The 56270-nt window shown below is 64.2% G+C and carries 54 protein-coding genes and 2 pseudogenes (1 of these 56 running past the window's edge); 32 read left to right on the top strand and 24 right to left on the bottom strand.

Annotated features, from left to right (window positions below; genetic code table 11):
* The 5 genes in view from FCU66_RS02215 to FCU66_RS02195 are tightly spaced (at most 52 nt apart) and all read right to left on the bottom strand, a layout consistent with a single transcriptional unit that may run on beyond the window.
* On the bottom strand, positions 1-530 hold the 5' portion of the coding sequence (locus tag FCU66_RS02215; RefSeq protein WP_136619066.1) for an ABC transporter substrate-binding protein. It extends 496 nt beyond the left edge of the window; 530 of the gene's 1026 nt are visible here — the first part of the coding sequence; its start codon is at positions 528-530; the stop codon falls past the left edge of the window.
* A 52-nt stretch (positions 531-582) separates the two neighbouring features.
* A complete protein-coding gene (gene araD1, locus FCU66_RS02210; RefSeq protein ID WP_136619065.1) occupies positions 583-1581 on the bottom strand; it encodes an AraD1 family protein in 999 nt (332 codons plus the stop codon).
* 32 nt (positions 1582-1613) lie between these two features.
* Positions 1614-2393 carry an SDR family NAD(P)-dependent oxidoreductase gene (locus FCU66_RS02205; RefSeq protein WP_136619064.1) on the bottom strand — a complete coding sequence of 260 codons (780 nt, stop codon included), beginning with the start codon at positions 2391-2393 and terminating at the stop codon, positions 1614-1616.
* Between the two features lie 11 nt (positions 2394-2404).
* Positions 2405-4132 carry an IlvD/Edd family dehydratase gene (locus tag FCU66_RS02200; RefSeq protein ID WP_136619063.1) on the bottom strand — a complete coding sequence of 576 codons (1728 nt, stop codon included), beginning with the start codon at positions 4130-4132 and terminating at the stop codon, positions 2405-2407.
* Complete coding sequence (locus FCU66_RS02195; RefSeq protein WP_246093727.1) at positions 4129-4929, bottom strand: FadR/GntR family transcriptional regulator; 801 nt, start codon at positions 4927-4929, stop codon at positions 4129-4131. Before FCU66_RS02195 ends, FCU66_RS02200 begins: the two co-directional genes overlap by 4 nt.
* A 52-nt stretch (positions 4930-4981) precedes the next feature.
* Here FCU66_RS02195 and FCU66_RS02190 point away from each other — a divergent pair, with 52 nt between their 5' ends.
* Positions 4982-5911, top strand: a complete 930-nt coding sequence (locus FCU66_RS02190) for an aldose 1-epimerase (protein ID WP_136619062.1) — start codon at positions 4982-4984, stop codon at positions 5909-5911.
* A 31-nt stretch (positions 5912-5942) separates the two neighbouring features.
* On the opposite strand, the pseudogene FCU66_RS02185 reads toward FCU66_RS02190, so the two are convergent.
* From FCU66_RS02185 to pcaQ, 8 genes and pseudogenes are all read right to left on the bottom strand, one after another.
* Positions 5943-7388 (bottom strand): annotated as a pseudogene (locus tag FCU66_RS02185) (aldehyde dehydrogenase).
* A gap of 34 nt (positions 7389-7422) precedes the next feature.
* Entirely contained in the window at positions 7423-8208 is a 786-nt protein-coding gene (locus tag FCU66_RS02180) for a coniferyl-alcohol dehydrogenase (protein ID WP_136619145.1), read from the bottom strand.
* 2 nt (positions 8209-8210) lie between these two features.
* Positions 8211-9272, bottom strand: a complete 1062-nt coding sequence (locus FCU66_RS02175; RefSeq protein ID WP_136619061.1) for a branched-chain amino acid ABC transporter permease — start codon at positions 9270-9272, stop codon at positions 8211-8213.
* The gene (locus FCU66_RS02170; RefSeq protein ID WP_136619060.1) at positions 9269-10165 is read right to left on the bottom strand and encodes a branched-chain amino acid ABC transporter permease; all 897 of its coding nucleotides are present in this window, start codon (positions 10163-10165) and stop codon (positions 9269-9271) included. Before FCU66_RS02170 ends, FCU66_RS02175 begins: the two co-directional genes overlap by 4 nt.
* Positions 10162-10890 carry an ABC transporter ATP-binding protein gene (locus FCU66_RS02165; protein WP_136619059.1) on the bottom strand — a complete coding sequence of 243 codons (729 nt, stop codon included), beginning with the start codon at positions 10888-10890 and terminating at the stop codon, positions 10162-10164. Before FCU66_RS02165 ends, FCU66_RS02170 begins: the two co-directional genes overlap by 4 nt.
* Positions 10887-11630, bottom strand: a complete 744-nt coding sequence (locus tag FCU66_RS02160) for an ABC transporter ATP-binding protein (RefSeq protein WP_136619058.1) — start codon at positions 11628-11630, stop codon at positions 10887-10889. Before FCU66_RS02160 ends, FCU66_RS02165 begins: the two co-directional genes overlap by 4 nt.
* 21 nt (positions 11631-11651) lie before the next feature.
* A complete protein-coding gene (locus FCU66_RS02155) occupies positions 11652-12968 on the bottom strand; it encodes an ABC transporter substrate-binding protein (protein WP_136619057.1) in 1317 nt (438 codons plus the stop codon).
* 141 nt (positions 12969-13109) lie between these two features.
* Positions 13110-14027, bottom strand: a complete 918-nt coding sequence (gene pcaQ, locus FCU66_RS02150; RefSeq protein ID WP_136619056.1) for a pca operon transcription factor PcaQ — start codon at positions 14025-14027, stop codon at positions 13110-13112.
* 93 nt (positions 14028-14120) lie between these two features.
* On the opposite strand from pcaQ, the gene pcaD reads away from it, so the two are divergent.
* From pcaD to pobA, 6 genes are all read left to right on the top strand, one after another.
* A complete protein-coding gene (gene pcaD, locus FCU66_RS02145; RefSeq protein WP_136619055.1) occupies positions 14121-14930 on the top strand; it encodes a 3-oxoadipate enol-lactonase in 810 nt (269 codons plus the stop codon).
* On the top strand, positions 14923-15330 hold the full coding sequence (gene pcaC / locus FCU66_RS02140) for a 4-carboxymuconolactone decarboxylase (protein WP_136619054.1): 408 nt from the start codon (positions 14923-14925) through the stop codon (positions 15328-15330). Before pcaD ends, pcaC begins: the two co-directional genes overlap by 8 nt.
* Positions 15320-16075 carry a protocatechuate 3,4-dioxygenase subunit beta gene (gene pcaH, locus FCU66_RS02135; protein ID WP_136619053.1) on the top strand — a complete coding sequence of 252 codons (756 nt, stop codon included), beginning with the start codon at positions 15320-15322 and terminating at the stop codon, positions 16073-16075. Before pcaC ends, pcaH begins: the two co-directional genes overlap by 11 nt.
* Entirely contained in the window at positions 16075-16689 is a 615-nt protein-coding gene (gene pcaG / locus FCU66_RS02130; RefSeq protein WP_136619052.1) for a protocatechuate 3,4-dioxygenase subunit alpha, read from the top strand. The genes pcaH and pcaG overlap by 1 nt, the downstream gene beginning before the upstream one ends.
* Before the next feature lie 73 nt (positions 16690-16762).
* Positions 16763-17815, top strand: a complete 1053-nt coding sequence (locus FCU66_RS02125; protein WP_136617559.1) for a 3-carboxy-cis,cis-muconate cycloisomerase — start codon at positions 16763-16765, stop codon at positions 17813-17815.
* Positions 17815-18987, top strand: a complete 1173-nt coding sequence (pobA, locus tag FCU66_RS02120; protein ID WP_136617558.1) for a 4-hydroxybenzoate 3-monooxygenase — start codon at positions 17815-17817, stop codon at positions 18985-18987. Before FCU66_RS02125 ends, pobA begins: the two co-directional genes overlap by 1 nt.
* Positions 18988-18997: 10 nt before the next feature.
* Here the strand turns inward: pobA and FCU66_RS02115 are convergent, their stop codons facing one another.
* Complete coding sequence (locus tag FCU66_RS02115; RefSeq protein WP_136617557.1) at positions 18998-19468, bottom strand: NUDIX hydrolase; 471 nt, start codon at positions 19466-19468, stop codon at positions 18998-19000.
* Between the two features lie 172 nt (positions 19469-19640).
* On the opposite strand from FCU66_RS02115, the gene FCU66_RS02110 reads away from it, so the two are divergent.
* On the top strand, positions 19641-20174 hold the full coding sequence (locus FCU66_RS02110) for a sterol desaturase family protein (RefSeq protein ID WP_136617560.1): 534 nt from the start codon (positions 19641-19643) through the stop codon (positions 20172-20174).
* A gap of 25 nt (positions 20175-20199) precedes the next feature.
* Here FCU66_RS02110 and rsgA read toward each other — a convergent pair whose 3' ends face one another.
* The 4 genes from rsgA to FCU66_RS02090 form a co-directional block, all read right to left on the bottom strand.
* Positions 20200-21210: a ribosome small subunit-dependent GTPase A gene (rsgA, locus tag FCU66_RS02105; protein WP_168991835.1), complete on the bottom strand. Its 1011-nt coding sequence runs from the start codon at positions 21208-21210 to the stop codon at positions 20200-20202.
* A gap of 181 nt (positions 21211-21391) precedes the next feature.
* The gene (locus FCU66_RS02100) at positions 21392-22255 is read right to left on the bottom strand and encodes a carbohydrate ABC transporter permease (RefSeq protein WP_136617555.1); all 864 of its coding nucleotides are present in this window, start codon (positions 22253-22255) and stop codon (positions 21392-21394) included.
* Entirely contained in the window at positions 22252-23142 is an 891-nt protein-coding gene (locus FCU66_RS02095; RefSeq protein ID WP_136617554.1) for a carbohydrate ABC transporter permease, read from the bottom strand. The genes FCU66_RS02100 and FCU66_RS02095 overlap by 4 nt, the downstream gene beginning before the upstream one ends.
* A gap of 9 nt (positions 23143-23151) precedes the next feature.
* Complete coding sequence (locus FCU66_RS02090; protein ID WP_136617553.1) at positions 23152-24444, bottom strand: ABC transporter substrate-binding protein; 1293 nt, start codon at positions 24442-24444, stop codon at positions 23152-23154.
* Between the two features lie 323 nt (positions 24445-24767).
* Here FCU66_RS02090 and FCU66_RS02085 point away from each other — a divergent pair, with 323 nt between their 5' ends.
* The 8 genes from FCU66_RS02085 (at position 24768) to FCU66_RS02050 (ending at position 32566) form a co-directional block, all read left to right on the top strand.
* Positions 24768-26039, top strand: coding sequence for an extracellular solute-binding protein (locus FCU66_RS02085; protein ID WP_136617552.1), 1272 nt, complete (start codon positions 24768-24770; stop codon positions 26037-26039).
* Positions 26040-26138: 99 nt separating this feature from the next.
* Positions 26139-27023, top strand: a complete 885-nt coding sequence (locus FCU66_RS02080) for a carbohydrate ABC transporter permease (RefSeq protein ID WP_246093726.1) — start codon at positions 26139-26141, stop codon at positions 27021-27023.
* A gap of 8 nt (positions 27024-27031) precedes the next feature.
* Positions 27032-27877 carry a carbohydrate ABC transporter permease gene (locus FCU66_RS02075; RefSeq protein WP_246093724.1) on the top strand — a complete coding sequence of 282 codons (846 nt, stop codon included), beginning with the start codon at positions 27032-27034 and terminating at the stop codon, positions 27875-27877.
* A complete protein-coding gene (locus FCU66_RS02070) occupies positions 27874-28614 on the top strand; it encodes a PIG-L deacetylase family protein (protein WP_136617549.1) in 741 nt (246 codons plus the stop codon). The genes FCU66_RS02075 and FCU66_RS02070 overlap by 4 nt, the downstream gene beginning before the upstream one ends.
* Positions 28611-29486, top strand: coding sequence for an ROK family protein (locus tag FCU66_RS02065; RefSeq protein ID WP_136617548.1), 876 nt, complete (start codon positions 28611-28613; stop codon positions 29484-29486). The genes FCU66_RS02070 and FCU66_RS02065 overlap by 4 nt, the downstream gene beginning before the upstream one ends.
* Positions 29483-30253: a GntR family transcriptional regulator gene (locus FCU66_RS02060; protein ID WP_136617547.1), complete on the top strand. Its 771-nt coding sequence runs from the start codon at positions 29483-29485 to the stop codon at positions 30251-30253. Before FCU66_RS02065 ends, FCU66_RS02060 begins: the two co-directional genes overlap by 4 nt.
* Before the next feature lie 36 nt (positions 30254-30289).
* Positions 30290-31081: a sugar isomerase domain-containing protein gene (locus FCU66_RS02055; protein WP_136617546.1), complete on the top strand. Its 792-nt coding sequence runs from the start codon at positions 30290-30292 to the stop codon at positions 31079-31081.
* A 450-nt stretch (positions 31082-31531) separates the two neighbouring features.
* Positions 31532-32566 (top strand): LacI family DNA-binding transcriptional regulator, encoded by a 1035-nt coding sequence (locus tag FCU66_RS02050; RefSeq protein WP_136617545.1) that lies wholly within the window; start codon positions 31532-31534, stop codon positions 32564-32566.
* 3 nt (positions 32567-32569) lie between these two features.
* Here FCU66_RS02050 and FCU66_RS02045 read toward each other — a convergent pair whose 3' ends face one another.
* The 3 genes from FCU66_RS02045 to FCU66_RS02035 form a co-directional block, all read right to left on the bottom strand.
* Complete coding sequence (locus FCU66_RS02045) at positions 32570-33514, bottom strand: alpha/beta hydrolase (protein ID WP_136617544.1); 945 nt, start codon at positions 33512-33514, stop codon at positions 32570-32572.
* 10 nt (positions 33515-33524) lie between these two features.
* On the bottom strand, positions 33525-34673 hold the full coding sequence (locus FCU66_RS02040; RefSeq protein ID WP_136617543.1) for a Gfo/Idh/MocA family protein: 1149 nt from the start codon (positions 34671-34673) through the stop codon (positions 33525-33527).
* Between the two features lie 267 nt (positions 34674-34940).
* Complete coding sequence (locus FCU66_RS02035) at positions 34941-35702, bottom strand: DeoR/GlpR family DNA-binding transcription regulator (RefSeq protein WP_127291316.1); 762 nt, start codon at positions 35700-35702, stop codon at positions 34941-34943.
* Between the two features lie 162 nt (positions 35703-35864).
* Between FCU66_RS02035 and FCU66_RS02030 the strand changes: the two genes are divergently transcribed.
* From FCU66_RS02030 to FCU66_RS01970, 13 genes and pseudogenes are all read left to right on the top strand, one after another.
* Positions 35865-36665, top strand: coding sequence for a beta/alpha barrel domain-containing protein (locus tag FCU66_RS02030; RefSeq protein ID WP_023777054.1), 801 nt, complete (start codon positions 35865-35867; stop codon positions 36663-36665).
* A 3-nt stretch (positions 36666-36668) separates the two neighbouring features.
* A complete protein-coding gene (locus FCU66_RS02025) occupies positions 36669-37619 on the top strand; it encodes a PfkB family carbohydrate kinase (RefSeq protein ID WP_136617542.1) in 951 nt (316 codons plus the stop codon).
* An 89-nt stretch (positions 37620-37708) separates the two neighbouring features.
* Positions 37709-38854 carry an ABC transporter ATP-binding protein gene (locus FCU66_RS02020; RefSeq protein ID WP_136617541.1) on the top strand — a complete coding sequence of 382 codons (1146 nt, stop codon included), beginning with the start codon at positions 37709-37711 and terminating at the stop codon, positions 38852-38854.
* 110 nt (positions 38855-38964) lie between these two features.
* A complete protein-coding gene (locus FCU66_RS02015) occupies positions 38965-40212 on the top strand; it encodes an ABC transporter substrate-binding protein (protein WP_109661866.1) in 1248 nt (415 codons plus the stop codon).
* A gap of 138 nt (positions 40213-40350) precedes the next feature.
* The gene (locus tag FCU66_RS02010; protein ID WP_109661869.1) at positions 40351-41247 is read left to right on the top strand and encodes a carbohydrate ABC transporter permease; all 897 of its coding nucleotides are present in this window, start codon (positions 40351-40353) and stop codon (positions 41245-41247) included.
* A gap of 5 nt (positions 41248-41252) precedes the next feature.
* Positions 41253-42095, top strand: a complete 843-nt coding sequence (locus FCU66_RS02005) for a carbohydrate ABC transporter permease (RefSeq protein ID WP_136617540.1) — start codon at positions 41253-41255, stop codon at positions 42093-42095.
* A 63-nt stretch (positions 42096-42158) separates the two neighbouring features.
* Complete coding sequence (locus FCU66_RS02000) at positions 42159-42980, top strand: sugar phosphate isomerase/epimerase family protein (protein WP_136617539.1); 822 nt, start codon at positions 42159-42161, stop codon at positions 42978-42980.
* Between the two features lie 11 nt (positions 42981-42991).
* On the top strand, positions 42992-44068 hold the full coding sequence (locus FCU66_RS01995) for a Gfo/Idh/MocA family protein (protein ID WP_136617538.1): 1077 nt from the start codon (positions 42992-42994) through the stop codon (positions 44066-44068).
* On the top strand, positions 44068-44886 hold the full coding sequence (locus FCU66_RS01990; protein WP_136617537.1) for a sugar phosphate isomerase/epimerase family protein: 819 nt from the start codon (positions 44068-44070) through the stop codon (positions 44884-44886). Before FCU66_RS01995 ends, FCU66_RS01990 begins: the two co-directional genes overlap by 1 nt.
* On the top strand, positions 44886-45719 hold the full coding sequence (locus tag FCU66_RS01985) for an alpha/beta fold hydrolase (protein ID WP_136617536.1): 834 nt from the start codon (positions 44886-44888) through the stop codon (positions 45717-45719). The genes FCU66_RS01990 and FCU66_RS01985 overlap by 1 nt, the downstream gene beginning before the upstream one ends.
* A complete protein-coding gene (locus tag FCU66_RS01980) occupies positions 45716-46438 on the top strand; it encodes a ribulose-phosphate 3-epimerase (protein ID WP_136617535.1) in 723 nt (240 codons plus the stop codon). The genes FCU66_RS01985 and FCU66_RS01980 overlap by 4 nt, the downstream gene beginning before the upstream one ends.
* A complete protein-coding gene (locus FCU66_RS01975) occupies positions 46435-47457 on the top strand; it encodes an ROK family protein (RefSeq protein ID WP_136617534.1) in 1023 nt (340 codons plus the stop codon). The genes FCU66_RS01980 and FCU66_RS01975 overlap by 4 nt, the downstream gene beginning before the upstream one ends.
* Positions 47450-48550: pseudogene (locus FCU66_RS01970) on the top strand (ABC transporter ATP-binding protein). The gene FCU66_RS01975 and the pseudogene FCU66_RS01970 overlap by 8 nt, the downstream one beginning before the upstream one ends.
* Before the next feature lie 72 nt (positions 48551-48622).
* Here FCU66_RS01970 and FCU66_RS01965 read toward each other — a convergent pair.
* Positions 48623-49951: a dicarboxylate/amino acid:cation symporter gene (locus tag FCU66_RS01965; protein ID WP_136617533.1), complete on the bottom strand. Its 1329-nt coding sequence runs from the start codon at positions 49949-49951 to the stop codon at positions 48623-48625.
* A gap of 172 nt (positions 49952-50123) precedes the next feature.
* Between FCU66_RS01965 and FCU66_RS01960 the strand changes: the two genes are divergently transcribed.
* The 3 genes from FCU66_RS01960 (at position 50124) to FCU66_RS01950 (ending at position 53982) form a co-directional block, all read left to right on the top strand.
* Positions 50124-52100, top strand: coding sequence for a sensor histidine kinase (locus tag FCU66_RS01960; protein ID WP_136617532.1), 1977 nt, complete (start codon positions 50124-50126; stop codon positions 52098-52100).
* A complete protein-coding gene (locus FCU66_RS01955; RefSeq protein ID WP_136617531.1) occupies positions 52097-53488 on the top strand; it encodes a sigma-54-dependent transcriptional regulator in 1392 nt (463 codons plus the stop codon). The genes FCU66_RS01960 and FCU66_RS01955 overlap by 4 nt, the downstream gene beginning before the upstream one ends.
* 68 nt (positions 53489-53556) lie before the next feature.
* Complete coding sequence (locus FCU66_RS01950; RefSeq protein WP_136617530.1) at positions 53557-53982, top strand: GNAT family N-acetyltransferase; 426 nt, start codon at positions 53557-53559, stop codon at positions 53980-53982.
* Here the strand turns inward: FCU66_RS01950 and FCU66_RS01945 are convergent, their stop codons facing one another.
* Positions 53983-55098 (bottom strand): anhydro-N-acetylmuramic acid kinase, encoded by a 1116-nt coding sequence (locus tag FCU66_RS01945; RefSeq protein WP_136617529.1) that lies wholly within the window; start codon positions 55096-55098, stop codon positions 53983-53985. It lies immediately after the preceding gene.
* Between the two features lie 10 nt (positions 55099-55108).
* Complete coding sequence (locus FCU66_RS01940; protein ID WP_136617528.1) at positions 55109-56113, bottom strand: serine hydrolase domain-containing protein; 1005 nt, start codon at positions 56111-56113, stop codon at positions 55109-55111.
* Positions 56114-56270: the final 157 nt, after the last annotated feature.

Here is a 56270-nt window from a genome sequence, read left to right as displayed (position 1 = left end):
AAATTGTGCTCGCCATTGTCATACGCCAGAACCTTGCCCTTGTAGGCCGGGTCCCACAGAACCGACATCGAGGTCGGCGCCGGCTTGACCTTGTCGGTGTCGTAGATCAGGCCGATGGAGTCGAAGCAGAACGGAATGCCATAGACCTTGCCGTCCTTGGTGACGCCGCTGACCGCCGTCAGATCGCGGAAGCGCGGCAGCACTTCCTTCTGGTTGGCGAGCTTCGTGACGTCGATCGGCGACACCAGGTCGGCCTTGATGTAGCGCTGCAGCTGGGCGGTGTTGACGGCGAAGACGTCGAAGTCCTGGCCTTCGCTGCCCTTGATCTTGGCCCAGATCTCGTCATCGCTGCCGATGAAGACGACATCGACGCCGATGCCGGTTGCAGCGGTGAAGTCCTTGACCCAGTCGGCATCGGCGTAGCCGTCCCAGGCCAGAACCCGCAGGTTCGCGGCGAGCGCCGCCGATGTCATCAGGCCGATGCCGAGCCCGATCGTTGCCATTCTTAGAAACAGTTTTTTCAGTCCCATTTTCAATCTCCCATTGTCATTCTGGTGGACCGCAGTTTCCGGACTTTTGCCGTCACAGCTGGGTGACAGCGACCAGTCCCTCGTCCGGCACCGACACCATCCGGTTGCGCAGTGGTTTGCCGAATGTCTGTGCCTGGATTTCATATTCGTCGCCGGAAGCCGTCTTGACGCCGGAGGCGTAGCTCATCACCGCCGCGCCGAAGAAATAGGCATGCAGGTCGCCCGCCCTGCGGTGCATCGGGTAGCGGAAATGGAAGTGTTCGAGATTGGCGATCGAGTGCGACATGTGCGCCTCGCCCGACAGGAACTCCTGCTCCCAGATGACAGTGCCGTCGCGCAGGATGCGCGAATGGCCGCGCACTTCGTCGGGCAGGTCGCCGATCAGCAGCTCCGGCCCGATCGAGCAGGAGCGCAGCTTGGAATGGGCGAGATAGAGGTAGTTCTCGGCCTCCGTCACATGGTCGGAATATTCGTTGCCGAGCGCATAGCCGATGCGGTAGGGGCGGCCGTCCGGCCCGTTGACATAGAGGCCGACGATCTCAGCCTCTTCGGCGCCGGCGCGTGCGAAGGCGGGCATCGGCAGCTCAGCGCCGGGCGGCACGACGCAGGTGCCGACGCCCTTGAAGAACCATTCGGGCTGGATGCCGATCTGCCCGGCGGCGGGCTTGCCGCCCTCCAGGCCCATGCGGAAGATCTTCAGCGAATCCGATTCCTCGGCGTCCTCGCCATGGGTCAGCACATGCATCTTGTCGCGTGCGGCGGCACTTCCGGTATGGGTCAGGCCCGTGCCGGTGACCAGGAAGCGCGCCGGTTCCGGATGGTCGACCGGGGCCAGCACCCGACCATCGCGCAACAACTGGTCGTAGTCGATCGTCGCGCTGCCCGTCCGCCTCTCGACCAGCGCAACGATCGACGTGCCCTCGGCGATTGCCGCTTCGGCCAGCTCCAGCACGCTGCTGGTCTTTTCGAGCGGGTGCAGATGATTGCCGTCATCCGAGACACGGCCAACCCGTCTGCTGCCGTCGGCCATTCTGAACTGTACAAGACGCATGAACTAACCTTCTTCCTTTGAAGCCGTACGGGTCACACCCAGCCCGCATCGACGATGAACTGCTGGCTCGTGCACATGCGGCTGTCGTCGGCGGCGAGGAACAGCGCCATGCGCGCGATATCGGATGGCTGCAGCCGGTCGGGCAGGCACTGCCTTTCCGCGATCTGGCGTTCGCCGGCCGGGTTCAGCCACAGCCGCATCTGGCGCTCGGTCATCACCCAGCCCGGCACCATGCAGTTGACGCGGATGCGCTCGGGGCCGAGTTCGCGGGCCAGCGCCCGCGTCATGCCGTAAACAGCGGCTTTCGCGGTGACATAGGCTGGGCAATCCGGATCGCCGACCATCCAGGTGATGGAGCCGAAATTGATGATCGAGCCGCCGCCCAGCGTGCTCATCTGCGGACGCACCGCCTGCGCCGCGAAGAACTGGTGGCGCAGATTGACCGCCATGCGGTCGTCCCAGTAGGCGACCGTCACGTCCTTGGTCTGGTGGCGGTCGTCATTGCCGGCATTGTTGCACAGCGCCTGGATGGGGCCGTTGTGCTGCATCGCCTGCAGGGTTGCCGCCTGCAACTCTTCGACGTTGCGCAGGTCGCAGGGAATGAACAGCGGCGCGGTATGTCCTTCGGCTGCAATCGCATCGACAAGACGCCGGGAAGGCTCCTCGGCCAGATCGACAAAGGCGACACGGCTGCCTTGCGCGCAGAAATGGCGTACCAGGCTTTCGCCGATGCCGCTGCCGCCACCGGTAATGAAGACGCTGCGGCCCTTGAGGCTTGGGTAGATGGCGTAGCTGCCGATTTCATCCGTCATCGCGCGCCTCTCTAGTGCGAATGCCGAGGAATGCCGGCATCGCGTCTGCCGACGAGAAAGTCGAAATCGCAGCCCTTGTCCGCCTGCAGCACGCGCTCGACATAGAGGCTCTGGTAGCCGCCTTCCGGCGGCGCCGGGGGCTTCCAGTCACGCCGGCGGATTGCGAGCTCCTCATCCGACACCAAAAGCTCCAGCCGGCGGCCGGCGACATCGAGCTCGATGAGGTCACCGTCGCGCACCAGCGCAAGCGCGCCACCTGCGGCTGCTTCCGGTGCCACATGCAGCACCACGGTGCCGTAGGCGGTGCCGCTCATGCGCGCGTCCGAAATGCGCACCATGTCGGAGACGCCCTGCTTCAGCAGTTTGGCCGGCAGCGGCATGTTGCCGACCTCGGCCATTCCGGGATATCCGCGCGGCCCGCAGTTCTTCAGCACCATCACCGAGGAGGCGTCGATGTCCAGCTCCGGATCGTCGATGCGCGCGTAGTAGTGCTCGATGTTCTCGAACACCACCGCCTTGCCGCGATGCTGCATCAGTTCGGGCGTTGCCGCCGACGGCTTGATGACCGCCCCATTGGGCGCCAGATTGCCGCGCAGGATTGAGATGCCGCCTTCCTTGGTCAGCGGCTGGCTCAGCGGCCGGATCACCTCGCTGTTATAGTTGGGCGCACCGTCGATCAATTCGCCGATGGTCTTGGCGCTGACGGTCATGGCGTCGCGATGAAGAAGCCCCACTTCATCAAGCGACGCCATGACCGCAGCTAGCCCCCCGGCGTAGTAGAAATCTTCCATCAGGAACCGGCCCGACGGCATCAAATCGACAATGGTTGGAACGTCGCGGCCAAGGCGGTCCCAGTCGTCGAGGCTGAGATCGACACCGACGCGGTTGGCGATGGCGATCAGATGCAGCACCGCATTGGTCGAACCGCCGATCGCACCGTTGACGCGAATGGCGTTCTCGAATGCTTGCCTGGTAAGGATCTGCGCGATCGTCACGTCCCTGCGCACGAGATCGACGATCTGGCGTCCGGCCATCTGCGCGAGCACGCCGCGGCGCGAATCCACCGCCGGGATCGCGGCATTGTCCGGCATGCCGATGCCGAGCGCTTCGACCATGCTGGCCATGGTCGAAGCCGTCCCCATCGTCATGCAGCTGCCCGCCGACCGGCTCTGGCCCTGCTCGGCGGCGAGGAAGTCGGCGACCGGCATGCGGCCGGCCTTCACTTCCTCGGCGAATTTCCAGACATGCGTGCCCGAGCCGATATCCTGTCCGCGGAACTTGCCGTTGAGCATCGGCCCGCCGGAAACGGCGATGGTCGGCAGGTTGCAGGACGCAGCCCCCATCAGCAGCGCCGGCGTGGTTTTGTCGCAACCGACCAGCAGGATGACGCCGTCGATCGGATTGCCGCGGATGGACTCTTCGACATCCATGCTGACCAGATTGCGAAACAGCATGGCGGTGGGGCGCATGTTGCTCTCGCCCAGCGACATCACCGGGAATTCGAGCGGCAGGCCGCCGGCTTCATAGACGCCGCGTTTGACGTGATCGGCCAGCGCACGGAGATGGGCATTGCACGGGGTCAATTCCGACCAGGTGTTGCAGATGCCGATCACCGGGCGGCCGTCGAAAGCGTCGGCGGGGATGCCCTGGTTCTTCATCCAGCTGCGGTGCATGAAGGCGTTCTTGCCCTCACCGCCGAACCAGGCCTCGGACCGCAGTTTGCGTTTGGTGTCCGTCACGATGTCTGTTCCCGATCCTGGCGGCGCTTGTTGCGGTTCTCGACGCTGCGGCGCACGTCTTCTTCGGCATTGTCGATGAGTACCAGCAGTGCCTTTTGCGCGCCGGCCGCGTCGCCGGATGCAATCTTTTCGGCCACTTCCCGATGCAGCGGTAATGAGTGGCGCTGTCCGTCCGGATTGTCGTTGGAGAGGCGAAAGCTCATCACCAATGCGGTTTCGACCAGTGCGGCCAGCGAGCCGATCAGCTCGTTGCCGGTCATGCGCAGAATGGTCTGATGGAACAAAAGGTCGGGCTTGGCGAAGCGGTCGCCGTCGTCGACAACCGCTTCCATTTCGGCCAGCGCGGCATTGATCTCGGCAATCTGCGCCGGTGTGGCGCGCTTGGCCGCGAGTGCGGCCGACATCGGCTCGATGGCTCGCCGCAGCTCAAACAGCGCCCGGACATCGTCGGCACTGACGCCGCTGGCGTAGCGCCATGACAGGACGTCCGGGTCGAGGAAGTTCCAGTCGGCGCGGGGACGCACCCTTGTGCCGGTCTTCGGCCGCGATTCGACAAGCCCCTTGCCGGCCAGAACCTTGATCGCCTCGCGCAGCACCGTGCGGCTGACACCCAGCATCTCGCTGGAATCGTCGGCATTGGGCAGTGCCTCGCCGGGCAGGAAATCGCCCTGCACGATGCGCAATCCGATCTGCTCGACGACAGTCGCATGCAGCGCCGTCGAGCCGCTGGAAACCGCCACCGCAACCCTTGACGTGCGCGCAGTGCTGAAAGATTTCTTATTCTTCATACTATTCATATGATATGTCTTATCGGCATTGCGGTTGGAGTCAAGGGAGGGGGGAGTGCCGATGACAAAGAATTCCGCTGCCGTTGCCGAGCAGCATCAAGAGCTGGTCTCGATCAGCGATGGCATTGCGACTGTCGAGATTGCCCCTGCCGCCGGCGGCGCAGTGGCGTCGTATCGCTGGCGGCAAAACGGATCCGCCGTGGATTGGCTGCGCCCTGCGGATCCGACGGCAATCGACAGTCGCGACGCCGGCGCCATGGCCTGCTTCCCGCTGGTTCCCTATTCCAATCGCATAAGGGGCGGGCGCTTCGCATTCGCCGGCCGCACCGTCGAATTGCCGACCAGCTCCAACGATCCGCATCATGAGCATGGCCATGGCTGGCGTCGGCCATGGACGGTCGTGCGGCACGAAGCCAGCACCACCGTCCTATCCTATCGCCATGCCGCCGATTCCTGGCCGTGGAGCTATGAAGCAAGGCAAGCGATCTCGCTGGTCGAGGGCAGCCTGGTCATTGCCATCTCGTTGCGCAACCTGTCGGACGCGCCGATGCCCGCCGGCTTCGGGCTGCATCCCTATTTCCCGTCGACACCGTGGACGCATGTCCAGGCGCGGGTGTCCGGCATGTGGGAGACCGATGCGGAAATCCTGCCCACCCGGCACGTCCTGCCGCCCGCTGGCGCCAACCCGACCACGGGCTTCGACGTTTCGGAGACGGAGTACGACACGGTCTTCACCGGATGGGCGCGCCGCGCCCGGATCTCCTGGCCGGAGCATGGGCGGCAGCTGGACATCGAGGCCGAGGCGCCGCTCGACTTCCTCGTCCTCTACACGCCGCCCGGCGAGCCGTTCTTTTGCGCCGAGCCGGTCAGCAACATCACCGATGCCTTCAACCACAGGGGTGACGCGGGCATCGACACCGGCTGCATCCTGCTGGCACCCGGACAAATGCGATCCGCAAGCGTTCGCTTCACGCCTTCGCAGGCGATCTGATCATCAAACCGACCGCCCAAGCGAGGCCGGGTCAGAACGGATAATGCTGGCCCGGATCCTCGATCGTCACCCAGCGCAAATCGGTGAACTCGGCGATCGAGGCCTTGCCGCCGAAGCGCCCATAGCCCGAACCCTTGACGCCGCCGAACGGCATCTGCGCTTCGTCGCCGACGGTCGGGCCGTTGATGTGGCAGATGCCTGCCTCGATGCGCGCGGCGACCGCAAACGCGCGCTTGATGTCACGGCTGAACACGGCTGACGACAGGCCGTATTCGGTGTCGTTGGCGACACGAACGGCCTCCTCCTCGCCCTTCACCCGGATCACCGGCTTGACCGGCCCGAAGGATTCTTCGGCGTAGACGCGCATCGCCGGCGTGACATGGTCGAGCAAAGTCGCCTCGACCACGGTGCCGGTGCGCTTGCCGCCCGCCACCAATTTGGCGCCCTTGGCGACGGCATCCGCAACCAGTTCCTCCATCTTGTCGGCCGCCTGGCTGCTGATCAGCGAACCCAGCACGACATGGCCGCGCGGATCGCCGGCCGGCAGTCTCGAGGCGCGGGCAGCCAGCTTGGAAACGAACTCGTCGGCGATCTTTTCGTCGACGATCAGTCACTCGGTCGACATGCAGATCTGGCCCTGATGCATGAAGGCGCCGAAGGTGGCGGCGTTGACCGCTGCGTCGATGTCGGCATCGTCCAGCACCAGCAGTGGTGCCTTGCCTCCGAGTTCGAGCAGCGCAGGCTTCAGATGCCGGCCGGCAAGTTCGGCGATGATCCTGCCGACCTTGGTCGAGCCGGTGAAGTTGACGCGCTTGACCGAGGGATGCGCGACCAAAGCTTCGACAATGCCGGCGGCATCCTTGGGATCGTTGGTGACGACATTGATGACGCCCTTGGGCAGGCCGGCCTCGACCAGCACCTGGCCGATCAGCCGGTGCGTGCCGGGGCACATTTCGGAGGCCTTCAGCACCACGGTGTTGCCGCAGGCGATCGGCATTGCGATGGCGCGGGTGCCGAGAATGACCGGCGCGTTCCACGGCGCGATGCCGAGGCACACACCGGCCGGCTGGCGGATCGCCATGGCCAGCGTGCCCGGCTTGTCGGAGGGGATGATCTCGCCCGAGATCTGCGTCGTCATCGCCGCCGCCTCGCGCAGCATGTTGGCCGCCAGCATGACGTTGAAGCCTGCCCAGGGACCGGTGGCGCCGGTCTCCTCCATCATCAGCCTGGTGAACTCGCCGACCTTCGAGACCATGACGTCAGCAGCCTTGCTCAACAAGGCGCGGCGCTCGCCAGGTCCGGTCTTCGACCAGGCCGGGAAGGCGACTGCTGCGGCTTCGACTGCGGCATTGGCGTCGGCGATGCTGGCTGCGGCGGCGCGCGTCGCCAGTTTGCCGGTGAACGGGTCCATGCGGTCGTAGCAGGCCGAGCCGGACGCATCCCTTTTGTCGCCGTCGATCAGAAGTCCGATATCCATTGTAGTCTCCATCGCCCCGATTGGAGCTTCGTGATTAGAAGCCGAACATTTCGGCATTGATCGATGCTTCAAGGCCGCCGTCGACCGGCACATTGGCGCCGTTGATCCAGCGCGCACCGTCCGAACACAGGAACAGCACCACCGGCGCGATATCGCCCGATGTGCCGGCCCGTCCAACCCTGGCAATGTCGCTGTCGACACGGGCGTCGCCAAGCACGGTTCGGAACTGTTTCAGGATCGGTGTCTCGACCGGTCCGGGGCTCACCGCATTGACGCGGATGCCACGGCGTTTGAACAGATCCTGATGCGCCGCGCGGAAGGTCCACAACAGCAGCAACTCCTTGGAGACGGGATAGCCTTCCTCGTTCCTGACCGCGTGCGTGCAGACCACGTCGGCAACATCGGGGAAGCCTTCGATGCCGACCATCGAGGCGGCGCGGTTGAGATTGGCGCGCCAGCCATAGCCGGCAATCGACGCAACGTTGACGATGGCGCCGCCTTCGCGAAGTCTTGGCGCCAGACCTTCCGACAGAGCCCGCAGCCCGAAGAAATTGACGGCCAGCGTCGACGCCGCGCCAGTGTTGCCGGAGAGGCCGGCGACGTTGCAGAGCGCATCGAGGCGCTGCGGCAGGCGGGCGATCAGCTCGTCGACACCGGCCTTCGACGAGATATCGGCCTTGACGAAGCTGCCGACTGGAGCAGTCGGCTCACGCACATCGACGCCGATCACGTCGGCGCCAAGCTGGCCGGCAAGTTCCGCCGTGCGCGCGCCGATGCCGGAGGCGACACCGGTGATGAGGATCGTCTTGCCGAAAAGCATGGTCATGCCTTCTCCCGATATGGTGTGGTTTGCTGTGGCGAAGGCGTCGCATCGCCATCGGCGGTGGCAGGGAACCTGACGCGGTAACCGACCGGCAGCAGGCGCAGGCCAAAACGCTCCTCGATCGTCCCCCACAGGCCGCGCGGCAGGAAAAGCGAGAACAGCACGGCGGTGGCGCCAAGCCCGACCAGATACCAGACACCGGTGCCGCCGAACCATGTCTCGATGAGGAAGAACACCAGCGCGCCTAGAATGGCGCCTTCGAACGTGCCGATGCCGCCGACCAGCACCATGAAGATCATGTAGGCGGTCCACTGCACATTGAAATAGGTCTTGGGCTGGAAGGTGATCGAGGTCGCCAGCCACAGCGCCCCGGCAATGCCGATGCCGAAGGCGGCAAGCACGAACAGCAGCCGCTTGGTGCCGGTGACGCGCACGCCGACCGAAGCGGCGGCATCCTCATTGTCGCGGATCGCCCGGATCGCCGCACCCGTGCTGCCGCGCAGCAGGCCAAACAGGATGGCGAGCAGGGCGGTCATCGACGCCAGCGCCAGCCAGTAGATCGCTGCCCGCCTGGCGCCGGCGTCGTAGGCGTTGAGCGAGATCAGCGATGTGCCGGTTTCGCCTTGCACCAGCCGGTCGAGATTGACCAGAAGATGCGTCAGCGCCGCGATCACCCACATGCCGATGGCGAACTCGCCATTCCTCAGCCGCAGCATGAACAGCGACAGCGGCCAGGAGACCGCGCCAACGATAAGTCCGGAGGCGAACAGCGCGAGGAAAGGGTTGAGGCCGGCATCGGCCAGCCGGATGGCGAAATAGGCGCTAAGCCCGAAGAACACCTGTTGGCCGACCGAGACCAGGCCGCCGAATCCGGCCAGCGCATTCCACATCGCCGCCAGGATCACATAGATGAACAAAGCCGTCATCCGGTCGACCGCGCCGGCCGACAGGAAGTGCGGCGCGATCGCCAGCAGCGCGATGATGACAGCCACCGCAATCGCGGCGATGCGCGACGTCGCCGTGCCGCGCTCGATGGCTGGCGAGGTCGAGACGGCGCTCATGTTGGCTTCCTCGTGGGCAAGCGCAGCAGGCCGCGCAGGCCGAGGCCCGAAGTGGAGAGCCGAATGAACAACACGATCAGGAACGCGACATGGCCGCCGATCAGAAAACCTTGCGGATGCACTTGCGCGCCAAGTGTCTGGGCAAGCGCCAGCACGATGCCGCCGATCAGCGTCCCCCAAAGCGAACCGGCGCCACCGATCACCGCCGCCTCGAAGGCGAACAGCAGTTGCGGCGCGCCGGCATAGGGATCGAAGGTGGCGCGCATGCCGAGGAACGCGCCGGCAAGGCCGACCGTGACCATGGCGATGGACGCGGCAATGGCATTGGCGCGGTGCGCATCGACACCGACTAGGCCGGCAGTGTCGGGGTCTTCGGAAGTCGCGCGGATCGAACGCCCAAGCCTGGTGCGGGTGAGGAACAATTGCAGCCCGCCCAGCAGGATGACGGCGGCGGCGAACATGATCACGGCGAGCTTGCCAACATAGATGCTGCCCGGCCATTCCCAGGAATCATAGGACAGGCTGCCGATATAGGGCGCCAGCGAACGCGTATCGGCGCCGAACTGCTCGAACAGCAGGTTGTCGATGACGATGGCGAGGCCGAACGTGGTCAGGATCGGCAGCAGCGCGCCGCCGCGTGCGCTGCGTTCGAGCAGGAAGCGCTGCAGCGCCCATCCGATCGCCGCCATCAACGGCAGCACGATGAGCAGGCCGACAAAGGGCGAGATGTGGAACCGCGAGGCGAGCCACCACAGCGCAAAGGCGGCGAACACGGCAAGGCTGCCATGGGCGAGGTTGATGATGCGCATCACCGAAAACATGAAGGACAGGCCGCAGGCGATCAGCGCGTAGTAGCCGCCGAGAAGAATGCCCTGGATGATCTGGTTGCTCATGCGGGAACGCTCCCGGGGCTTTTCCGGTGCAGGCCGAAATAGGCCTTCGTCACATCCTCGCGCGAAACTGCCTTGCTCGGCCCTTCGAGCGCGACACGGCCTTCGAGCATGCAGATGACCCTGTCGGAAACCGCGAGCGCGCGGTTGAGGTCCTGTTCGACGAGGATGATCGTCGTGCCGGAGGCGATCAGCCCTTGCAATGCTGCATAGACGCGGTCGACGATCAACGGCGACAGGCCGAGCGAGACCTCGTCGAGCAGCAGTACTTCGGGATTGCTCATCAGCGCGCGGCCGATCGCTGTCGCCTGCTGCTCGCCGCCTGACAGATGGCCTGTCTTGGCGTGGCGGCGCGGCTTCAGATTGGGGAACATCTCCAGCACCTTGTCGACGTTCCAGTCACCCGGCCGGCCGGCGGTCTTGCCAAGCAGGAGGTTCTCCTCGACCGTCATCTGCACGAACAGTTTTCGCCCCTCAGGCACCAGCGCGATGCCCATGCCGACACGCTTGTGCGACGGCACGCTGGTGAGATCAGCGCCGTCCAGCAGCACGCGGCCGGCTGCCGGCTGATGCGCGCCGGCGATTGCCCTCAGTAGCGTCGTCTTGCCGGCGCCGTTGGCGCCGACCAGCGCCAGCGTTTCGCCGCGTTCGATCGTGAAACTCACGCCGCGCACCGCTTGCAGCAGGCCGTGCCGGACAACCAGGTCCTCGACTGAAAGCAGGCTCATTTCGGGCCTCCGCCAAGATAGGCGCGCACGACCTCGGGGTCGGCCATCACCGTTTGCGGATCGCCGTCGGCGATGATCTTGCCGGCGTCCATGCAGATCAGCCGCTCGGCCACCTGCAAGAGGATGTGGACGATGTGCTCGATCCAGACGATGCCGATCTTGCGGCGGCGCAATTCCTTGATCGTGTCGACGAGTTCGCCTGCCTCGCCATCGGTCAATCCGCCACCGATCTCGTCCAGCAGCAGCAGCGTCGGTCTTGCGGCGAGTGCGCGTGCCAGTTCCAGCCGCTTGCGGTCGAGCAGGCCGAGCGTTTCGGCGCGCCGGTTGGCAACGCCGAGCATGCCGCACAGGTTCAGCGAGCCGAGCGCTTCCTCATAGGCCTCGTCGCGGCCAAGGCCGGCGCCATGCGACGCGGCGACGAAGACATTCTCGAAGGCGGTCATGCCGCTGAACGGTTTGGGCACCTGGTGCGTGCGCACCAGGCCGAGCCGGCAGCGCTGCGTCGCCGACAGCGGCGTCACGTCGCTGTTTTTGAAGCTGACGGTGCCCGAGCTTGGCGGAAAGGCTCCGGCCAGCACGCTGAGCAGCGTGGTCTTGCCGGCGCCGTTCGGACCGACAATGCCGACCGCCTCGTCGGCTTCCATGGTGAAGTCCACCGCATCCAGCACCACAAGCGCGCCGAAGCGTTTGTGGATACCGGCGGCAGCGAGGATCGCCTGTTGTTGCGGATGGGTCACCAGGCGATCCTCGTCAGCGGTCCATCAGCCGTTGTAAGGCAAAAGCTTGGCTTCGACAGGCACGTTGGGATCGGTGGCGTTCTCGGTCACGACGTAATCGAGCGGGAACTTGCTGCCTTCCTTGGCGGCCACCCACTGTGTGCCGATAATCGGGCCGGGCGAGACATTGGCCACTGGGCCGCTGGTGAAGTCGACCTTGCCGACCATCGTCTCGGTTTTCAGCGTGCTCAGCGCCTTGGCCACGGCGGCCTTGTCCTTGGCGTCGGTGCTTGCCTTCAGTGCCTCGAAGCCGGCGTCGAGCAGCGACATCGAAGCGCCGAGCTGCTGCGTCCACTGCTTGCCGCTCGCCGCCTCGTAGCCGTCGGCCAGTTCGATGCCGGAGACGCCGGTCAGGGGCGACTTGTAGGGGAATGCCTTGTGCCAGTAGGCAGCGCTTGAAATCTTCATGCCGAGATCGCCGAGTGCCTCGATGTCGGAAGGGAACAGACCGGTCTTGGCGACCTGGCAGATCTTGATCTGCTTGATCAGGCCTTGCTGTGCTGCCTGGCGCCAGAAGGCGGCGAAATCCGGCGGGATCGGGAAGGAGTTGAAGATCTCGACGCCTTCCTGCTTGAACAGCGCGATCTGCGAGGAATAGTCGGTGGTGCCGGTCTCATAGGCGCCGGGATCGACAATGGTGAACCCTTGCTTGGCCAGCAGCGGCGCCAAATGGGCGCGGATGGCATTGCCGTCGGCGTCGTTGGGATACATGACGCCGACCTTCTTGTTGGTCTCGATCAGGTTCCATTGCGAGATATAGGCCTTGAAGAACTCGCCGACGCCGAAGCCGAAATGATAGGTCCATTTGAACGGCGAGGGCGCATCGGGCTTGGCGCCACGGCCGAAATACCAGGCTTCCCACGGCATGACCGTCGACAGGCAAGGCACGCCGGCGGCTTCGCAGGCGTCGGCCACCGGATTAATCACTTCCGGCGTTGACACCGCCAGCATCAGATCGATGGCCTGGTTGTTGATCAGGTCCTTGGCCAACTGGCCCGCGCGGGAGGGATCCGATTGCGTATCCTGATCGAGGATCTCCACGCTGTATTTCTTGCCGCCGATCTCAATGCCGCCGGCCAGCGCCTTGCGGGCGAGATCGAGCACATAGCCGTCGGTCTGGCCGAAGCCGGCGAGCGGCCCGGTGCGCGGGCTGACAAAGCCGACCTTGAGCGTGTCGCCTGTCTGGGCAAAGGCGCCGCGGCCGCCAAGCGTGAGAGCTGCGCCACCAGCGATCGATGTGGCAATGAACTGGCGCCGCGAAATGCCCCCAGTAATGGATCTGCTGCCGAGTGCGTGCGTCATATGTTCCTCCCTTTGTGATCCTCCATCGTCACAGTGCACCACCGGTTTGGTTCGGTAAAATGATATTTTGCGGTCTTTCATTAACCCCTGGGTTAGGAAATTTCAGATCGCGACAACATCCGGTTCGAACGACCGGACGCGTCAGCTGCCTTGCCTTGCCGCTTCGCGGATGGTCTGCAGCAGTATGGAGAAGGCCGGCGAGGGCGCCGTGTCGGTCCGCATCGTCAGGCCGACCGGTCCCTTGGTTTCCTCGGTGTTGACCGGCAAGGCGACGAAGGCGCCGCTGCCAAGTTCGTTGGCAACGACGCCGGCCGAAATGATCCAGACAGCATTGCTCTGCCGCAGGAAGGCGCGGCCAAAGGAGTCCGAGACGGTTTCGATCTCGGTTGCCGGCGCGGTCATGCCGTTGGTGATGAACAGGCGGTCGACAAAGGGACGGATGACGGATTCCCGTGTCGGCATCAGCATCGGGAATTCGTCGAGCCGTGCGAACACATCCTGTCCCGGATCGAGCAGCGGATGTCCCGCCCGCACCACGAACAGCACCGGTTCGGAATAGAGGTGCTCGAAGAAGAAGCCGGTCATGTTCTCCGGCGCCGCCAGCCGTCCGACGACGAGATCGAGCGCGCCGGTGCGCAACTGTTCGAGCAGCACCGCATTCTCGCCGGTCACGATCTTGATTGCCGCCCCTGTGCTCTCCCTAAGGAACAGGCTCATGGCGAGCGGCATCACCCGCGCCGACACTGTCGGCAGCGCGCCGATGCGGATCGGGTGCCGGTTGACCGCTCCGTCCTGCCGGACGGAATCGACGCCTTGCTTGAGTGCCGTGATCGCCGTGCCGGCATGGCGAAGGAAGATTTCACCGATGCGCGTCAGCCGGATGCCGCGGCCATCGCGTTCGACCACCGCCACACCCAGCGCCTCTTCCAGCTCGCGCAATGTCTTGGTCACCGCCGGCGGGCTGACATGCAGCAGGTCAGCCGCTCGCGCCACGCTTCCTTGTCGCGCAACTTCAAGGAATGCCTGCAGGTGGCGGAACCGGATGCGGCTCTCGGACATGGATTTGATAACCCCTGAGTTAATGAAACGGCGCAAAATATCATTTTACCGAACCAAACGCCTTGTGCAATGTGGAGACGGAGGACCGAAATCGTGCCATTCGTCACCATCGGCGGCATCACGCTGCACCACCGCCACATCAAGGCGACCGGCAATGCGCGCCCAATCATATTCATCAATTCACTCGGCACCGACTTCCGGATCTGGGACGAAATTGTCTCGGCGCTCGATGGTGAAATGCCGCTGCTGATCTATGACAAGCGCGGTCACGGGCTGTCCGATATCGGCGACATCAGGTCGATCGACGATCATGTCGATGATCTCTCGGGGCTCATCGATCATTTCGGGCTGAGCAAGGTCGTGCTGTGCGGCCTGTCGGTCGGTGGCCTGATCGCACAAGGCTTCTATCGCAGGCGCCCAGAAATTGTCGAAGGCCTGATCCTGTGCGACACGGCCCACAAGATCGGCACGACAGCCAGCTGGAACACACGCATCGCGACAGTCGAAAGCAAGGGCATCCAGGCCATTGCGGATGGCGTGCTCAAAGTGTGGTTCACCCCCGCCTTCCATTCGGCGCGTCTGGCCGAACTGGACGGCTATTGGAACATGATGACCAGGCAAGCGCTTGCCGGTTACATCGGGACTTGCGCGGCCGTTCGCGATGCGGATTTCACCGATGCCGCACGCCACATCGCGGTGCCGACGCTATGCGTCGCCGGCGACCAGGATGGCTCGACGCCTCCCGATCTTGTCCGCTCGCTGGCCGAGCTGATCCCCGGCGCGCGCTTCGAGATCATCCGCGACGCCGGACATATTCCTTGCGTCGAACAGCCTGAAGCGCTGATCGCCCTGATCCGCAGTTTTATCGCATCGCTTGCCCCTGGAGCAGAAACCCATGGATGAAGTCCCCGGCAACGCAGCCAGATATCGCACCGGCCTCGCGGTGCGGCGCTCGGTGCTCGGCGACCGCCATGTCGACCGGGCCGAGGTCGCCGCGACCGATTTCGACCAGCCTTTCCAGGAGTTGATCACCGAGGCCGCCTGGGGAACGGTGTGGGCGCGGCCGGGCTTCACCAAGCGTGAGCGTTCGATCGTCACGCTGGCGCTGCTGGCCGCACTCGGCCATGATGAGGAGGTTGCCATGCATGTGCGCGCCACCGTCAACACCGGTGCTTCGCGCGACGATATCTGCGAGGCGTTCCTGCATGTCGCCATCTATGCCGGCGTGCCGGCCGCCAACCGTGCCTTCAAGATCGCCAAGGACGTGTTTTCGGAAATGGACGGAAGCCAGAATGACCGCTGAGTCCGGCTCGAACCGGAGGCCCGAAACCGGCGCCTTCTTCCAGCGCGACCGGACCTGGCATCCGCCAGCGCTGACGCCGAACTACAAGACCTCCGTGCTGCGCTCGCCACAGAAGGCGCTGCTTGCCTTCGACAACACGCTGTCGGAAATAACAGGCCCTGTCTTCGGTCACGCCATGCTGGGCGAACTCGACGCCGACCTGATCCACAATTTCGCCAGGCCCGGCGAGAGCGCGCTTGGCGAGCGCATCATCGTCTATGGGCGGGTCCTCGACGAACGCGGCGTTGGCGTGCCAGGCGCGCTGCTCGAATTCTGGCAGGCCAATGCCGGCGGCCGCTACCGCCACAAGAAGGATGGCTATCTGGCGCCGCTCGACCCTAATTTCGGCGGCTGCGGCCGCGCCATATCAGGCGAGGATGGCGGCTATGCGTTTCGCACCGTCAAGCCCGGTCCCTATCCCTGGCCGAACGGGCCGAACGACTGGCGGCCCTCGCATATCCATTTCTCGGTCTTCGGCCACGGCTTTGCACAGCGGTTGATCACGCAGATGTATTTCGAGGGCGACCCGCTGATCTGGCAATGTCCGATCGTGCGCGGCATCCCCGACAAGGCAGCCATCGAAACGCTGATCGCCGCGCTCGACATGCAAGCGACGGTCCCCTTCGACGCGCGCGCCTACAAGTTCGACATCGTGCTGCGCGGCCGACGCGCGTCGCTGTTCGAAAACAGGCTGGAGGGCAATTGATGGCCCAGTCGCTCGACCGGCTCAGGGAAAGCCCCTCGCAGACCGCCGGACCTTACGTCCATATCGGGCTGACACCCAATTTCTGCGGCATCGGCGGTGTCTATCCGACTGACCTTGGTGCGACCATGGTCAACGACAAGACCAAGGGCGAGCGCATCGGCCTGCGCATCCGGGTGCTCGACGGCACCGGCACGCCGCTCAAGGACGCATTGATCGAGATCTGGCAAGCGGATGCGGACGGGCTCTACAACTCGCCGGCAGAACTGCGCGGCGCCGCCGATCCGAACTTTTTCGGCTGGGGCCGTTGCGCGACCGACATGGACACCGGCCTGTGCGCGTTCGAGACGATCAAGCCGGGCCGCGTGCCGTTCAGGGATGGAAGCCTGATGGCACCGCACATCACGCTCTGGATTGTCGCCCGCGGCATCAACCTCGGCCTGCACACAAGGCTGTATTTTTCCGATGAGGAAAAGGCCAATGCGGAAGATCCGATCCTGGCGCGCATAGAGCACCGCGTCCGTGTGCCGACGCTGATCGCCGAGCGCACGGGCGATATTTATATCTTCGACGTCCATCTCCAGGGGGAGAAGGAAACGGTCTTCTTCGACAGCTAGGAGCAATTCCAGGAAAAGTGTGAAGCGGTTTTCCGTCCGGAATTGCGTCAAAACAAAGAGTTAGACCCGCGACATGACCGTATCGCCTTTCGACCATCCACTGCTCTCCGCTCTTCTCGGCGACGAGGAGGCGGCGAGGCATTTCTCCGTCGAGGCGGAAATCGACGCGATGCTGGCCTTCGAGCGTGCGCTGGCGGAGGCGGAGGCTGAAAACGGGGTCGTCACCAGCGATGCGGCGGCAGCGATCGTGACGGCGCTTGCCAAATTCCGTCCCGATACCGCCTTGCTGCGGGCTGCCGTCGCCAAGGACGGCGTCATCGTCCCGGAGCTCGTGCGCCAGATCAGGGCAGCGGTCGGCGAGCCGCACGGCCGGAAAGTGCATTTCGGTGCGACCAGCCAGGATGCCGTCGATACTGGCCTGATGCTTCGGCTCAAATCCGTCGTCGAGCATCTCGATCTGCTTTTGACCGAAACCGTCATGCGCCTTGCCTCACTCGAAGAGCGCTTCGGAGGCAGGGCGCTGACCGGAATGACGCGCATGCAGCCGGCGATCCCGATCAAAGTTGCGGATCGCGTAACAGCCTGGCGGGCGCCGCTGCAACGGCACCAGGAAAGATTGTCCGAACAATCGAGGCGTCTGCTGGCGGTGCAGTTCGGCGGTGCCGCCGGCACATTGGAAAAACTAGGCGACAAAGGCCCGACGGTGCGCGCGGCCCTCTCAGCAAAGCTCGGCCTCGGCGACGGGCCGCAATGGCAGAACCAGCGTGACGGGCTCGCCGACTTTGCCGGCCTGATGTCACTGGTGACCGGCAGCCTCGGCAAGTTCGGCCAGGACGTCGCGCTGATGGCGCAAGGCGGAACCGAGATAGAGCTTTCCGGTGGCGGCGGCTCGTCGGCCATGCCGCACAAGCAGAACCCGGTGAAGGCCGAAGCGCTGGTGGCGCTTGCCCGCTTCAACGCCACGCAGCTGTCCGGCATGCATCAGACGCTCGTGCATGAGCAGGAGCGCTCGGGCGCTGCCTGGACGCTGGAGTGGCTGCTGCTGCCGCAAATGGTCGTCGCCACGGCCGCGTCGCTGCGCCTTGCCGCCGGACTGGCCGGACAGGTCGAAAGTCTCGGCCACTGATGCGCACTCAAATCGTCATCGTTGGGTCCGGACCGTCCGGCCTGCTGCTTGGGCAGCTGTTGGCCGGCATCGGCGTCGAGACGGTCATCCTGGAACGCGCGAGCCGCGAGCACGTGCTTGGCCGCGTGCGGGCAGGGGTGCTCGAACAAGGCACGGTCGAATTGCTGGAAGAAGCAGGTGCTGCGGCACGGCTGCATGCCGAAGGGCTGCCGCATTCCGGCATCTCGCTCGCCTTCGACGGACGCTTGCACCGCATCGACCTCGAGGCACTGACCGGCGGCAGGCATGTCACCGTCTATGGCCAGACCGAGGTGACGCATGATTTGATGGACAAACGCGACGCGGCAGGGCTGACCACGATCTACGAGGCGGCAAATGTCGCTCTGCACGATTTCGACGGCGCCGCACCTTTCGCCACCTATGACCGGGACGGGGTCGCGCATCGCATCGATTGCGACTTCATTGCCGGCTGTGACGGCTATCACGGCGTCAGCCGCAAATCGGTGCCTGAGCGTGCGCTGAAGACCTTCGAGCGGCAGTATCCGTTCGGCTGGCTCGGCGTGCTGGCCGAAGTGCCGCCGGCCGATCACGAACTGGTCTACGCCAATCATGAGCGGGGTTTTGCGCTGTGCTCGATGCGCTCGACGCACCGCAGCCGCTACTATGTCCAGTGCCCGCAGGACGACCACGTCGAGGCGTGGTCGGATGAGCGCTTCTGGGACGAGTTGCGCCGACGCTTGCCGGAGCAGACGGCGGCAAGCGTCGTCACCGGGCCATCCTTCGAGAAATCGATCGCGCCGCTGCGCTCCTTCGTTGCCGAGCCGATGCGCTTCAGCAGGCTTTTCCTGGTTGGCGACGCCGCCCACATCGTGCCGCCGACCGGCGCCAAGGGCCTCAACCTCGCCGCCAGCGACGTGCGCTATCTCTTTGCCGGTTTTCGCGACTTCTACCGCGACAAAACCATGGCTGGCATCGATTGCTATTCGCAAAAGGCGCTGGTACGGGTCTGGAAGGCGGTGCGCTTTTCCTGGTGGATGACGACGATGCTGCACCGCTTTCCCGACACCGGCGAGTTCGGCCAGCGCATCCAGGAGGCTGAGCTCGACTACCTCGTGCAGTCGCGTGCCGCATCGACCGCGCTCGCCGAGAACTATGTCGGCCTGCCCTACTGAAGGCTGCGGATCATCCGGCGCCCTGCTGCCTGGCGAAATCAGACAGTATCGGGCGCTGCCCGTTGAGGATTTTCACCTCGGCCTCAGGCAAGGTGAACCAGCCTGCTCTGTCGACCTCCGGGAACGCCTTGAGGGATCCCGATCTTAGCGGCCATTCCATGGTAAAGCTGTTGCTTTTGATGGCGGCCACATCGATGTCGATCATCGCTTCGACAGACCAGGCCGTGACGATCTTGCCGCCCGGTTGCCTGTAGTCGCCGAGACGCTCGAAGGAGCCATCGACCTTGACGCCAAGCTCTTCCCTGGTCTCGCGTTGCGCTGCGGTCAACTCGTCCTCGTTCTCGCCGACAAGGCCCTTCGGTATCGACCAGGCACCATCGTCCTTCTTCGCCCAGAACGGTCCGCCTGGGTGAACCAGCAACACCCTGAGATCGCCGTGGCTGTGGCGATAGATCAGCAATCCCGCACTGCGTTTTGCCATTTTATACGTCCGTTTGCGAAGCCGGCAGCCCGCCGATGGTCCCTGAATCGTTGACGCGAACCTTGCGCCAGGGGATTGCGACGCTATGTCAGGCGCGTCTGCATTGCACCTCACCCGCGAGTCCGGCAATCTGATACTATCGCTTATTTGGCGGCACGAAGGCTAGGTGACGATGCAACTCGGTCTTATTGGCTACTATAGCGACTTCGTGGTGTATCCGCTGGTGATCGCGGTGCTGGCAGTGGCCGGGCTGCTCGAGGCCGGCGAAGAGAGTGCGCCAGGCTGGATAGGCACGGTCCTCGCCTGTCTCGGCCTCTGGACGCTGACCGAGTACCTCCTGCACAGGTTCGTCCTTCACCACATTCCCTACATCAAGGACCTGCATGATCGTCACCATGTCGAGGAGCGCAGTTCGGTGGGCACGCCGACCTGGCTCAGCCTCGGAGTGCATGCCCTGGTCGCGTTTTTGCCGGTTTGGTTGGTTTCAGATTTTGCCACCGCCAGCGCGGTAAGCTGCGGGCTGATGCTGGGATATCTCTGGTACATCAGCGTCCACCACATGATTCATCATTGGCATCCCAGCCATCCGAGCTATCTCTACACGCTCAAGCGCCGACACGCCGTGCATCATCACATCGACGAAACGGCCAATTTCGGTGTTACGTCGGCACTTTGGGATCGGGTCTTCGGTACCGCGCGGCTCTGAAGCCAGGGGCTTGGCGCCCCGCCGCTCAACGCTTCTTGCCGCGACCGCCGGGAGACTTGGCTCCGCGAGGCCCGCTCTGAACCGGCGTGTTGTTCTGGTTTTCGTCGGACAGCTTGCGCCAACGGGCAAGGCGCTCCGGGTCGAGCGTCCCGGCCTTCAGGGCCGCCTGCACCGCGCAGCCCGGCTCGTGCACATGCGTGCAGTCGCGGAACTTGCACAGCGGCGCGAGCTCGGTGATTTCGGCAAACAGCGTGTCGATGCCGGAAGCGACGTCGCTGACCTGCAGCGTCCGCATTCCCGGCGTGTCGATCACCCAGCCGCCGCCGGCAATGGCGTGCAGCGATCGCGACGTGGTGGTGTGGCGTCCTTTGGAATCGTGCTCGCGAATGCCTCCGGTCTGTTGCGGCGATTGCTGCGCCGATCCGGCCAGCGTGTTGACCAGCGTCGATTTGCCGACGCCGGAGGAGCCGATCAGCGCCACCGTCTGGCCAGCGCCGCACCAGGCAGCCAAGACGGCTGCCGCATCCGATGTACGGGGGTTCAGCATCACGACCGCCAAACCACGCTGCAACGCCGCAGCCTGCCTTTCATACGCCTCGGCGTCTTCAGCGGTATCGGCCTTGGTCAGCAGGATCACCGGCGTCGTTCCGGCCTCGTTGGCCAGCGCCAGATAGCGCTCGAGCCGGGCGGGATTGAAGTCGGCATTGCACGAGGTGACGATGAACAGCGTGTCGACATTGGCCGCGGCAAGCTGCGGCACCCTGCCGCCCTGGGTGCGGCGTTCAAGCACCGTCTTGCGGGTCAGGCGGCGCTGCACAAGCTTGTCATGCGTGTCGACGAGCACCCAGTCGCCGACGGCATAGTCGCCGGTGTTCGCCTGCGCCGGCAGCGTCAGATCGACTGGCCCTGCCTGGGACAGGCCGGTCAGGCGGTCGCGATGGACCGTGGCGATACGCGTCGGAACGAGATTGGCTTCGCCGGGCTCGAGCTGGTCACCGAAAAATTCAGTCCAGCCCAGGCTGGCGAGCGATGGCATGGAGTGATCCGTCACGGCTTTGACCACGGCGTCACGGACATTGGACAGTATCCCTGGCAAAATCGAAGGAGAGGCAGACCGCAACCTCGTGATGGGCGATTGCCCAAGCCGTGTATGGGCGGCACGGCGGCATTTGGCAAGCAGGGCCATGGTCGATGGTCGAGCGGCAAGCTTCTACAGCCTATCCCTTGATCGCCGAGCCGACGATGGAATCGACGAAAAAGCGCTGCAGGAAGACGAACAGCAGCAGCGGCGGCAGCACGGCAAGCGTAGCCCCCGCCATCACCAATCCGGTGTTGACGGCGCCCCTGTTATAGCTGAGCAGGCGGCTGAGGCTGATGACGATCGGATAGGCGTCGGCATTGCCCTGCAGCACGGTCAGCGGCCACAGATAGCTGTTCCAGTGGTAGACGAAGGCGAACAGCGCGAGCGCTGCGATCGCCGGTGCGACGCTGGGCGCCACGATCTTGAACAGGATCAGCAGCTCCGAGGCGCCGTCCATGCGCGCGGCGTCGATCAGATCGTCCGGCACACCTGATATGAACTGGCGCATCAGGAAGATGCCGAAGGCATTGGCGAGGTTGGGCACGATGATGCCGGCGAGGCTGGCGTTGAGCCCGATCGAGCCGACCAAGCGGTAGAGCGGGATCAGCGTCACGATCGGCGGCAGGAACATGGTGGCGATCAGCAGGGAAAACAGCAGCGACTTGGCGGGGAAGTGGTATTTGGCGAAGGCGTAGCCGGCCATCATGCTGGTGAGGAGGATGCCGGCGGTGGTGATCGAGGCGATGACCAGAGAGTTCCACATCGAGCGGCCGACATTGACCACGCCCGAAACCTTCTCATAGGCGTCGAGGCTCGGCGTGCCGGGGATCCACACCGGTGGCACCTGCATGCTCTCGGCCGGGGTCTTGAGACTCGACAGCACCATCCACACCAGCGGGAAGGCGGAGGCCACGGCGACGAGCAGCATCAGCGTTGCCAGCAGCGCCTTGCGGCCCGACGGGCGTCTGCGCGGCAGCCAGTCCGACGATCTCGCGCTCATTCGTCGTTCTTCCGGTTGGCAAAAGCGAACAGTGCGCAGATCACGACGATCAGCGACAGCATCAGCATGACCGCCATGGCCGAACCCAGCCCGCCCTGCGCGCGTTCGATGCCGACGCGGCGGATGTGGTAGGTCAGCACATTGGTCGAGCCGACCGGCCCGCCTTGGGTGATCAGCGCCACCGGCTCGAACACCTGCACCGCGTTGATGATGGCGATGACGGCGCTGAACAGAAGCGTGCGCCGCAGCAGCGGCAGGGTGATGAAGCGGAACTGCTCGCGCCGGTTGGCGCCGTCCAGCTTTGCCGCCTCATAGAGGCTGCCGGGGATCTGCGTCAGTCCGGCGATCGCCAGCACGGTGAAATAGCCGACCTGCTGCCAGACATTGAGGAAGACGATCGAAATCAGCGCCGAGCGCGGCGACGACAGAAAGGGCTGCGGGCCGATGCCGACCAGGCCGAGCATCTGGTTCAGTGGCCCTTCGCTCGGCGAATAGAGCTTCGACCAGACCAGCGCTACCGCGATCATCGGCACCATGTAGGTGGCAAACAGTACGGTTCTCAGCGCCGTGCCGCCGGCAACGTCGCGCTGGTAGACCATCAGCCCGAACACCACGGAAAGCGGCAGGATGAAGATAACCGACAGCGCCGTATAGATCGCGGTGTTGGCAAGCGCGCCCTTGAAATCGCGGCCGACCGAGGTCGGGCCAAAAATCTCGTAGAAATTGTCGAGGCCGATAAAGCTCGCATTGGAGAACGGCGTCTGCGTCGACCAGTCTTGGAAGGACAGCCACACGGTGAGCAACATCGGCAAGAGGACAAACACGCCGATCAGCGTCACGGCGGGCGCCAGCATGATGCCCGCCGAGGCACGGTACCTGTTGATCATGGCTCCAATCTACTTGGCGGCACGCTCCAGGATAGAGGTGGCGTCGGTCTGCGCCGTCGCCTGCGCATCCTTGGCCGAGACCTGGCCATACTGCAACGCTTCGAGCGTCTGCTGCAGGGATTCGCTGAATTCCTGGCCGCCCGGCACCACCGGGAAGGGTTTGGCGTCGGCCAGCACGCTGACGTAGCCGGACAGGAATTCCGAGCCGAGCTTTTCCTTGTGCGTCTCGATGTCGGACAGGCGCGATGGCAGGATGCCCATCGACATCAGGATGTCGGACATCGCCGAGGCGCCGTTCTTGCCGGATTTCGGATTGTTCAGCCAGGCCAGGAAATCCCATGCCGCCTTCTGCTCGGCCGCGCCGGCATTGGCGTTGACCACGGTCATCCAGGAATAGGAGATCGAATGCGGCTTGTCGCCGCTTGGACCGACCGGGATCGGCGCGGTGGCGATGTCGGCGAACTTGTCGCCCATGCCGCCCTTCAGCGCGCTCTCCCACCAATTGGCCATGATGATCATGCCGGTCTTGCCCGAGACGAAATTGTCTAGGAACGGGCCTGTGGTGTTGGCGTCGGCCGTGGCCATGGCCGGCACGCTGGCGCCCGACTTGATCAGCTCTTCGTAGAGCTGGAAGGTCTCGGCGGCCTGCGGGCTGTCCAGCACCGGCTTGCCGTCCTTGACCAGGTCGCCGCCGTTGGACACCAGCAGCGAGGCGAAGGGATGGACGACGCCCGCCGCCCAGGAATTGATCATGCCAAAACCCTGCTGACCGGCATCCTTGTTGGTCAGCTTCTTGGCCGCGTCCTTGAACTCGTCCCAGGTTTTCGGGGCAGCAGCGATGCCGGCCTGCTTGAACAGCGCCTTGTTGTAGTTCAGCGCGTAGACGTCGATCTCGTTGGGAATGCCGTAAAGCTTGCCGCCGACCGAAGCGGCGCTGACGACGCCTGCCGGCCAGGCGCCCTTGACCTCGCCGGCGACCGCGTCGGGGGCAGGCGCGACAAGCTTGTCATGGGCGAGTTCGGGCAGCCACAGATCGTAGATGCCGCCGATGGTCGGGCCGTCCGAGCCGCCGCCCTGGGAGCGCAGCGTGGTCAGGAGATCGCCGAACGGAACGGCGCGTACGGTGACGCTGACGTCCGGATTGGTCTTCGCATAGTCCTTGGCCGCCGCTTCCAGCAGCGCGACGGTCTCGGGCGACCAATGCGTCAGATAGGAGATGTTGACCGATTGCGCCCAGCCAGTGACGGGCAGCAGCGCCAGGCTCGCGGCCAGGGCCAGTTTCGAAGTCCAGGCAACAGACATTCCTCATCCTCCACTTGGCATATCGATCACGATGACGTTATGACAACATGAGACGATCGCGCAAGTGCCTGTTTGTGAAAAAGCTATGGATGACATCGAGTGGAATTTCTTGGCCGCCGCTTAAATGGGAAATTTATTAATGTTTAACAGTATGTTATGACTAACACTTGAGCAAAAGAGGCTACAGTCGCCGCTTCGCAAACGCGCCAGACCTCTTGCGAATAGCGCTATGTCGTTATAATGACTTTCCCCGAGCTATTGACTCTTTCGTGGTGCCGAAGCGTCGCGAGACGCCAAAGACTGAGAACAATGGGAGACTGGCAATGAGCATGCTTTCAATTCACCGACGCGCCGCACTTGGCCTGATCGGCGGCCTTGCCGCCGTCTGCGCCGGCGCCTTCACCACCGTGCCGGCCAAGGCCGACAGCACCGTGACGCTGTGGAGTTGGCGCACCGAGGACGAAGCCGCGATGCGCCGCATCTTCGATGCCTTCGAGGCCAAGAATCCGGGTATCAAGGTCAACATCCAGTTCACGCCGGATGCCGATTACCAGAACCGGCTGAGCACGGCGCTGCGCGGCGGCCGCGGGCCTGATATCGCCCAGCTCAAGGCCTATGGCGAATTGCAGCCTTTCGTCGATGCCGGCTATCTCGATGCGCTCGACGACAGCGTGCCGGAATTGAAGAACATGGCGGACGCGGCGCTTGGCGGCGCGCGCGGCCGCACCGACGGCAAAGTTTATGGCGTGCCCTATTCGGTGCCGATGATGGGCGTCTTCTACAACCAGGACATCTTTGCCGCCCAGGGCATCGAGATACCCAAGACCTACAAGGATTTCGTCGCCGCCTGCGACAGACTGAAGGCGGCGGGCATCACGCCGATCGCCACCGGCGGCGCCAATGGCTCGGCCTGGGAACTGGAGATCGGCGTCGGTGTCGTCGGGCCCACCGTCTACGGTCCCGGCTTCTACGACGAGATGATGGCCGGCAAGGCGACGTTCGAGGATCCACGCTATGTCGCGGCACTAAAGCGCTTCGCCGAGTTGAAGCCTTATTTCCCCGATGGTTTCGCCGCCATCGACTACACCACCGCAACGCAGCAGTTCATCGGCGGCAAGGCGGCGATGTTCCTCGGCGGCTCGTTCGAGAATGGCAGTTTCAAGGCGCAGAACCCGAAGCTGAAATTCTCGATCTTCCCGTTCCCCGCCGATGATGCGGGGGCAAAACTCTACACCTCGGCCTTCTCCGACGGCTCCTATGGCCTCGTCTCCGAAAGCGCCAACAAGGAGGCCGCGACCAAGGTGCTGGGCTTCATGGCCTCGGCCGAGTTCGCTCAAGCTTTCGCCGATGAGCTCGGCTGGCCGCCGGCCCGCACCGATGTCACGGTGAAGGACCAGGTGCTGGCTGAGATGATGGAGATGTCGAAGAATTCGACGCCCTACCTGACGCTGGTTGGCTTCCGCTGGCAATCTCCGACGGCCTCCTCTGTCCTGCAGTCGGAGATCATCGACATGGTCGAAGGCAATATCGCGCCGGAGAAGCTGGCGGCCGACATGCAGGCCGCTGTCGCCACCTGGTTCAAGCCGAAGCAGTAAGGAGCCGGGCCGGTCGCGTCGCGGCCGGCCTCTCGTTCGGACAGACATCGCATGGTTCACCCTCGCCGCAAAAGCAGCCTTCGTCGCACGCAGCAGCGCATGGCCGTGCTTTTCATCCTGCCGGCGCTGGCGGTCTATGCGCTGTTCGTCCTCTATCCCTTGGCGATGTCGCTGTGGGGCAGCTTCTTCCTCTGGAAGGGCTTGCGCATGGTCGAATTCGCCGGCCTGTCGAATTTCTCGCGCCTGTTCGTCTTCCCCAGCGGCGCCCGGCTCTATGGCGCGCTGTGGCACAACACCGCCTGGTTCTTCGGCATCATGGTCTTTCAGAACGGCATCGGCCTGCTGTTCGCCTGGCTGCTGTTCCTGCGCGACAAGGGGGCTGCCTTCTTCCAGTCGGTGTTCTTCTTCCCGGCGGTGCTGAGCCCGGTCATCGTCGGCGCGCTGTGGCGCCTGCTTTTGGCGCCGGGCGGCGTCGCCGAATGGGCGCTCAACGGGCTCGGCCTGCATCAGGGCAGCCTGACCGTGCTCGGCAACAGCTACACGGCGCTTTGGATGCTGATCGCGGTCGATGCCTGGAACTGGATGGGCCTGCCGGTGCTGATCTATACAGCTGGCTTGAGACAAATCTCTGGCCAGATCTTCGAGGCGGCAAAGCTCGATGGCGCCGGCGATGCGCGCATGCTGTTGTCGATCGCACTGCCGTTGCTGATGCCGGCCATCGGCACGCTGACGACGCTGTCGTTCATCAACACCTTCAACCAGTTCGACATCGTCTATGTGATGCAGGGCGTGCAGGGCAATCCGAGCTATTCGACCGACACGCTGGTGACCTATTTCTACCGGCTGGCCTTCGGCGCGGAGGGCGCTGTCGGCATCACCGATATCGGCCTGGCACTGGCGCTGGGCACCATGCTGTTCCTGATCCTCAGCATCGGCACGCTGATGATGCTGCGCTTCTTCGATCGCCGCACGGTGCAGCTATGAGCGCGCTGGTGAACTCGCAGAGGTTTGCGATCTCGCCACGGCTGGCGCGGCTGCCTGGATGGACCGTGCTGGTCGTGTGGACGGCTGCCGTTCTGCTGCCGCTCTACATCCTCGTCGTTTCTTGTTTCAAGACCACGGCGGAGATCTACGACAACCGGCTCGGCCTGCCCAAAAGCTTTGCCTTCGACAATTTCGTCAACGCCTGGACGCGTGCTCACCTCGGCCAGAACTTCGTCAACAGCCTGATCGTCACCGGCGGTGCGGTGGTGCTGACCATCGTCGTCTCGGCCATGGCCGCCTATCCGCTCAGCCGCTACCGGCTGGGCTGGAACGGCATCATGCTCGGCCTGTTCCTGGCCGGCATCATGCTGCCGATCCGGTTGGCCTCGGTCGAATTGTTCACGCTGATGCGCAATCTCGACCTGCTCGATTCGCTCACCGGGCTGATCCTCGTCTATTCGGCGATCCGCATTCCCTTCGCCGTCTTCATCTTCGCCAACTTCATGCGCGTGCTGCCCTCCGAACTCGATGAGGCGGCGCGCATGGATGGCGCCGGCGAGGTCCGCATCCTGTTCCAGATCATCCTGCCGATGGTGAAGCCGGCGGTGTCGATCGTCGCCATCTTCACCGCCATCGCGGTGTGGAACGACTTCTTCTTCCCGCTGATCTTCATCTTCGACGACCGCTACAAGACCGTGCCGCTGGCGATCAGCGTCTTTGTCGGCCAGTTCCGCACCGACTGGGGCCTGGTGTTTGCCTCGCTGGCGATCTCCATGGCGCCCATCCTGATCATGTATTGTCTGCTCGCCCGCCAGATTCGCGAAGGCGTCGGCGCCGGGGGAGGCATGAAATGATCGAAGACAGGATCTACGCCGCAAGCTCCATCCTGGTGGTGGGCGCGCACGCCTTCGATGCCGAGGTCATCGCCGGCCCGCTGGCGGCCGCCACGGTCAAGCGCGGTGCGACCGTGACCTTCCTGCACCTGACCATGGGCGAACAGGGTCACCCCTGCCTCATCCCCGAGCACTATTGCGTGCAGAAGGAAGAGGAAGCGGGCAGGGCGGCCACACGCCTCGGCGTCAAGGTGCGCAGCCTTGGCCTGCGCGACGCCTTCCTGCCTTCAGACGACCAGACGGCGCTTGAGGTGTGCGACGTCATTCGCGAGCTCAGACCGGAGATCGTCATCACCCATTGGCACGGCAGCTGGCACAAGGACCATCGCGCCGCCGCGCATCTGACGCAGACCGGTATCTTCTTCGCCGCACTGCCGACTGTTGCGAGCGACCATGCGGCGCATACGCCGCAATTGCTTTTGTTCGGCGAGAACTGGGAGGACGATGACGGTTTCCGCCCGGAGCATCTCGTCGATGTCAGCGACGGCTTCGAGGCCTGGAGCGAAGCGGTCAAGGAATACGAGCTGGCGCGCGGCCTGAGCAGCTTTCCCTATGTCGACTATTACAGCGCGCTCTACCGGCTGCGCGGCTGCCTGCGCGGCACGCGCCATGCGCAGGCCTTCGCGGCGGCGTCGCATTCGTGGAATGCGGGCAGCGGTCTGTTCTCGCCGCCGTTCCGCAAGGGGCCTGGCCGATGACGCGGGTTCTGGCCATCGATCTCGGCGGCACCAATCTGCGCGTCGCCGTCCACACCGGCGATGTGCGCATGCTGGAGGCGCTGAGCCGCGAGGCCGCACCTGCGAGCCTCGACGCCTTTGTCGTCCGCATCCGCGCGCTGTGCGCCGAGGCGGGGGCGGTGGAGGCGCTGGGCATCGCGGTGCCCGGCCTGGTCGAAGGCTCGATCTGCCGCTGGGTTCCGAACCTGCCCTGGCTGGACGGCGTCGACGTCGCGAGACTGTTTCCGGGCCTGCGCATCGCGCTTGGCAATGACGCGCAGATCGCCATGCTCGCGGAAGCCGTCGAAGGCAGTGCGAAAGGCATGTCCGACGCGATCCTGCTGGCGATCGGCACCGGCATCGGCTCGGCCGTGCTGGCCAACGGCCGCATCGTCGCAGGCGCCCGTGGCGGCGCCTGCTCGTTCGGCTGGGCCTGCGCCGACATCGAGGATGCGGGCGAGGAGCGCAGCGGCTGGCTGGAGCGCGTCGCGTCCGGCCGGGCGCTCGACGCCCTGGCACAACAGATCGGCTTGGCGGATGGCGGCAGGCTGATCGACGCCGCCCGGGGCGGCGAGAAGGCGGCACTTGCCGCACTGGAGGCGCCGGCGCGTCGGCTCGGCACTGCGCTCGCCGGCGCTGTCGCGCTGCTCGATCCGCAGGCGGTGCTGATTTCCGGTGGCCTGGCGGATGCGCTGGACATGATACGGCCGTCGCTGCTTGCCGCGATGCAGCGGCACCTGCCGCCACATCTCAAGCAGATTGTTCTGCGGCCCGGTCAGTTCGGTTCTCGCGCGGGTCTGGTCGGGGCGGCGCTGGCCGGGCTGGCGGGAAGAGAGTGGAGGCAGGTGCGATGAGCGAAGCGAGCTTTCAGCAACCGGATCGCAGACGACCGGAGCCGCTCTGGTATCAGGTCGAGGAAGCGATCCGCGCCATCGTCAAGAGCGGCGAATGGGCGACAGGCGACCAGATCCCGGCCGAAGACAGGCTGTGCGCCTTGTTCGGGGTCAGCCGCATCACGCTGCGCCACGCCTTGCGCAATCTCGAGGAGGCCGGGCTGCTGCGGCGCGAGCATGGCCGCGGCACCTTCGTGCGCTCGACCACGCTGGTCGCCGGCACCCGCGAGCTGACCAGCTTCACCCAGGAGATGGGCAATATGGGCGTGGTCGCCGGCTCGCGCCTGCTCGATTGCGGCCTGACCACGGCCAATGCCGCGGCGGCCGGCGCGCTGGAGATCGAGGAGGGCGATCCGGTGGTGCGCATCCGCCGCTTGCGGCTCGGCAACAACGAGCCGATCGGCATCCAGACGGCGCAGCTCTCGGCCGTGCGCGTGCCGGGTTTCCTCGACGCCGGCCTGCTGCAGGGATCGCTCTACGAGGCGCTGGAGCGTCATTACGGCATCGTGCCGGTCGCGGCGCGCGAGAATTATCGCGTCGGCGCGGTCGGTGCGGCGGATGCCGAACTGCTCGATCTCCCGGTTGGAAGTCCCGCCTTCGTGGTCGAGCGCATCACCACCGACGAGCGCGGTCCCTTCGAATTCACCGTCTCCATCATGCGGGGCGACCGCTACGAAATCCGCTCGACGCTGCGCGCCGGGCGCGTCCCGTCAACCCCAAGAAGCTGATCCATCCCAAGCCGACACTTAAACAGGAGTACCCACGTGTCCGATCTCTACATCCACCGTCTCGCCGCCCTCATCGACCAGGCGGCGAAAGCCAACGAAGAAGCCTTTGGCCAGGCCGCCAGCCGCTTTGCCGACACGCTCGAGGGCGGCGGGCTGGTCCATCTCTACGGGTCCGGCCATTCGGTGCTGCCGGTGCAGGAAGTGTTCCCGCGCTACGGCAGCTTTGTCGGTTTCAACCCGCTGACCGACCCGCGCGTCATGTGGCACAACGTGCTTGGCGCTGGCGGCGTGCGCGAGTTGCTGTGGTTGGAGCGGACCGAGAAATACGCCGAAAAATTCCTCGACCACCAGCCGCTCAACAAGGGCGACTCGATCATCATCTTCGGTCACAGCGGCCGCAACTCGTCCGGCATCGACACCGCACTCTATGCCAAGAAGCGCGGCATCTTCGTCGTCGCGGTGACCAGCAAGAACAATCTCGACAAGCCGGCGACGCACTCCTCCGGCAAGCGGCTCGCCGATGCGGCCGACCTCGTCATCGACACTTGTTCGCCGATCGAGGACGCGATCGTGCCGGTCGAAGGCTGGAGCCGTCCGGTCTCCGGTTCGTCGACCGTGCTCGCCATGATCCTGGCGCATGAGCTGATCGCGCGCACGGCCGAGCAGCTCGCCAAGCGCGGCATCGAGCTGCCGGTCTTCGCCTCGCCGACGATTGCCGGCGTGACGCTGCACGACACCGACGTCATCTACGGCGTCTATCGCGAGCGCATGCTCGAAGCCCAGAAGAAGCACCTGCCGACCTTCCAGGCGACGATGCGCGGCGAATGATCGAATGATAATTTGCGATCGGGAGGCGCCGCGTGCGCCTCCCGATTGACTGCTGCCGTCCCAGCAGATTGCGCGCCATTTCACGGCCCGACCACGCCCACACACCGGAGAAGCCCGCGCCGCACGTTAACCGCTTCTTCACGGCGCCGCGCATGCCCGCCCGTTGCGCTGGCTTGGATCTCTCGCACTCCTGTCACCCGCCAATCAGCATCCCTGGCCTTTGGCGTGATACCCCCTGTTACGATCGCCTAGTGCTTGCATCGATGCGCCTATTGATTTCAGGGCGTCAATAAATAATTTGACGTACGTAATGTTTTTGCATTGTATTGGGAACTGTGAAAATTTGACTGAATAAGTTCGGTCAAGCATTGCCGCTCCCGGGCAACGGCCGCATGACTGTGACGGCCGGATCGGTCCGGCAGGCGAATGGGGAAGGGACCTGACATATCGATGGCGGAGAAGACGCACCGCACGATGGATGACTTCGCCCAGGCATGTGGCGTGTCTCGGCCGACGCTGTCCAAATATTTCGACGATCCGGCGAGCGTGAAGCCGGCGACGCGAGCGCGCATCGAAGCTGCCCTGCGCTCCTCGGATTATCAGCCGAACCTTTTCGCACGCAATCTCAACCGCAAGCGCACCCGCAACATCGGCATCGTCGTGCCGACGATCACCGATCCGTTCTACGCCGAGATGGTCAGCCGCATCGAATTTCGCTGCCGTGACGAGGGCTACTGGCCGATCGTCATCTCCTCGCATGGCTCGCCGAAGCTGGAGGCGGAGTCGGTCAGGACGCTGCTATCGCTGAAGGTCGCCGGCGCGATCATCGCCCCGCTCGGCCTGGCCTCCGACCGCAGCGTCTTCGACAAGCTCGGGCAGGACATTCCGATCGTCTATTTCGACACCTATATCGAGGGCGATACGCCGTTCGTCGGCAACGACAACCGGCAGAGCGTGTCGACCATCGTCGACTATCTCTGCCGCTCGGGCGAGCCGCCGGCCTATCTCGACATTCCGCATGTCAACCACAACTCCGGCGAACGCCAGGAAAGCTACATCCTTGCGATGGAGACCGCGGGCTTCAAGCCGGTCGTCATCGAGGCCGCGCGCGATTACACGTGGGACTTCGAACGCATCGGCTACGAGCAGACGGAAAAAATGCTGGAGGCCGGCACCTTGCCTGGCCGCACCATCCTGTGCGCCAACGATCGTCTCGCCTTTGGCGTGATGGCGGCCGCGTATTCGCGAGGCCTGAAGGTCGGCCGCAGGCCCGATTGCGATCTGCGCGTTGCAGCACACGACGATCATCCGCTGAGCCGCTACACCTGTCCGGCGCTGACCACCATGGCGCAGGATTTCACTGCCATGGCCGGCCGCAGTGTCGAGATCCTGCTGGCCTTGCTGGACGAGGCCGACCCGCCAAAGCAGGGCATGGCACGCACCGTCAAGCTCGGCGCCACCCTGGTGATGCGTCAGTCGGCCTGAGCGTCAGCGACCCCTCTCGAAGTGGCGCCAGGCAGCCACCGCCTCGGCCACGGCTTGCCGAGCAGCGGGAATATGGCGTCCCATCGAGACGAAGCCATGGATCTGGCCCAGCCACTGCCGCGGGATCACAGGCACGCCCGCGGCTTGCAGGCGCGCTGCGTAAGCTGCCCCTTCGTCGGCGAGGATGTCACAGCCGGCCAGCGCCACGAAAGCCGGCGCGACGCCGGCAAGATCAGGCGCCAGCAAGGGCGAGACGCGCCAGTCCAGAATGTCGTCGGGCGTTCGCACATAGTGGTCGCGGAACCAGGACATGGTGGTTGCGGTGAGGCCGAAGCCGTCGCCGAAACGCCGGTAGCTGTCCGATGTCTGCCGCGCATCGGTGTTGGGATAGATCAGGATCTGCGCCGCAAGGGACGGCGCAAGCCCGTCGCGGGCGAGCAGCGCCAGCACGGCGGCGAGGTTGCCGCCGGCACTGTCGCCGGCCACGCCGATGCGCGCCTTGTCGATGCCGAGATCGGCCGCATTCTCGGCCATGAAACGAAGGGTTGCCACGCAATCCCCGAGCCCGGCGGGAAATTTGTGTTCCGGCGCCAGGCGGTAGTCGGGGCAGACAATGACGGCGCCGCCGAGATTGGCCATCAGGCGGCAGATCTCGTCATGCGAATCGAGATTGCCGATGACCCAGCCGCCGCCATGCAGATAGAGCAGCGCCGGCGCCCCGCTTGGCGGCGCGCCGATGCCGCGATGGATACGCAAAGTGATGGGGCCGTCCGGCCCGTCGATCTGCTGTTCCAAGGTCGTTGCGACCGGCTCGTGATCGCCCTGTAGCGTCGGGAACGAGGCGTTGTAGGCGGCGCGCGCCGTCGCCACGCTGCCTGTCTCGAACGGCTCACCGCCGGCTGCACGACCGATTTCGAGGACGCGCAGCGCATCCGGATCGAGCGTCATGATCATATCCTCAGGCCAGCAGGTCGCTTGCCTCTTCGTCGGTCAGCAGGATCGGCTGGACGACATCGCCTGAGACGGCGACCGAGCCCTGTGTTTCACCGGAGCGCAGGATCGCCTCCATGATCTCCAGCACATGCAGCGCGAGGCTGCCGGAGGCGCGTGGCGTGTTGCCGGTCTGAAGCGAACGCACCAGATCGGCGACGCCGAGCATGCGGTAGTTGGCGCGATCGGGTGCCGCGTAAGGCCAGTTGCGGGCGCCGTAGAGCTCGCCCTCGCTGGCAAAATCCTTCCACTCGGCGCCGCGTTCCGACAGCGACACCGTGCCGCCGAACGTGTCGGGGTCGGGCAGGCGCAGCGAGCCCTCCGTGCCGTGCAGCTCGATCGGGTGGTTGGAGTGGCGAAAGACATCCCACGACGCGCCGAAGGTGACGGTCGCACCGGAGCGGAATTCGAGCAGCGACAGCACGTTGGTCGGCGTGCCGACCTTGAATGTGGTGTTCTTGAACGGCCCGTCGGCTGATATCAGCCGCTCCTCCTGGCCGCGCGTCGCCATCGCCATGACACGCTCGACCGGGCCGAGCAGATTGACCAGCATGGTCAGGTAGTAGGGACCCATGTCGAACACCGGGCCGCCGCCCGGCTGGTAGTAGAATTGCGGGTTGGGATGCCAGTGCTCCATGCCGCGCCCCATCATGAAGGCGGTGCCGGTGACCGGGCGGCCGATGGCGCCCTCGTCCATCAGCCGGCGGGCGCGGCGTCCAGCGGCACCGAGGAAGGTGTCGGGCGCCGAGCCGAGCAGCAGGCCGCGCGACCGCGCCTCGTCGACCAGGCGCTGTCCATCGGCGGCCGAAGTGGCGAGCGGCTTTTCGGTGAAGACGTGCTTGCCGGCCGAAAGCGCGGCAAACGAAATGTCGAAATGCGCCGCCGGAATGGTCAGGTTGAGGACAAGATCGATCTCGGGGTCGGCCAGCAACGCATCGACGCCGAGTGCCCGAATGCCATATTCCTTGGCCCGCACCGCCGCCATGTCGGCCGAGATGTCGGCGCAGGCGCGCAATTCGATGCCGCCGAAGAGGGCGGCATTGCGCAGATAGGTCATCGAGATATTGCCGCATCCGATGACGCCGATTCCGAGTTTGGTCGTTGATATCCCGTGCATTTTCGATCGTACCTCCCAATGCGCTCATGGCATGCCGGATCCGTCCAGAGGTAACGGATCACTTTCGCAAAGGGCTATACAACATTTTAAATATTGACGCGCGTAAAATTTTTATACAACATGCGAAAATGCTGGCGCGATATCCGGAGGCTGCCAGCCCTAGGAGGAGAAAATGACCGACGTGAAAAAACGGCCGACCGCCGATGCGGATCCCGTGGGTTGTGAGCGCACTGGATATTTCCGTCGCGGCCAGGGACCGCGACCGGGTCAGGCATAGATCACCTTGGCCCCGGTCCTATCAAGCTGGCTGCGTATCGGGCCGGACAGGCCATCGTCGGTGATCACAACATCGACGCTCGACAGCGAAAAGGCCTTGGAGGTCCCGCTGACGCCCCATTTGCTCGAATCCGCAAGGAGGACAACGCGCCGGGCCATGCGCACGAGGTTTCGCTTCGTTCGCGCCATGTCTTCGTTCACGTCGACCACATCCAGTGACGAGTCAATCGCATGCGCTCCAACAAAGACCTGATGCGCTACCAAGCCGCCGAGAGCCGTGTCGGCATCGGTGATCAGCGTGCTCACCGTGTCTGGATAGACCCGGCCACCGATCATGTGAACGTCGAGCCCGGGCCGATGCATCAGATGCTGCACGATATTCATCGCCGTGGCCGCGACCACGACATTGCTGAGCGGCGGTAACAGCATGGCAACCTGCATCAATGTCGAGCCGCCGTCGAAGATGACCGATTGGTTGTCCTCGAACAGTTCTACCGCTGCCCGGGCGATGCGTTTCTTTGCATCGAGGTTTGTTTGCATTCGCCGGGCGAACGCGGCCGTGGTCGAATCTGTGGTCCGGGTCACCGCGCCTCCACGGGTCTTGGTCAGCAGTCCCTTGCGGTCCAGTATCTCGAGGTCGGAGCGCACCGTGACTTCCGACACGCCAAAATCGTCTGACAGGTCCTTGATGCGCACCTGTCCGCTGCGTTGCACTTCACCCAGGATCGATTGGCGTCTCTGCTCTGACAACATTGCCCTGTCCTTGCCTCCATGCGCCAAGCGATCGCTTTGGCCTCGGTTCACTCTACCAAAAATATGCGAATTCGAAAGCTTTCGAAAGATTGCATTTGTCATTTCTTTCGCAAACACTGGGTCCAGGGTTTTTAAATCAATCGATTGGAGAGTTTTGGACTCATGAGCCTCGGAACCAAGGTGCGCCTGGCGCGCCTCTTCTCACATCCATCGGGGAATCTTTTTGGCGGCGCGGTCGACCACTTTGTCGGCTATGGCGACGTGCGCAAAGGAGGTCTTGCCGACCTGCCGGGCGCGCTTGCACGCGTCATGGTAGGCAAACCCGACTATGTCAGCATCCAGCCTGGCACCGCGCGTCATCTGTGGCCGCAATACGCGGGCAAGGCTTCCCTGGTGATCCAGGCCGGCTGCTTCACCCCAGACGATCGCATCAGTGAACTGATTGCAACGCCCGAGGATGCGGTGCGCGCTGGCGCCGATGCGTTGGCCGTGGCCATTCCGGTGCGCGGCGCGACCGAGGGCAAATACATACGCTGGCTGACCGATTCGGTGAATGCGGCGGCCCGTTACGGCATGCCGGTGGTGGCGCATATCTACCCTCGCGATTTCACCGACGGGGCAAAAATCGTCTTCACCCCCGACGAGATCGCCTATGCGGCACGCATCGGCTACGAGTCCGGCGTCGACGTGATCAAGATCGGTTACACGGGCGATTTCGAGTCGTTTCAAGAGACCGTTCGGACCTGCCCGGTGCCGGTTGTGATCGCCGGTGGTCCGAAGACCGACACGCTGCTCGGCGCCCTTCAGCAAACGGCGGACGCCATCCGTGCCGGCGCGCGCGGTGCCGTGGTGGGCCGCAATCTCTGGGGGCATGGCGATCCGGAAAAGGCAGCGATTGCCTTTCGGGGCGTCATCCATGACGGCCTTTCGGCGCAAGACGCCCTGGCGAAGGCGGGGGCCTGAACGATGCCCGCCGTCCCTTCAATCCTCGGCTTCGGCGCTATTGCGATCGACGACATCGTCTATGTCGATCAGCCGTTGTCGGCGGGTAAGGGGAAGGTTCTGCAAAGTGCCCGAGCTTTCGGGGGAAATGTCGCGACGGCGCTTGCCGCCGTCGCGCGGCTCGGCGGAAGCGCCGGGTTCGTCGGATGGCTGGGCAATGCCGCGGACGACGCCGTGCTGTGCGATCTCATTGAGAGCGGTGTTGAAACCGCGTTCGCGCCACGCCACGCCCACGCACGCCCGGTGCGCTCACGCATCACCGTCGGCTCGGACGGAGAGCGGTTCATCGCATATGACGACGACGCGATGCTGGGCACCACGCCGGATTTCTCAGACGAGGTCCTCAACCGGGCGACCGTCCTGATCGTCGATAGTTACGCGATCCGGTCGATGGATGTCGTGGCTCGGGCTAGCGATCTCGGCCTTGCGATCCTCGGCGATATCGAATGGAGCAGCGGCCCAGCCACGGAGCGGCTGATCGGGCTCTGCAACCACCTCATTCTTCCGCTCGGCTTTGCGCGGACCGCTACGGGCTGCCGATCGCCCACCGAGATGCTCGATGCATTGTGGTCGCCGTCGCGATCCGCCGTGGTTCTGACCGATGGCGGCAGGGGCGTGTACTATCGCGGACGCGATGAGACAGGGCTCTGGCACCTGCCTCCGCACCGGGTTGCCGTCGTCGACTCGACCGGCGCCGGTGACTGCTTTCACGGCGCCTATGCCCATGCATTGACGCGCGGTGCCGACACCGCAGGCCGGGTCGCATTCGCGGCCGCGGCGGCGGCCCTTTCGATAACGGGGCGGGGCGGGCGCGAGGCGCTTCCGACCGACGACCAGGTCACGGAACTCCTGGCATCGACGAGCGCGCCGTCGGCAGTCGAACTCAAATATGCGCGGCTCGATACCGGAACATAGCCCGAACTATCCGAAGAAATATTTCGCAGGTGAACATAGGCCGAGGACAATCATAAAAATCAGTGGCTTAGACTTGTGGAGGGAGGAATATGGCAGAAGTCGTTCTTGAGAATATCTGCAAGACATACGGGAACAATTTTCACGCAATCGACCAATTGAACCTGTCGGTCGAGGACGGCGAGTTCTTGATTCTCGTCGGGCCTTCTGGCTGTGGCAAATCCACCGCGTTGCGGATGATCGCGGGATTGGAGGACGTCACCAGCGGCAGCCTTCGGATCGGCGGCGTCGACGTCGTCGACATGCCGCCCAAGGACCGCGACATCGCGATGGTCTTCCAGAGCTACGCCCTCTACCCGCATATGACGGTGTTCGAAAACATCGGCTTTTCGATGCGGCTGGCAGGCAAGTCGAAGGCCGAGCGCAAGAAGCGCGTGGATGAGATCGCCAAAACCCTTCAACTGACGTCTCTGCTGGACAGCAAGCCCGCGAATCTTTCAGGCGGACAGCGTCAAAGGGTTGCCATGGGGCGCGCCATGGTGCGCGAGCCGGCAGCCTTTCTCATGGACGAACCCCTTTCCAATCTGGACGCGAAACTGCGTGTTCAAATGCGCGCCGAAATCACCAGCCTGCAAAAGCAGCTCGGCGTCACGACCATATATGTGACCCACGACCAAACCGAAGCCATGACGATGGGCGACAGGGTCGCGGTGTTGAAAGGCGGCGTGCTGCAGCAGGTCGACACACCCAAGAGGCTCTATGAATCGCCGGTGAACGCCTTCGTTGCCGGCTTCATCGGGTCTCCTTCTATGAACCTTTTCGAGGCGACCCTGACGGGTGACGAACTGATGTCCGGCGCCTTAGCCATCCGGCTGCAGGATGCAGCCTTCGTGCGCAGGCCGGGCTTGAGGTCGTATGCGGGGCGCAAGGTCGTGTTCGGGATACGACCGGAGGATCTCTATGACAGCAGCCTCGAATCCGGCCGCAAGTATCAGACGATACCGGCAAAGGTGACCTCGATCGAAGAACTTGGATCCGAACAAATCGTCCATCTCAACATCGACACGGTCCGAGTGGACTCCGGCGACCCGGACGCAGTCCAGGATTTCGGCCTGGCGTCGAACGCGGTGGCGAAATTCGAACCGGTCAGCACAGTCCGCTCCGGCTCGGAAATCCGGTTGGCCCTGGATGACACCAAGCTCCATTTCTTCGATCCCGAGACGCATCTGGCGATCTGAATATCCGCGGCAAGGCCCGCAGGCGAGGGTGAGGCGCCTGCGCAAGAAGACTTCTGAATAACCAGACGATCGTCCGCATTGTGCGGTCGATCCCAAAGAAGGAGGAGAAAATGATGTTTCGTATTAAACCCGCGATGCTGAAAATAGCCGCGGCCGCATGGTTGCTTGGCGCAACCGGCGCCATGGCGGACACGACGCTGGAATTCACCCAATGGTGGGAGCCCGAATTGCCGGCTGGCTCGCTCAGGGCAATCATGGATGACTTCGAGGCCGCAAACCCCGGAGTCAAGGTGACGCTGGTCAGCGGCCCCTACGCGACCACGCGGGACCAGATCTCGGTTGGTGCTGCAACCGGAACGCTCAGCGACGTCGTCGGTCTCGACGGTGCCTGGGTGAACAATCTGAATGCGCAGAACGCACTCGCCGACATGAACCCGATGATGGATGCGAGCGGTTTCGACAAGAGCCAGGTCGCGGACATCATCAAGGTGGATGGCAAGGCGGTGATGTTTCCCGTGGCTTCCTTCGTCTATCCGGTCTTCGTGAATTTGGACCTCGCCGCCCAGGCAGGCGTGACCAAGCTGCCGTCGACCCGTGCGGAGTTTCTCGAAGCCGCCAAGAAGATGACGAAGGCCGACAAGAACCAGTATGGCTGGGTGCTGCCCCTGTCGCTGCAAACGCCATCCGGCGTCCAGAACGACATGATGTCGTGGGTTTGGGCTTCGGGTCAGTCGATGATGGCGAACGGCAAGCCGGACCTTGAGGGCAAACCGGTGGTGGATATGCTCACCTTCGTCAAATCACTCAACGACGCCGGCACCATCTCGCCCGGCATCGCCACAAAGACCGAGCAGGAAAAGGTCGAGGAGTTCGTCAACGACCGCGTCGGAATGATGATCGACTCGCTCGCGCATGTGAACCTCATCCGCAAGCGCAATCCCAAGCTGAACTTCGACCTCATCCCGGTCCCGGTGGTGGAAAACTATACCGGCAAGCGCGGCCTTCCCTATGCCTCCTGGGGCATCGGCATCTCTGCTGCCTCGAAACATCAGGAAGAGGCCTGGAAACTCGTCCAATATCTGATGAGTGAAAAGGTGAACGCCAAGCTCGTGTCGCTTGCAAACGCCTTCCCGGGCAACGTCAACGCCAAGCCCGACTTCGTGACCTCGGACAAGGCTTTCGGCAAGGCTTTTGAAATCTTCAAGACCGGTTATCTCGCCAATGAGTTCACGGGCCTGCCGGTGGCTGAAGACCTGATGACCCAGTTCGACGTGCAAGCCCAGAAGATGCTGGCCGGCGAGCAGTCTCCCGAACAAGCCGCCGCCGCCGCTCAGAAGGGCTGGATGGCGAAATTCTGATCGGTCTGTTCCCGTTTGCTATCTTCGACCGGGTGGCCTGACTTCGGGTAGGCCACCCGGCAACAACGGATCGGCAATTTGAGATGAACCTGTTTTTGAAGCTTACCTTCTCTTGAAGGCGTATCCCAAGGTTGGCACATGACCCGGCAAAAGCGCTCCCACCACAAGCTGAAACGAGCGGTCGCACCGTACCTCTATCTGTCGCCCTCGCTGCTCATAATCGGGCTTCTGATGCTGCTGCCGATGGTGACGGTGATTGCCTACTCGTTCCAGAACAGCGCGGTGCTGCGTCGTGACCCATCCTTTGCCGGACTGAAACACTACCAGGCGATCTTCGACGACCCCGTGTTCTGGGCTTCGCTGTGGCACACGCTCTACTTCACGTGCATGAGTGTCATTTTCCACATGACCATCGGCATGGCCTTCGCGCTCATGCTGAACAGCGACCGCATCAATCCGACGCTGCGCAATATTCTGCGCGTGCTCTACATACTGCCCTGGCTGTTCACCGCGGTGATTATCGCCGTGATCTGGCGCCTCCTGCTTGAGCCGAACGGTGTCGTGAATAGCATTCTCATGCAAATCGGCATCATCGGTTCCAAGGTCGAATGGTTTTCCTCGCCTCAGACCGCGCTGCACGCCGTCACATTCGCCAATATCTGGGCGGGTTATCCGCTCTTCATGGTCAGCCTGCTCGCGGGTTTGCAGGGCATTCCCAAGGATTTCTACGAGGCCGCCGATATCGACGGGGCAAAAGCCTACCAAAAGCTGATCTTCATCACCATCCCGCAGCTGATGCCGATCATCATCAGCATCTCGCTGCTCGACTTCATCTGGACCATGCAGGTCTTCCCGTTAATCTGGATAACGACGGGCGGTGGCCCGATCTACTCGACCGAGGTCCTCAGCACCTACACGTACAAGCTGGCGTTTTCGAGCTACAACCTGTCACAGGCGTCGGCGAGCGCTGTGGTCATCCTGCTGATCTCTCTCGGCCTGACGCTGTTCTACATCCGTTATCAGAAGGCTCGGTAGTCACCATGAGGAAACGAAACTCTGGCAAAGACAAGCTGATCACCGTCGCGCTGCATGTTGCTCTTGCGGCTGGACTGTTCTTCGCAGCCTTCCCGATCTACTGGATGCTGAGCAGCTCGTTCAAGTCGAACACCGAAATCTTTGCCCTGCCACCGACCATCCTGCCAAAGGCCTTCACGCTGGAAGCGTATGCAGCCATCCTTGGCGACCCGGTAAAGGTGCGCTTCTTCTTCAACAGCTATTTCGTGGCGGGAGCGGTGACCGTGCTGACGGTGCTGATCGCCTTGCTGGCGGCCTACGGGTTCAGCCGCTTCAATTTCCGCGGCAAGGGCAGCCTGAACACAATCATCATCAGCACGCAGACGATTCCGCCGATCACACTTTTGATCCCCTTCTTCGGGCTTGTCGTCTCATACGGTATCTTCGATACCTACGTCGCACTGATCCTGACTTACCTGGTGTTTACACTGCCGTACGCGATCCTGCTGATGACGGGATATCTGAACACTTTGCCCCGCGATCTCGATGAAGCCGTGGCTGTCGATGGCGGCAGCAGTTGGACAGCGCTTTGGCGGGTGATCGTCCCGATTTCACTGCCTGGTATCGTGGCGACGTCGGTGTACACCTTCCTGTTGTGCTGGAACGAATTTCTCTTTGCGCTGACGCTGACGAAGTCGACGTCCATGCGCACCGTCCCGATCGGCATCCAGCTGTTGATGGGGCAGCACGCCTTCGAATGGAACCAGATGATGGCGATGAGCGTGCTCGGCTCGCTACCGCTCTTGCTCATCTACCTCGTTGCCCAGAGGTACTTCCTCGCCGGCATGACCGCGGGCTCGGTCAAGTAGGATGTCCTTCCCACGGCGACGCAGAGTGGCATCAAGCAATAAGCGGTATCAAGGAATGAAAGTATGAACGTGAAAGACCTCAAAGTCGGCTGCCAGACCTTTACCTGGGAAATGCTCGGCGACCGCTTTACCGGCGGCCCCGACGATCTCTTGAAGGCAATTGCCGATGGCGGCTATTCAGGCATCGAGATCACCGACACCATGATCGGCCGCTATGCCGACAGGCCGTCGCAATTCGCCGCGGCACTGAAGTCATCGGGCCTTACTCTTGTCTCCTTCGCCTTCGGGTCGAAGAGCGGTTTCACCCTCGCAGAGGAGATCGGCGCCGACCTCGAAACCGCCAAGCGCTGGATAGACTTCGCCTCCGCATTTCCTGGTGCGCTGGTGTCGATGGGCTCTGCGACGGTGGTCTCCGACGGTCCGCGCGACGGCAAGTTCGCCATCGCGGCCGAAATCTACAACAAAGCCGGCGAGCTCGGGCGCAAGGCCGGCGTCCAGGTCGCGGTGCATCCAAGTTCGCACCACAACACGCTGCTCTTCGACCGCACCGACTACGACACAATCTTTGCCTTGCTCGACCCCGATCTGATCGGCTGGGTGCCGGATACCGGCCATATCCTGCGCGGCCACAAGGACATGGCCGACACGCTGCGCACCCACCGCGACCGCATCCGCTACATCCACCTCAAGGATGTCGACGCCAACGGCACCTGGGCCATGCTGGGCAAGGGCGTCTGCGACACGCCTGAAGTCATCGAGATCGCCAACACCGCGCCACGCTTCAACGGCTGGCTGGTGCTGGAGGAAGAATCCGAAACGGCCGCTGCCGATCCCGCCGGCGCGGTCAAGACCAACCGCCAGACAATGCGCAGCTACGGCGCCTGAAGAACGAGACGATGATCAAGAAACAGGACAGACGCCTCAGGGTCGGCGTGCTCGGCTGCGGCCCCATCGCGCAGTTCGCGCATCTGGAATCCTGCGTGAAGGCCGCCAATGCCGACCTCTACGCCATCTGCGACGCCGCACCCGACCTGCTCGCCCGCATGGGCGCCACCTACGAGCCGCAGAAAATGTATTCCGACTATGAGGCAATGCTCGCCGATCCCGAGTTGGAAGCGGTGATCGTCGCCACCTCGGACGCCTATCACGTGCCGATGTCGATCAGGGCGCTCAACGCCGGCAAGCATGTTCTGTGCGAAAAGCCGATCGGCACTTCGGTCGAGGAAGGCGAGGCACTGGCCGAGGCGGTGAGGCGCTCGGGCAAGGTGCTGCAAGTCGGACACATGAAGCGCTTCGACCCGGCGCTGGAGGCGGCGCGCGACTTCGTCCGCGACGAGATCGGCGAGGTGCTGGCGCTGAAGGCATGGTATTGTGATTCCACCCATCGCTACACCAACACCGATGCGGTGCAGCCGCTGCCTGTCACCAGCAAGCTCGCAAGGAAGCCCGCGGGCAATCCCAAGGCGGATCTCAGGCAGTATTTCATGTTGGCGCATGGCTCGCATCTCGTCGATACGGCGCGGTTCCTGTGCGGCGATATCGTCGCCGTGCGTGCTCGGCTCAATGAGAAATTCGGCGCCTATTGCTGGTTCGTCGAGACCGAGTTCGCCAGCGGAGCGCTCGGCCATCTCGACCTCACCGTCGCCGTACGGATGGACTGGCACGAAGGTTTTCAGCTCTATGGCGAGAATGGCTCCGTCATCGCCAAGACATTCAACCCCTGGTACTTCCGCGCCAGCGAGGTCGAGATCTTTCACGAGAAGACCGCCACCGCCCACAAGCCGCTCGGCGCCGACGGTCATTTCTTCCGCCGCCAGCTGGAAGGTCTTGCCCAAACGGTTCTGGAAGGCACGCCGATGCGCGGCGCCAATGTCGAGGACGGCATCGCCTCGATCCGCGCCATGGTCGCCATCGCCCGCTCGGTCGAGACCGGTGAACGGGTCGAACTCGCCTCGGTTTCGGGAGCGGTGTGATGCGTCTCGGCATCTTCGCCAAGACTTTTCCGGGGATTGAGCCGGCAGCCGTGCTGGCTGGGGTGAAGCAGGCCGGATATGAGACGACGCAGTTCAACCTCACCTGCGCCGGCCTGCCGTCGATGCCGGATGTCGTGCCGGCAGATGCGGTCGCTTCCATCCGCGCCGCCGCGCAATCGACCGGTGTTTCGCTCGCAGCACTGTCGGGCACCTACAACATGGCGCATCCCGACAAGGGCGTCCGCGACGATGGCCTTCGGCGTCTCGCTGTCGTCATCGAGACTGCTGCTGCCCTGGACATCCCGCTGGTCACACTCTGCACCGGTTCGCGCAACGCCGCCGATCAGTGGGCCTATCATCCCGACAATGCCACGCCGGCAGCCTGGTCCGACATGGCCACCGAGATGGAGAAGGCGCTGGCGCTTGCCGAAGAGGCCGGCGTCGATCTCGGCATCGAGCCCGAACAGGCCAACATCGTCACCTCGGCCGGGGACGCGACCAGGCTGATCGCCGAGATGGGATCGAAGCATCTGAAGATCGTGCTTGATCCGGCAAACCTGTTCGAACACGCGACGTCGGACGAAGCGCGTGCCATTGTCGCCGCAGCCATCGACGAGGCCGCCGGCCATATCGCCATGGCGCACGCCAAGGACCGCTATAGTGACGGCCGCTTTGCCACATCAGGGCAAGGCATCGTCGATTTTCCGGATTTTGTTGCACGGCTGAAGGCAGGGGGCTTCGACGGGTCACTCGTCACCCACGGCCTGTCAGCCGACGAAGCCCCCGGCGTTGCCGCCTTTCTGCGAGGGCTCCTCTGATGGGCGCCACGCCGGCGATCCTGCTTCGCGACGACGCAGCGCTTCGTGTCTTCGATACGGGGCAGGGGAGGCTTCCCGTCATCTTCCAGCATGGCCTCGGCGGTGACGCAGCACAGGTCGCGCAGAACTTTCCCGATGGCCCGTCATACCGCCGGCTCACCATCGAATGCCGCGCGCAGGGCGGCTCTGGCGCCGGCACGACACGGCCCTTTTCGATCGCGATGTTCGCCGATGACGTGCTGGCCGCCGCCGATGCGGCCGGCCTCGACCGTTTCGTCGCCGGCGGCATCTCGATGGGCGCGGCCATCGCGTTGCAGCTCGCAGCGAAGCACCCGGACCGGATCACTGGTCTCGTCCTTGTGCGCCCTGCCTGGGCTTTCGATGCGGCGCCGCAAAACATGCGCCCTTACGTGGAAGTGGCGGAGCTCATCCGCGACCGTCCACTGGCAGAGGCGCGCGATGCCTTTGCGGCCTCGGCGACAGCGGCCCGCTTTCGCACCGAAGCGCCGGACAATCTTGCTTCCCTGCTTGGCTTCTTCGCGCGCGACAACGCGGCCGTCTTCGCCGAGGTGATGCAAGCGATTGCAAACGATGGACCTGGTGTCACTCAGGCAGAGGCTGCCGGACTCGCAATCCCGGCCCTCGTCGTCGGCAGCGGCATCGATCTCGTCCATCCGCTGGCCATCGCTCGCAGCCTTGCCGACGCCATCCCCAACGCCGCCTTTGCCGAAGTGACGCCGAAGCCCACCGACAAGGATCGGCATTTCGCCGAGATCCGCGCCGCCATCGGCAGCTTCCTCAAAGATCGTTTCAACAAACAGGACCAGTCATGATCTCGAAACCTCTCTCCGGCCCGGCCGCCATCGCCGCATTGCCGCGCGATCGCATGATCGCTGAATTCTCGCTGTGGTCGGCCAATCTCGCCAATTTCGAGAGCGACCTCAGGCGTATCGAGCCCTATGTCGATCTTCACCACATCGATGTTGCGGACGGGCATTTTGCGCCGTCCTTCCTGTTCTTTCCCGATCTCGTCGCCCGCATCGCGGGGCTGACGGCGAAACCCATCCATGTCCATCTGATGGTCGATGCAGCAATCGTCGAGGCGCAGACGCGCCAGTTCATCGAGGCCGGCGCCGACATGATCAGCGTTCATGCCGAGAATGGCGAGGCGGGGTTGCGCGCCGCTCGGCTGGCACGCGAACTCGGCGCCGAGGCCGGCGTCGTGCTCAGGCTGGAGACGCCGGTCGAGACGGTGACGCCTTTCGTCTCGGAGGTCGCGTTCGTCACGCTTCTGGGAACCGCAATCGGCGTCAAGGGACAGAGCCTGTCGGACAAGGCCTGCGACAGGCTGGGCGCTGCCCGCGCCATCCTGAGAAAGGCCGGCCGCGAGGCGGAAGTGGTCCTGGCGGCCGACGGCGGCATTCGCCACGAGACGGTGCCGTTGCTGTGTGCCGCCGGTGCCGAAACCGTGGTTCTCGGTTCGCTCGCCTTCGGCGACAAGGATCTCGCCGGCCGCATCGGCTGGCTGCACGGACTGAAGGTCGCGGCATGACGATAGAAGCCGCCCTTGCGATCGATCTTGGTGGGACGGAGCTTCGTGCCGCCCTGGTCGACCGTGAAGGCAAGATCCTGGCATTCGCGGCGGTGCCGACGCAGGCGCAAGCCGGCCCCGACGTGGTGATCGGCCAGATCGAGGCGCTGGCCGCGACCGTCCATGCCGAGGCACCGGCACTCTCTGTCGTCGGCGTCGGCGTCGGCGCGCCGGGACCGCTCGATCCGCTGGCCGGCATCGCCGTCGGCCCGCCGACACTCGCCGGCTGGCTGGACGTGCCGCTTGCCGATATCCTCGAGCGGCGGCTCGGCCTGCCGGTGCGGCTGGAAAACGACGCCAATGCCGCGGCACTCGGCGAATGGCGCTTCGGCGCCGGTCATGGCGCGCGCTCGCTGGTTTTCGTCACGGTTTCCACCGGCATCGGCGGCGGTGTTGTCGTCGACGGGCGCATCCTGCATGGCCGCCGTGGCCTTGCCGCCGAGATCGGCCATATGACCATCACCAATGAAGGCGAGCGCTGCATGTGCGGCGTCATAGGCTGCTTTGAGGCCATCGCCTCGGGAACCGCGCTCGGCCGCCGCGCCACCGCTGCCACGGCCGCCGGCGACGGCTCCGCCTTGCGGCGCCTCTCGGCGGACGCGGAGGTGACCGGCCGCCATGTCGTCGAGGCGGCCCGGCTGCAGGACGGTCTTGCCTCGGCCTTGCTGGACGAGGAAGCGCGCTGGCTGGGCGTCGGCTTCACCAACCTGTTGCATCTCTATTCGCCCGATGTGCTGGTCGTCGGCGGCGGCATTGCCAATGGGCTCGACCTGATGCTGCCGACCATCGAGGCGACCATCAGACAGCGGGCCATGCGCGCCTATCGCGACGTGCCGGTCGTTCCGGCGCAGCTTGGCCGCCATGCCGGGCTCGTCGGCGCCGCCAGCCTTGTCCTGTTCGACGATGTGGGCACGATCGCCGCCCGCATGCCTGTCGGCCCAAGCACATATCCGGATACGAGGAGGGACTTCAATGGCTGAGCTCAAGCTACGCGGCGTGCGCAAGTCCTACGGCAATGCCGAGGTCATCAAGGGCGTCGACCTCGATGTCGGCAACCGCGAGTTTGTCGTCTTCGTCGGCCCGTCCGGCTGCGGAAAGTCGACGCTGCTGCGCATGATCGCCGGCCTCGAGAAGATCACCGCCGGCGAACTCATGCTTGACGGCACGCGCATCAACGAGGTCGACCCTTCAGAACGCGGCCTCGCCATGGTGTTCCAGTCCTATGCGCTCTATCCGCATATGACGGTCGCCGACAATATGGGTTTCGCGCTGAAGATCGCCGGCCTGCCGGTCGCCGAGCGTGACGCCAAGGTCAAGGCGGCAGCCGAGGTGCTGCAACTGTCGCATCTGCTCGAACGGCGGCCGAAGGAACTGTCCGGCGGCCAGCGCCAGCGCGTCGCCATTGGCCGCGCCATCGTGCGCCAGCCGAAAGTCTTCCTGTTCGACGAACCGCTGTCGAACCTCGACGCCGCACTGCGCGTCAACATGCGGCTGGAGCTGATGCAGCTGCACGAACGGCTCGCCGCCACCATCGTCTATGTCACGCACGACTAGACCGAGGCGATGACCATGGCCGACAAGATCGTCGTCCTCAATGCCGGCACCATCGAGCAGGTCGGCACACCGCTCGATCTCTACGCCAGGCCGGCCAATCTCTTCGTCGCCGGCTTTATCGGCTCGCCGAAGATGAACATGCTGCCGGTGCGGGTTCTCTCGGCCAACGCGGATGGCGTTGCTGTCGCCTTGCCGGGTGGGTCCAGTGTGGTCGTTCCGGTCGAGGCCGGCGCGCTTGCGCCCAACAGCGAGCTGCTGCTTGGCATAAGGCCGGAACATATCCGCATTTCAGATGCGGGCCAGTTCAAGGGCGAGGCGGTGCTGGCCGAACGGCTCGGCGGTCTGACCATTCTGCATGCCGACATCGGCGAGAAGACGAGGCTTGTCGTGCAGACCGAAGGCACTGACATGACCCCGCTGCACAGCCCCATCACGCTGCAGGCCGATCCGTCTCGGTGCCATCTCTTTGCAGCCGACGGCAAGGCGCTGGCGCCTCTGGTCAAAACCAGCACCGTCTGACATCGCCAACACATGACAAATGGCCGGACGCAAGGATGCGTCCGGCCATTGGCATTGCTGTGCGACCGTGGACTACTCGGCGGGAACGACGTCCGCCGGCAGGCTGTCATCGGCCGTGCCTGCCAGGGCCCTCGCCAGCTTGGCCTCGTCGAACTCGCCTTCCCAGCGCGCCACCACCAGTGTGGCGACGGCGTTGCCGATGAAGTTGGTCAGCGCCCGGCATTCCGACATGAAGCGGTCGACGCCGAGGATCAGCGCCATGCCGGCAACGGGAACCGCAGGAACCACCGAAAGCGTCGCCGCAAGGGTGATGAATCCGGCTCCGGTGATGCCGGCGGCGCCCTTGGACGAGAGCATGGCAACCAGCAGCAGCAGGATCTGGTCGCCGATCGACAAATGGATGTTGGTCGCCTGCGCGATGAACAGCGCCGCCAGCGTCATGTAGATGTTGGTGCCGTCGAGGTTGAAGGAATAGCCGGTCGGGATGACCAGACCGACCACCGAGCGCTTGGCGCCGGCCTTCTCCATCTTTTCCATCAGCGAGGGCAGGGCGGCTTCGGACGAGGAGGTGCCCAGCACCAGCAGCAGCTCTTCCTTGATGTAGCGGATCAGCGCCAGGATCGAGAAACCGTTGTAGCGGCAGACAGCACCCAGCACGACGAACACGAACAGAAACGACGTCACGTAGAAGGTGCCGACCAGCATGGCGAGATTGATGACCGCGCCGATGCCGTATTTGCCGATGGTGAAGGCCATGGCGCCGAAGGCACCGATGGGTGCCGCCTTCATCAGCACGCTGACCAGCTTGAAGATCGGCGTCGTCAGCGCCTGCAGGAAGTTGAGGACGGGCGTGCCCTTGTCGCCGACCAGCGCCAGCGCAATGCCGAACAGCACCGAGAAGAACAGCACCTGCAGGATGTCGCCGTCGGCGAAGGCGCCGACGATCGTCGTCGGGATGATGTTCATCATGAAGCCGGTGACCGACTGGTCGTGCGCCTTGGCGGCGTAGGTGTTGACGGTCGAGGCATCGAGTGTCGCCGGGTCGATGTTGAAGCCGGCGCCCGGCTGCACGACATTGGCCACGACAAGGCCGATGATCAGCGCCAGCGTCGAGAAGGTGAGGAAATAGAGCATCGCCTTGCCGGCGACACGCCCGACCTTCTGCAGGTCGCTCATGCCGGCAATGCCCGTCGTCACGGTCAGGAAGATGACCGGGGCGATGATCATCTTGACCAGCTTGATGAAGGCGTCGCCGAGCGGCTTCATGCTCTCGCCGACCGACGGATAGAAATGGCCGAGCAGGATGCCGACGGTGATCGCGACGAGCACCTGCACGTAGAGTTGGGCATAGAAAGGTTTGCGCTGCGCGGCAAGCGCGCCTGAATGGTCTGCGATGTGCATCGAACTCTCCCTGGCCGGATGGGCGAAAACGGACCGCCCTGCGTGACTTCTCCCATCGCGGCGCTCCGGTCGCACGCCGCTAGCCAGGAGTTTTGCAAGCGTCGTGCCAGATCGGGGAAGGGCCGGAATCCCGGGATTTCCGCCTGTGCCGTAGGCCGCGCGGGCAATGCCTGTGCGGATTTCCGCACAGCCAGCGTTTGCCTGGGCGGATTTTCGCATTACACTGGCCGCAAGGTTGCGGGCAAAAGGGAGAGGGCAGACGACGCAAGCAGGCACCGATAGCGAATCCCAAGGGTTTGCCGGGCGCGAATTGCTGGGCGAGGCGGTGGCCCGGCTGCGCAATGGCCGCTGGCTCGTCGTGGTCGTCGCCCTTGCCGTCCTGGCCGGCGCGATCGTCATCGCCGGGCGCATTGCCTCCGGCCAGGCTGCCGACAATCTGCGCGACACAGCGCTTGCCGCTCTGCCGCTGGCGGCGGGAACCCTGACCGGCGAAATCGAAAAGCAGCGCCTGGTTCCATTGGTGCTGGCCCGCGACGATGCGGTGCGCGGCGCGCTGCGCCGAGCCGGAAAGATGCAAGAAGCGGCCCTCAACGACAAGCTCAAGGCGATTGCCGGCGATGCCTCGGCGTCCGCCATCTATGTCATCGACACAGCCGGCATCGCGATATCAGCCAGCAATGCCGGCGAACCGGCCAGCTTTGTCGGCATCGACTATAATTTTCGGCACTATTTCCAGGAGGCGATGGCGAACGGCGCCGCCAGCCAATATGGCCTCGGCACGATCAGCGGCAGACCGGGCCTTTACCTGGCCAGCCGCGTCGACGATGGCGGCAAGCCGCTTGGCGTTACGGTGTTGAAGGTCGAACTCGATCGCGTCGAAGCCAATTGGCGCTCCAGCGGCTTTCTCGTTTTCGTCACCGATGAACGCGGCGTGGTGCTGGCCACCAGCCAGCCCGACTGGCGGTTTCATGCCCTGGCACCGCTCTCCCCCTCTGACGCCGCCGCCGCCCATGACCAGCTTCAACTGGCCGATGCTGCCTTCGAACCCCTGCCGCTGCGGCGCGGCGCCGGTGACGGCCTGGCGACGATCGACAGCGCCGGCAAGCTGCGCCAGTTCGTCGAGGTGGTGCAGGACCTGCCCGGTGCTGTTCCAGGCTGGCGTCTCTGGCTGTTGACGCCCGCCGACGCTGCTCTCTCCTCCGCCGCCAACACGGCGCGCCTGACCACGCTGCTCGGTCTGTTGCTGACGGGCCTGCTTGCCTACGTGCTGACCCGGCGCCGGCGCACGCGCCGGCTGAGGCAGGAAGCGCTGGCGCGCATGAATGCCGAACTGGAGAGCAGGGTCAGCACGCGAACGGCCGAGCTGACGCGCTCCAACAACGCACTTGCAGGCGAAATTGCCGAGCGTGAAAATGCTGAGGCCAAGGTCCGCCGGCTGCGCGACGATCTCGCCCAGGCCAACCGGCTGTCCATTCTCGGCCAGATCGCCGCCGGCGTGGCGCATGAGATCAATCAGCCGGTCGCCGCGATCCGCACCTATGCCGAGAATGCCGGCCGCTTTCTCGACAGCGGCAAGACCGAACCGGCCAGTGGCAATCTGACGTCGATCGTTTCGATGACCGAACGCATAGGCGCGATCACCAGCACCTTGCGCACTTTCGCCCGCCGGCCCGGCACTGCTGCCTCGCCGCTGCCGGTGCGCGAGGCGATCGACGGCGCGCTGTCGTTGCTGTCGGGGCGTATCCGCGATTCCGGCGTGACCATCGTCAAGCCGCGCGGCAACGTGTCGCCGGCGGTCATGGCGAGCCGCATCCGGCTGGAGCAGATCCTGGTCAATTTGCTGCAGAATGCGCTGGACGCCATGAAGGACCAGCCCGATCCCCGCATCGAGATCGAACTTGCCGAGCGCGACGACCGGGTGCTGATTTCAGTGCGCGACAACGGCCCCGGTCTCGGGCCGGAAGCGGCCGGCAATCTGTTCATGCCGTTCCAGACCACCAAGGAGAAGGGGCTTGGCCTCGGGCTGGTGATCTCGCAGGAGATCGCCCAGGAATTGGGCGGCACGCTGCGGCTCGATCCCGGCAGCGCCAGCGCCCCCGGCAGCGCCAGCGGCGCCTCCTTCACCATCGATCTGAGGCGAATAGAATGATTCAGGGATCAGGGCTGGTCGCGCTCGTCGAGGATGACGCGGACCTGCTTCATGCCACAACGCAATTGCTCGAGCTTGCCGGCTTCACCGTGGCCGCGCTCGACGCCGCCGAGGCAGCACTGGCCGTCGTCGACAGGAATTTCGAAGGCGTTGTCGTCAGCGACATCCGCATGCCGGGCATGAACGGGCTGCAGCTGTTCGATCGTATCAAGGCGATCGACCCCGACATACCGGTGATCCTGGTCACCGGCCATGGCGACGTCGATCTCGCTGTGGCCGCGCTCAAAGACGGCGTCTACGATTTCATCCCGAAACCCTATGCCGGCGATCGCCTTATCGAGGCGCTGAAGCGGGCATCGGAGAAGCGGCGTCTGGTGATGGAGAACCGGCGGCTGCGCGAAGCCGCGGCACTGGCCGCCGACGGTCTGCCGCTGATCGGCGAAGCGCCGGCCATCCGGCGCCTGCGCGAGACCTTGCGCCAGATCGCCGACATGGATGTCGACGTGCTGGTGGAAGGGGAGACGGGAACCGGCAAGGAAGTGGTGGCGGACCTGCTGCACAGATGGGGCCGGCGCCGCGCAAAACCCTTCGTGGCGCTGAATTGCGGGGCGCTGCCGGAGACCGTCATAGAAAGCGAACTGTTCGGCCACGAGGTGGGCGCGTTCACCGGCGCGCAGCGGCGACGGATCGGCCGCATCGAGCATGCCAGCGGCGGCACGCTTTTTCTCGACGAGATCGAATCCATGCCGCCGGCGCTCCAGGTCAAGCTGCTGCGGGTGCTCGAAACGCGCAGCCTCACCCCGCTTGGCTCGAACGATATCAGGCGCGTCGACCTCAGAGTCGTTGCGGCAACGAAGGTCGATCTCGGCCGGCCGGACCAGCGCGGCGATTTTCGCGAGGACCTCTATTTTCGCCTCAACGTCGTGACGCTGCGCATTCCGCCTTTGCGCGAACGACGCGGCGATATTCCGATGCTGTTTGGGCATTTCCTCGGCAAGGCTTCGGAACGGTTCGGCCGGCCTGTCGCCAAGGTGAACGCGGCGGTCAGCGACCATCTCCAGTCGCACGCCTGGCCGGGCAATGTGCGTGAACTCGCGCATTTTGCCGACCGCGTCGCGCTCGGTCTCGGACCGGAGGATGAGGTGAGGGCGGTGTCCGCACACGTGCCGGAGCCAGAGGCAACACTGCCCGAACGGGTCGGCCACTACGAGGCGCAACTGATCCGCGACGCATTGCGCGACCATGGCGGCGATGTGCGCAGCGCCATCGACGCGCTCGGCGTGCCGCGCAAGACGTTCTACGACAAGCTCAAGCGCTACGGCATTGCCGCGTCCGAATTTCGCAACGGAGGCGATGCGGAGCCGCACCCTGTTCGCGGACAGGTATAGACATTGCGCAAATGTGCCGCCCTTCGTAACGCTGCGTTCCTACCCAGCCGCCCATCTCGGAAAGATCCATGAAAACGACACTTGAAACGACGGCAAATCCCTTGCCGGAAGAACTCGCCTTCCTCGGCGAACGGCTGACGGCGTTCAACGACGGCGATGTCGGCGCGTCCGAAAGGAAGGCGCTCGCGGTGTTCGTGCGCGACGAGGACGGCACGGTCGTCGCCGGCATTTCAGGCTACACCTCCTGGGGCTGGCTTTACGTGCAGTGGCTGTGGGTCGATGAGCGGCTGCGCGGCCAGCACATGGCCGGCACAATGCTGGATGCCGCCGAACAGGAGTCGGTGGCGCGCGGCTGCCAGAACGCCTGGATCGATACCTTCAACCCGAATGCCGCCACGGTCTATCAGCGTCAGGGATACGAACCCTTTGGAACGCTTGCCGATTTCCCTGTCGGCCGTAGCCGCATCTTTCTGAGGAAGAAATTGGTTTCCTGATCAGCCAGCAAGTTTTCCGCCGCGCATCGGTTGCGGTGCGCCGGTGGTGCTTGGAAAACTGATCGGCAGGCCGCGCAGCACGCGAACCGCGAGGAAGGCAAAGCACTCCGCTTCCACCGCGTCGCCGCTCCAGCCGAGGCTTTCGGCCTGCACCACCTCGACACCGGCGCGGCTGGCCAGCATTGCCATCATTGTCGGGTTGTGGCGGCCGCCACCGCTGACGACCAGTTTCTTCGGCCGGCTTGGCAAAAGGTCGAGCGCCTTGCCGACAGCGTCGGCGGTGAAGGCGGTAAGCAGGGCCGCGCCATCCTCGGTGTCCAGGCCATCCGCCATTGCGGCGCCGAAGTCGAAGCGGTCCAGCGATTTGGGATAGGCTTTGCTGAGATAGGGGTGCTGCAACAGCTTGGCGAGCCGGGCCTCATCGACCGTTCCCGCACGGCCGAGCGCGCCGTCGCGGTCCATTTCGCCGAGCCCTTTCGATTTGATGAAATCGTTCAGCGGCGCGTTGGCGGGGCCGGTGTCGAAGGCAATGACATTGTCGGCGCCATCCCACCAGGTGACGTTGGCGACGCCGCCGAGATTGAGCACCGCCACCTCGCCACTGGCGCCGGCGCTGCGCATCAGCGCGGTGTGATAGGCAGCGGCCAAGGGCGCGCCTTGCCCGCCGGCGCGCATGTCGGCCGAGCGGAAATCGTAGGCAACCTTGGTGCCCAACAGGGCGTGCATCAGCTCGCCGTCGCCGAGCTGCCGGGTCTGGCCGAGACGTCCAACCTGCGGCGCACGATGCAGCACGGTCTGGCCGTGAAAACCGACGACGCCGATATCGGCCATCGTCATGCCATAGCTTTCGACCAATTCCTTGACCGCCGCCGACTGGGCACGTGTCAGGGCTTCCTCCGCGGTGCGAAAAATCGCCGGCTCCGGCCCGACGAAATTCCAGGCTCTCGCCGCCGTCAGCGTCTCTTCCAGCAGGGAGCGGATCGACGGGGGATAAGGCATCAGCCGATAGGTGCCGAAATCCTCGATCCGCTCGCCATCGGTCTTGATCAGCGCGACGTCGATGTTGCCGTCGAGCACGGTGCCGGTCATCAGGCCGACGGCCCAGATTGGTTCCATCATCTAGCTCCTAAAATCCATTGACGAGATCGCCGACCGCCTGCCGAAGCGAAACGATTCCACTGTCGAAATGACGTGTCGGATGGATCCGGTTGGTGAGCAAGGTCCAGGCCTTGCCTCTGTCGAAGTCGATCCACAGCCCGGTGCCGGTAAAACCGGTGTGGCCGATGGTTCCCGGGCTGCATAATGACCCGCCGGACCAGCCCTCATAGGGGCGCTCCCAGCCATGGGTGCGGGTGGCGGACAAGGGCGCACGCATCAGCGCGATTGAACGCTCCGAGGCGCCGATGCCGTCCAATAGCCCTTGCGCGAAATCGAGGACGGAAGCGGCTGTTCCGAACAGGCCGGCATGCCCGGCACCTTGCAGCGCCGAGCAATTGTCATCGTGCACCTCGCCGGACAGCACTCGGTGCCGCCAGGTGCAGTCCTCGGTCGCTGCGGCGACATCGGGCTCCGTTGACCAGGCAAAGCCCGGACCGGGATCCATGTCCCGGATCGTCTTTCCCGACAGCCGCTCCAGCGCGAAGCCGAGCAGGATGAAGTTGATGTCGGAGTAGACGGGATCGCGGGCCCGCCATTCGCGCTGCAGGATGAAGGCGCGCAGCAGCTCGGGATCGCGCCCATAAGTGTAGATTGGCTCGACGGCCGGAAACGGCGGCTGGTGGCCAAGACATTGGCGAAACGTCACCTTCCGTTCCCAGGCCTCGGCATCATACTGGCGCAGGTCCGGAAGCACAGAGACCAGTGGCGCATCGAGATTGATGACACCGTCTTCCGCCAGCGCCAGGATGCGCGGCGTGGTGAAGATGATTTTGGTCAGGGATGCCAGGTCGAACCAGGTGCTGTCCTGCATGGGGCGGGGCTTCGGCACGAGTTGCGCCGAGCCGATTGCCCTGGTGATGCGGTTGCCGTTACGATCGACAACGCCGAGCACGCCGCCGGGAATGCGCTGGGTGGAAACCGCCGTTTGAAGCGGTTGGAAGGCGCGGTCGAAGAGCTGGACGAGGTCGCTCAAGGCCGGCCTCCATCAGAGAGGCCGCGATCCGTCACACCCCCCTCTGTCCTACCGGACATCTCCCCCGCAAGGGGGGAGATTGGCAGCGTTGATGTCCCGCCAACCTTCCAACGCTGGAGATTGGCGAAAGCCATGGCGACATCTGATCTCCCCCCTT

The sequence above is a fragment of the Mesorhizobium norvegicum genome, from assembly GCF_004919685.1.
GTDB lineage: Bacteria > Pseudomonadota > Alphaproteobacteria > Rhizobiales > Rhizobiaceae > Mesorhizobium > Mesorhizobium norvegicum.
The sequence above is the reverse complement of the archived record's forward strand: the minus strand, read 5'-3'. Positions and strand labels throughout refer to the sequence as shown.

Excerpts from the sequence above, each read along its gene's own strand:
- araD1 (WP_136619065.1), bottom strand. The coding sequence starts at position 1,581 with ATGCGTCTTGTACAGTTCAGAATGGCCGACGGCAGCAGACGGGTTGGC.
- FCU66_RS02205 (WP_136619064.1), bottom strand. The coding sequence starts at position 2,393 with ATGACGGATGAAATCGGCAGCTACGCCATCTACCCAAGCCTCAAGGGC.
- FCU66_RS02195 (WP_246093727.1), bottom strand. The coding sequence starts at position 4,929 with ATGAATAGTATGAAGAATAAGAAATCTTTCAGCACTGCGCGCACGTCA.
- FCU66_RS02190 (WP_136619062.1), top strand. The coding sequence starts at position 4,982 with ATGACAAAGAATTCCGCTGCCGTTGCCGAGCAGCATCAAGAGCTGGTC.
- FCU66_RS02180 (WP_136619145.1), bottom strand. The coding sequence starts at position 8,208 with ATGCTTTTCGGCAAGACGATCCTCATCACCGGTGTCGCCTCCGGCATC.
- FCU66_RS02175 (WP_136619061.1), bottom strand. The coding sequence starts at position 9,272 with ATGAGCGCCGTCTCGACCTCGCCAGCCATCGAGCGCGGCACGGCGACG.
- FCU66_RS02170 (WP_136619060.1), bottom strand. The coding sequence starts at position 10,165 with ATGAGCAACCAGATCATCCAGGGCATTCTTCTCGGCGGCTACTACGCG.
- FCU66_RS02165 (WP_136619059.1), bottom strand. The coding sequence starts at position 10,890 with ATGAGCCTGCTTTCAGTCGAGGACCTGGTTGTCCGGCACGGCCTGCTG.
- FCU66_RS02155 (WP_136619057.1), bottom strand. The coding sequence starts at position 12,968 with ATGACGCACGCACTCGGCAGCAGATCCATTACTGGGGGCATTTCGCGG.
- pcaQ (WP_136619056.1), bottom strand. The coding sequence starts at position 14,027 with ATGTCCGAGAGCCGCATCCGGTTCCGCCACCTGCAGGCATTCCTTGAA.
- pcaC (WP_136619054.1), top strand. The coding sequence starts at position 14,923 with ATGGATGAAGTCCCCGGCAACGCAGCCAGATATCGCACCGGCCTCGCG.
- pcaH (WP_136619053.1), top strand. The coding sequence starts at position 15,320 with ATGACCGCTGAGTCCGGCTCGAACCGGAGGCCCGAAACCGGCGCCTTC.
- pcaG (WP_136619052.1), top strand. The coding sequence starts at position 16,075 with ATGGCCCAGTCGCTCGACCGGCTCAGGGAAAGCCCCTCGCAGACCGCC.
- FCU66_RS02125 (WP_136617559.1), top strand. The coding sequence starts at position 16,763 with ATGACCGTATCGCCTTTCGACCATCCACTGCTCTCCGCTCTTCTCGGC.
- pobA (WP_136617558.1), top strand. The coding sequence starts at position 17,815 with ATGCGCACTCAAATCGTCATCGTTGGGTCCGGACCGTCCGGCCTGCTG.
- FCU66_RS02115 (WP_136617557.1), bottom strand. The coding sequence starts at position 19,468 with ATGGCAAAACGCAGTGCGGGATTGCTGATCTATCGCCACAGCCACGGC.
- FCU66_RS02110 (WP_136617560.1), top strand. The coding sequence starts at position 19,641 with ATGCAACTCGGTCTTATTGGCTACTATAGCGACTTCGTGGTGTATCCG.
- rsgA (WP_168991835.1), bottom strand. The coding sequence starts at position 21,210 with ATGCCATCGCTCGCCAGCCTGGGCTGGACTGAATTTTTCGGTGACCAG.
- FCU66_RS02100 (WP_136617555.1), bottom strand. The coding sequence starts at position 22,255 with ATGAGCGCGAGATCGTCGGACTGGCTGCCGCGCAGACGCCCGTCGGGC.
- FCU66_RS02095 (WP_136617554.1), bottom strand. The coding sequence starts at position 23,142 with ATGATCAACAGGTACCGTGCCTCGGCGGGCATCATGCTGGCGCCCGCC.
- FCU66_RS02090 (WP_136617553.1), bottom strand. The coding sequence starts at position 24,444 with ATGTCTGTTGCCTGGACTTCGAAACTGGCCCTGGCCGCGAGCCTGGCG.
- FCU66_RS02085 (WP_136617552.1), top strand. The coding sequence starts at position 24,768 with ATGAGCATGCTTTCAATTCACCGACGCGCCGCACTTGGCCTGATCGGC.
- FCU66_RS02080 (WP_246093726.1), top strand. The coding sequence starts at position 26,139 with ATGGCCGTGCTTTTCATCCTGCCGGCGCTGGCGGTCTATGCGCTGTTC.
- FCU66_RS02070 (WP_136617549.1), top strand. The coding sequence starts at position 27,874 with ATGATCGAAGACAGGATCTACGCCGCAAGCTCCATCCTGGTGGTGGGC.
- FCU66_RS02065 (WP_136617548.1), top strand. The coding sequence starts at position 28,611 with ATGACGCGGGTTCTGGCCATCGATCTCGGCGGCACCAATCTGCGCGTC.
- FCU66_RS02060 (WP_136617547.1), top strand. The coding sequence starts at position 29,483 with ATGAGCGAAGCGAGCTTTCAGCAACCGGATCGCAGACGACCGGAGCCG.
- FCU66_RS02050 (WP_136617545.1), top strand. The coding sequence starts at position 31,532 with ATGGCGGAGAAGACGCACCGCACGATGGATGACTTCGCCCAGGCATGT.
- FCU66_RS02045 (WP_136617544.1), bottom strand. The coding sequence starts at position 33,514 with ATGACGCTCGATCCGGATGCGCTGCGCGTCCTCGAAATCGGTCGTGCA.
- FCU66_RS02040 (WP_136617543.1), bottom strand. The coding sequence starts at position 34,673 with ATGCACGGGATATCAACGACCAAACTCGGAATCGGCGTCATCGGATGC.
- FCU66_RS02035 (WP_127291316.1), bottom strand. The coding sequence starts at position 35,702 with ATGTTGTCAGAGCAGAGACGCCAATCGATCCTGGGTGAAGTGCAACGC.
- FCU66_RS02030 (WP_023777054.1), top strand. The coding sequence starts at position 35,865 with ATGAGCCTCGGAACCAAGGTGCGCCTGGCGCGCCTCTTCTCACATCCA.
- FCU66_RS02025 (WP_136617542.1), top strand. The coding sequence starts at position 36,669 with ATGCCCGCCGTCCCTTCAATCCTCGGCTTCGGCGCTATTGCGATCGAC.
- FCU66_RS02020 (WP_136617541.1), top strand. The coding sequence starts at position 37,709 with ATGGCAGAAGTCGTTCTTGAGAATATCTGCAAGACATACGGGAACAAT.
- FCU66_RS02015 (WP_109661866.1), top strand. The coding sequence starts at position 38,965 with ATGATGTTTCGTATTAAACCCGCGATGCTGAAAATAGCCGCGGCCGCA.
- FCU66_RS02010 (WP_109661869.1), top strand. The coding sequence starts at position 40,351 with ATGACCCGGCAAAAGCGCTCCCACCACAAGCTGAAACGAGCGGTCGCA.
- FCU66_RS02005 (WP_136617540.1), top strand. The coding sequence starts at position 41,253 with ATGAGGAAACGAAACTCTGGCAAAGACAAGCTGATCACCGTCGCGCTG.
- FCU66_RS02000 (WP_136617539.1), top strand. The coding sequence starts at position 42,159 with ATGAACGTGAAAGACCTCAAAGTCGGCTGCCAGACCTTTACCTGGGAA.
- FCU66_RS01995 (WP_136617538.1), top strand. The coding sequence starts at position 42,992 with ATGATCAAGAAACAGGACAGACGCCTCAGGGTCGGCGTGCTCGGCTGC.
- FCU66_RS01990 (WP_136617537.1), top strand. The coding sequence starts at position 44,068 with ATGCGTCTCGGCATCTTCGCCAAGACTTTTCCGGGGATTGAGCCGGCA.
- FCU66_RS01985 (WP_136617536.1), top strand. The coding sequence starts at position 44,886 with ATGGGCGCCACGCCGGCGATCCTGCTTCGCGACGACGCAGCGCTTCGT.
- FCU66_RS01980 (WP_136617535.1), top strand. The coding sequence starts at position 45,716 with ATGATCTCGAAACCTCTCTCCGGCCCGGCCGCCATCGCCGCATTGCCG.
- FCU66_RS01975 (WP_136617534.1), top strand. The coding sequence starts at position 46,435 with ATGACGATAGAAGCCGCCCTTGCGATCGATCTTGGTGGGACGGAGCTT.
- FCU66_RS01965 (WP_136617533.1), bottom strand. The coding sequence starts at position 49,951 with ATGCACATCGCAGACCATTCAGGCGCGCTTGCCGCGCAGCGCAAACCT.
- FCU66_RS01955 (WP_136617531.1), top strand. The coding sequence starts at position 52,097 with ATGATTCAGGGATCAGGGCTGGTCGCGCTCGTCGAGGATGACGCGGAC.
- FCU66_RS01950 (WP_136617530.1), top strand. The coding sequence starts at position 53,557 with ATGAAAACGACACTTGAAACGACGGCAAATCCCTTGCCGGAAGAACTC.
- FCU66_RS01945 (WP_136617529.1), bottom strand. The coding sequence starts at position 55,098 with ATGGAACCAATCTGGGCCGTCGGCCTGATGACCGGCACCGTGCTCGAC.